This window comes from Pseudomonas sp. AN-1 (genome assembly GCF_034057115.1).
Classification (GTDB): domain Bacteria; phylum Pseudomonadota; class Gammaproteobacteria; order Pseudomonadales; family Pseudomonadaceae; genus Geopseudomonas.
This window is the reverse complement of record NZ_CP139195.1, coordinates 1980692-2035166: the sequence shown is the minus strand read 5'-3', so window position 1 is coordinate 2035166 and position 54475 is coordinate 1980692. Positions and strand designations below refer to the sequence as shown.

Annotated in this window: 57 protein-coding genes, 11 tRNA genes and 2 pseudogenes (2 of these 70 cut by a window edge); 58 read left to right on the top strand and 12 right to left on the bottom strand. The window is 68.7% G+C overall.

Translation table 11 applies throughout. The features are described from left to right. The 9 genes from SK095_RS09365 to SK095_RS09325 all read left to right on the top strand — a co-directional run. Positions 1-265, top strand: the 3' portion of a protein-coding gene (locus tag SK095_RS09365) for a NifB/NifX family molybdenum-iron cluster-binding protein (RefSeq protein ID WP_320548679.1). It extends 212 nt beyond the left edge of the window; 265 of the gene's 477 nt are visible here — the last part of the coding sequence; the start codon falls outside the window, past its left edge; its stop codon occupies positions 263-265. A 30-nt stretch (positions 266-295) separates the two neighbouring features. Continuing rightward, positions 296-778 (top strand): NifX-associated nitrogen fixation protein, encoded by a 483-nt coding sequence (locus SK095_RS09360; RefSeq protein WP_320548678.1) that lies wholly within the window; start codon positions 296-298, stop codon positions 776-778. 10 nt (positions 779-788) lie between these two features. Then, positions 789-998 (top strand): CCE_0567 family metalloprotein, encoded by a 210-nt coding sequence (locus SK095_RS09355; protein ID WP_320548677.1) that lies wholly within the window; start codon positions 789-791, stop codon positions 996-998. A gap of 209 nt (positions 999-1207) precedes the next feature. Then, positions 1208-1507: a ferredoxin III, nif-specific gene (gene fdxB, locus SK095_RS09350; protein ID WP_320548676.1), complete on the top strand. Its 300-nt coding sequence runs from the start codon at positions 1208-1210 to the stop codon at positions 1505-1507. 12 nt (positions 1508-1519) lie between these two features. After that, on the top strand, positions 1520-1843 hold the full coding sequence (locus SK095_RS09345; protein WP_320548675.1) for a 2Fe-2S ferredoxin: 324 nt from the start codon (positions 1520-1522) through the stop codon (positions 1841-1843). A 5-nt stretch (positions 1844-1848) separates the two neighbouring features. After that, positions 1849-2349 carry a hypothetical protein gene (locus SK095_RS09340; RefSeq protein ID WP_320548674.1) on the top strand — a complete coding sequence of 167 codons (501 nt, stop codon included), beginning with the start codon at positions 1849-1851 and terminating at the stop codon, positions 2347-2349. Continuing rightward, on the top strand, positions 2349-2723 hold the full coding sequence (locus SK095_RS09335; RefSeq protein ID WP_320548673.1) for a hypothetical protein: 375 nt from the start codon (positions 2349-2351) through the stop codon (positions 2721-2723). The genes SK095_RS09340 and SK095_RS09335 overlap by 1 nt, the downstream gene beginning before the upstream one ends. Next, on the top strand, positions 2720-3469 hold the full coding sequence (locus SK095_RS09330; RefSeq protein WP_320548672.1) for a DUF364 domain-containing protein: 750 nt from the start codon (positions 2720-2722) through the stop codon (positions 3467-3469). The genes SK095_RS09335 and SK095_RS09330 overlap by 4 nt, the downstream gene beginning before the upstream one ends. Continuing rightward, positions 3466-3894 carry a hypothetical protein gene (locus tag SK095_RS09325; protein WP_320548671.1) on the top strand — a complete coding sequence of 143 codons (429 nt, stop codon included), beginning with the start codon at positions 3466-3468 and terminating at the stop codon, positions 3892-3894. Before SK095_RS09330 ends, SK095_RS09325 begins: the two co-directional genes overlap by 4 nt. Positions 3895-3944: 50 nt before the next feature. On the opposite strand, the gene SK095_RS09320 is transcribed toward SK095_RS09325, so the two are convergent. Continuing rightward, positions 3945-4163: a Nif11-like leader peptide family natural product precursor gene (locus tag SK095_RS09320; RefSeq protein ID WP_201485691.1), complete on the bottom strand. Its 219-nt coding sequence runs from the start codon at positions 4161-4163 to the stop codon at positions 3945-3947. Between the two features lie 220 nt (positions 4164-4383). Then, positions 4384-4776, bottom strand: coding sequence for a hypothetical protein (locus tag SK095_RS09315; protein WP_320548670.1), 393 nt, complete (start codon positions 4774-4776; stop codon positions 4384-4386). 380 nt (positions 4777-5156) lie between these two features. On the opposite strand from SK095_RS09315, the gene SK095_RS09310 reads away from it, so the two are divergent. The 10 genes from SK095_RS09310 to SK095_RS09265 all read left to right on the top strand — a co-directional run bounded on the left by SK095_RS09310 (position 5157) and on the right by SK095_RS09265 (position 13462). Continuing rightward, positions 5157-5480 carry an iron-sulfur cluster assembly accessory protein gene (locus SK095_RS09310; RefSeq protein WP_320548669.1) on the top strand — a complete coding sequence of 108 codons (324 nt, stop codon included), beginning with the start codon at positions 5157-5159 and terminating at the stop codon, positions 5478-5480. A gap of 57 nt (positions 5481-5537) precedes the next feature. Beyond that, positions 5538-6497, top strand: coding sequence for a Fe-S cluster assembly protein NifU (nifU, locus tag SK095_RS09305; RefSeq protein ID WP_320548668.1), 960 nt, complete (start codon positions 5538-5540; stop codon positions 6495-6497). 1 nt (position 6498) lies between these two features. After that, positions 6499-7704, top strand: coding sequence for a cysteine desulfurase NifS (gene nifS / locus SK095_RS09300; RefSeq protein ID WP_320548667.1), 1206 nt, complete (start codon positions 6499-6501; stop codon positions 7702-7704). Positions 7705-7748: 44 nt separating this feature from the next. Then, positions 7749-8900 carry a homocitrate synthase gene (gene nifV / locus SK095_RS09295; RefSeq protein WP_320548666.1) on the top strand — a complete coding sequence of 384 codons (1152 nt, stop codon included), beginning with the start codon at positions 7749-7751 and terminating at the stop codon, positions 8898-8900. Then, the gene (gene cysE / locus SK095_RS09290) at positions 8897-9646 is read left to right on the top strand and encodes a serine O-acetyltransferase (protein WP_320548665.1); all 750 of its coding nucleotides are present in this window, start codon (positions 8897-8899) and stop codon (positions 9644-9646) included. Before nifV ends, cysE begins: the two co-directional genes overlap by 4 nt. A gap of 36 nt (positions 9647-9682) precedes the next feature. Beyond that, entirely contained in the window at positions 9683-10030 is a 348-nt protein-coding gene (gene nifW, locus SK095_RS09285) for a nitrogenase-stabilizing/protective protein NifW (RefSeq protein WP_320548664.1), read from the top strand. Positions 10031-10047: 17 nt separating this feature from the next. After that, a complete protein-coding gene (locus tag SK095_RS09280; protein WP_320548663.1) occupies positions 10048-10518 on the top strand; it encodes a nitrogen fixation protein NifZ in 471 nt (156 codons plus the stop codon). Continuing rightward, complete coding sequence (nifM, locus tag SK095_RS09275; protein WP_320548662.1) at positions 10508-11374, top strand: nitrogen fixation protein NifM; 867 nt, start codon at positions 10508-10510, stop codon at positions 11372-11374. The genes SK095_RS09280 and nifM overlap by 11 nt, the downstream gene beginning before the upstream one ends. Continuing rightward, entirely contained in the window at positions 11367-12692 is a 1326-nt protein-coding gene (gene clpX, locus SK095_RS09270) for an ATP-dependent Clp protease ATP-binding subunit ClpX (RefSeq protein ID WP_320548661.1), read from the top strand. Before nifM ends, clpX begins: the two co-directional genes overlap by 8 nt. Before the next feature lie 227 nt (positions 12693-12919). Then, positions 12920-13462, top strand: coding sequence for a flavodoxin (locus tag SK095_RS09265; protein ID WP_320548660.1), 543 nt, complete (start codon positions 12920-12922; stop codon positions 13460-13462). Positions 13463-13692: 230 nt separating this feature from the next. Here SK095_RS09265 and SK095_RS09260 read toward each other — a convergent pair. Both SK095_RS09260 and SK095_RS09255 read right to left on the bottom strand, forming a co-directional pair. Continuing rightward, positions 13693-13769, bottom strand: a tRNA-Pro gene (locus SK095_RS09260). A 122-nt stretch (positions 13770-13891) separates the two neighbouring features. Continuing rightward, positions 13892-13968, bottom strand: a tRNA-Pro gene (locus SK095_RS09255). Between the two features lie 173 nt (positions 13969-14141). Here SK095_RS09255 and moaB point away from each other — a divergent pair. The 11 genes from moaB to SK095_RS09200 all read left to right on the top strand — a co-directional run bounded on the left by moaB (position 14142) and on the right by SK095_RS09200 (position 20900). Continuing rightward, entirely contained in the window at positions 14142-14681 is a 540-nt protein-coding gene (gene moaB, locus SK095_RS09250; RefSeq protein ID WP_320548659.1) for a molybdenum cofactor biosynthesis protein B, read from the top strand. Further along, positions 14678-15874, top strand: a complete 1197-nt coding sequence (gene glp, locus SK095_RS09245; RefSeq protein ID WP_320548658.1) for a gephyrin-like molybdotransferase Glp — start codon at positions 14678-14680, stop codon at positions 15872-15874. Before moaB ends, glp begins: the two co-directional genes overlap by 4 nt. Positions 15875-15975: 101 nt before the next feature. Further along, positions 15976-17052, top strand: a complete 1077-nt coding sequence (locus SK095_RS09240) for an NAD(P)-dependent alcohol dehydrogenase (protein WP_320548657.1) — start codon at positions 15976-15978, stop codon at positions 17050-17052. A 124-nt stretch (positions 17053-17176) separates the two neighbouring features. Further along, complete coding sequence (gltX, locus tag SK095_RS09235; RefSeq protein WP_320548656.1) at positions 17177-18658, top strand: glutamate--tRNA ligase; 1482 nt, start codon at positions 17177-17179, stop codon at positions 18656-18658. Positions 18659-18856: 198 nt separating this feature from the next. Beyond that, a tRNA-Ala gene (locus SK095_RS09230) sits at positions 18857-18932 on the top strand. A gap of 50 nt (positions 18933-18982) precedes the next feature. Next, positions 18983-19058: transfer RNA gene (locus tag SK095_RS09225), tRNA-Glu, on the top strand. Positions 19059-19102: 44 nt separating this feature from the next. Beyond that, positions 19103-19178: transfer RNA gene (locus SK095_RS09220), tRNA-Ala, on the top strand. 50 nt (positions 19179-19228) lie between these two features. Continuing rightward, positions 19229-19304 (top strand) — tRNA-Glu (locus tag SK095_RS09215). A 44-nt stretch (positions 19305-19348) separates the two neighbouring features. Next, positions 19349-19424, top strand: a tRNA-Ala gene (locus SK095_RS09210). A gap of 39 nt (positions 19425-19463) precedes the next feature. After that, positions 19464-19539: transfer RNA gene (locus tag SK095_RS09205), tRNA-Glu, on the top strand. Positions 19540-19697: 158 nt separating this feature from the next. Beyond that, positions 19698-20900 (top strand): ISL3 family transposase, encoded by a 1203-nt coding sequence (locus tag SK095_RS09200; RefSeq protein ID WP_320546462.1) that lies wholly within the window; start codon positions 19698-19700, stop codon positions 20898-20900. A gap of 41 nt (positions 20901-20941) precedes the next feature. On the opposite strand, the gene SK095_RS09195 is transcribed toward SK095_RS09200, so the two are convergent. Continuing rightward, on the bottom strand, positions 20942-22075 hold the full coding sequence (locus SK095_RS09195; protein ID WP_136491837.1) for a S1C family serine protease: 1134 nt from the start codon (positions 22073-22075) through the stop codon (positions 20942-20944). Positions 22076-22332: 257 nt separating this feature from the next. Between SK095_RS09195 and SK095_RS09190 the strand changes: the two genes are divergently transcribed. The 6 genes and pseudogenes from SK095_RS09190 to SK095_RS09165 form a co-directional block, all read left to right on the top strand. Next, positions 22333-22740 carry a bacteriohemerythrin gene (locus SK095_RS09190; protein WP_136491838.1) on the top strand — a complete coding sequence of 136 codons (408 nt, stop codon included), beginning with the start codon at positions 22333-22335 and terminating at the stop codon, positions 22738-22740. A 70-nt stretch (positions 22741-22810) separates the two neighbouring features. Continuing rightward, positions 22811-23494 carry a 6-phosphogluconolactonase gene (locus SK095_RS09185; protein ID WP_201485676.1) on the top strand — a complete coding sequence of 228 codons (684 nt, stop codon included), beginning with the start codon at positions 22811-22813 and terminating at the stop codon, positions 23492-23494. 122 nt (positions 23495-23616) lie between these two features. Next, complete coding sequence (edd, locus tag SK095_RS09180) at positions 23617-25428, top strand: phosphogluconate dehydratase (protein ID WP_320548883.1); 1812 nt, start codon at positions 23617-23619, stop codon at positions 25426-25428. 2 nt (positions 25429-25430) lie between these two features. Next, positions 25431-26081: a bifunctional 4-hydroxy-2-oxoglutarate aldolase/2-dehydro-3-deoxy-phosphogluconate aldolase gene (locus SK095_RS09175; RefSeq protein WP_320548882.1), complete on the top strand. Its 651-nt coding sequence runs from the start codon at positions 25431-25433 to the stop codon at positions 26079-26081. Further along, positions 26078-26521, top strand: a complete 444-nt coding sequence (locus tag SK095_RS09170; RefSeq protein WP_201485675.1) for an acyl-CoA thioesterase — start codon at positions 26078-26080, stop codon at positions 26519-26521. The genes SK095_RS09175 and SK095_RS09170 overlap by 4 nt, the downstream gene beginning before the upstream one ends. A gap of 13 nt (positions 26522-26534) precedes the next feature. After that, a pseudogene (locus SK095_RS09165) lies at positions 26535-26886 on the top strand (keto-hydroxyglutarate-aldolase/keto-deoxy-phosphogluconate aldolase); the annotation flags it as partial. 21 nt (positions 26887-26907) lie between these two features. Here SK095_RS09165 and SK095_RS21740 read toward each other — a convergent pair. The 5 genes and pseudogenes from SK095_RS21740 to SK095_RS09145 form a co-directional block, all read right to left on the bottom strand. Next, positions 26908-27054: pseudogene (locus SK095_RS21740) on the bottom strand (calcium-binding protein); the annotation flags it as partial. After that, positions 27009-27305, bottom strand: a complete 297-nt coding sequence (locus tag SK095_RS09160; protein ID WP_136488766.1) for a hypothetical protein — start codon at positions 27303-27305, stop codon at positions 27009-27011. The gene SK095_RS09160 and the pseudogene SK095_RS21740, both read right to left, overlap by 46 nt. A 704-nt stretch (positions 27306-28009) precedes the next feature. Further along, a complete protein-coding gene (locus SK095_RS09155) occupies positions 28010-28315 on the bottom strand; it encodes a hypothetical protein (protein WP_136488765.1) in 306 nt (101 codons plus the stop codon). Further along, complete coding sequence (locus tag SK095_RS09150) at positions 28312-29112, bottom strand: hypothetical protein (protein WP_136488764.1); 801 nt, start codon at positions 29110-29112, stop codon at positions 28312-28314. Before SK095_RS09150 ends, SK095_RS09155 begins: the two co-directional genes overlap by 4 nt. Further along, positions 29109-29297, bottom strand: a complete 189-nt coding sequence (locus tag SK095_RS09145) for a hypothetical protein (protein WP_136488763.1) — start codon at positions 29295-29297, stop codon at positions 29109-29111. The genes SK095_RS09150 and SK095_RS09145 overlap by 4 nt, the downstream gene beginning before the upstream one ends. A gap of 407 nt (positions 29298-29704) precedes the next feature. Here SK095_RS09145 and SK095_RS09140 point away from each other — a divergent pair, with 407 nt between their 5' ends. After that, positions 29705-30685 (top strand): tRNA dihydrouridine synthase, encoded by a 981-nt coding sequence (locus SK095_RS09140; RefSeq protein WP_320548655.1) that lies wholly within the window; start codon positions 29705-29707, stop codon positions 30683-30685. Positions 30686-30738: 53 nt separating this feature from the next. On the opposite strand, the gene SK095_RS09135 is transcribed toward SK095_RS09140, so the two are convergent. Further along, positions 30739-31614: a LysR family transcriptional regulator gene (locus tag SK095_RS09135; RefSeq protein ID WP_320548654.1), complete on the bottom strand. Its 876-nt coding sequence runs from the start codon at positions 31612-31614 to the stop codon at positions 30739-30741. A 123-nt stretch (positions 31615-31737) separates the two neighbouring features. On the opposite strand from SK095_RS09135, the gene leuC reads away from it, so the two are divergent. From leuC to SK095_RS09035, 20 genes are all read left to right on the top strand, one after another. Continuing rightward, positions 31738-33162, top strand: a complete 1425-nt coding sequence (gene leuC, locus SK095_RS09130; RefSeq protein ID WP_136488760.1) for a 3-isopropylmalate dehydratase large subunit — start codon at positions 31738-31740, stop codon at positions 33160-33162. Positions 33163-33173: 11 nt separating this feature from the next. Further along, complete coding sequence (leuD, locus tag SK095_RS09125) at positions 33174-33821, top strand: 3-isopropylmalate dehydratase small subunit (RefSeq protein WP_136488759.1); 648 nt, start codon at positions 33174-33176, stop codon at positions 33819-33821. A gap of 75 nt (positions 33822-33896) precedes the next feature. Beyond that, a complete protein-coding gene (leuB, locus tag SK095_RS09120) occupies positions 33897-34979 on the top strand; it encodes a 3-isopropylmalate dehydrogenase (RefSeq protein ID WP_136488758.1) in 1083 nt (360 codons plus the stop codon). 60 nt (positions 34980-35039) lie between these two features. Then, positions 35040-36152, top strand: coding sequence for an aspartate-semialdehyde dehydrogenase (gene asd, locus SK095_RS09115; RefSeq protein ID WP_136488757.1), 1113 nt, complete (start codon positions 35040-35042; stop codon positions 36150-36152). A gap of 163 nt (positions 36153-36315) precedes the next feature. Next, positions 36316-37311, top strand: a complete 996-nt coding sequence (locus SK095_RS09110) for an aspartate-semialdehyde dehydrogenase (protein ID WP_136488756.1) — start codon at positions 36316-36318, stop codon at positions 37309-37311. A 158-nt stretch (positions 37312-37469) separates the two neighbouring features. Then, the gene (locus SK095_RS09105) at positions 37470-40814 is read left to right on the top strand and encodes a FimV/HubP family polar landmark protein (RefSeq protein ID WP_320548653.1); all 3345 of its coding nucleotides are present in this window, start codon (positions 37470-37472) and stop codon (positions 40812-40814) included. A 2-nt stretch (positions 40815-40816) separates the two neighbouring features. Further along, a complete protein-coding gene (gene truA / locus SK095_RS09100; protein ID WP_136488754.1) occupies positions 40817-41671 on the top strand; it encodes a tRNA pseudouridine(38-40) synthase TruA in 855 nt (284 codons plus the stop codon). Positions 41672-41748: 77 nt separating this feature from the next. Next, on the top strand, positions 41749-42369 hold the full coding sequence (locus tag SK095_RS09095) for a phosphoribosylanthranilate isomerase (RefSeq protein WP_320548652.1): 621 nt from the start codon (positions 41749-41751) through the stop codon (positions 42367-42369). A 262-nt stretch (positions 42370-42631) separates the two neighbouring features. Next, the gene (gene accD / locus SK095_RS09090; RefSeq protein ID WP_136488752.1) at positions 42632-43516 is read left to right on the top strand and encodes an acetyl-CoA carboxylase, carboxyltransferase subunit beta; all 885 of its coding nucleotides are present in this window, start codon (positions 42632-42634) and stop codon (positions 43514-43516) included. Beyond that, entirely contained in the window at positions 43513-44811 is a 1299-nt protein-coding gene (gene folC / locus SK095_RS09085; protein ID WP_320548651.1) for a bifunctional tetrahydrofolate synthase/dihydrofolate synthase, read from the top strand. The genes accD and folC overlap by 4 nt, the downstream gene beginning before the upstream one ends. A 15-nt stretch (positions 44812-44826) precedes the next feature. Further along, positions 44827-45498, top strand: coding sequence for an SPOR domain-containing protein (locus SK095_RS09080; protein WP_320548650.1), 672 nt, complete (start codon positions 44827-44829; stop codon positions 45496-45498). 81 nt (positions 45499-45579) lie between these two features. Beyond that, the gene (locus SK095_RS09075) at positions 45580-46107 is read left to right on the top strand and encodes a CvpA family protein (RefSeq protein ID WP_136488749.1); all 528 of its coding nucleotides are present in this window, start codon (positions 45580-45582) and stop codon (positions 46105-46107) included. 25 nt (positions 46108-46132) lie between these two features. Beyond that, on the top strand, positions 46133-47638 hold the full coding sequence (purF, locus tag SK095_RS09070; protein ID WP_136488748.1) for an amidophosphoribosyltransferase: 1506 nt from the start codon (positions 46133-46135) through the stop codon (positions 47636-47638). Positions 47639-47737: 99 nt separating this feature from the next. After that, positions 47738-48949 carry an O-succinylhomoserine sulfhydrylase gene (locus SK095_RS09065; RefSeq protein ID WP_320548649.1) on the top strand — a complete coding sequence of 404 codons (1212 nt, stop codon included), beginning with the start codon at positions 47738-47740 and terminating at the stop codon, positions 48947-48949. After that, positions 48949-49713, top strand: coding sequence for an SDR family oxidoreductase (locus tag SK095_RS09060; RefSeq protein WP_136488746.1), 765 nt, complete (start codon positions 48949-48951; stop codon positions 49711-49713). Before SK095_RS09065 ends, SK095_RS09060 begins: the two co-directional genes overlap by 1 nt. Before the next feature lie 95 nt (positions 49714-49808). Then, a tRNA-Val gene (locus tag SK095_RS09055) sits at positions 49809-49884 on the top strand. Between the two features lie 46 nt (positions 49885-49930). Then, positions 49931-50007: transfer RNA gene (locus SK095_RS09050), tRNA-Asp, on the top strand. A 105-nt stretch (positions 50008-50112) separates the two neighbouring features. Next, positions 50113-50189, top strand: a tRNA-Asp gene (locus SK095_RS09045). Between the two features lie 632 nt (positions 50190-50821). After that, positions 50822-52204, top strand: a complete 1383-nt coding sequence (locus SK095_RS09040) for a chromosome partitioning protein ParA (protein WP_320548648.1) — start codon at positions 50822-50824, stop codon at positions 52202-52204. Continuing rightward, a complete protein-coding gene (locus SK095_RS09035; protein WP_320548647.1) occupies positions 52204-53148 on the top strand; it encodes a 1-aminocyclopropane-1-carboxylate deaminase/D-cysteine desulfhydrase in 945 nt (314 codons plus the stop codon). The genes SK095_RS09040 and SK095_RS09035 overlap by 1 nt, the downstream gene beginning before the upstream one ends. On the opposite strand, the gene SK095_RS09030 is transcribed toward SK095_RS09035, so the two are convergent. Beyond that, positions 53139-54098, bottom strand: a complete 960-nt coding sequence (locus SK095_RS09030; RefSeq protein WP_320548646.1) for a DUF1853 family protein — start codon at positions 54096-54098, stop codon at positions 53139-53141. The two genes, SK095_RS09035 and SK095_RS09030, sit on opposite strands and share 10 nt — an antisense overlap. A gap of 104 nt (positions 54099-54202) precedes the next feature. Here SK095_RS09030 and SK095_RS09025 point away from each other — a divergent pair, with 104 nt between their 5' ends. Beyond that, positions 54203-54475, top strand: partial view of an NAD(+) kinase gene (locus tag SK095_RS09025; RefSeq protein WP_136488742.1) — the start only. It continues 615 nt past the right edge of the window; 273 of the gene's 888 nt are visible here — the first part of the coding sequence; it begins with the start codon at positions 54203-54205; its stop codon lies beyond the right edge, outside the window.

The window sequence follows — 54475 nt, the reverse complement described above, 5'->3', positions numbered from 1 at the left end:
GCTGGCCGTCAAGCTCGAGCTGCTCGACGGCTGCATCGCCGTGTACTGCCGCGCCTGCGGTGCCTCGGCGGTGCGCCAGCTGCTGGGCATCGGCGTGCAGCCGGTCAAGGTCGCCGAGGCGGCGCGTATCGACGAGCTGCTCGAGAGCCTGCAGGACGAGCTGCGCGAAGGCCCCTCGGCCTGGCTGGCCAAGGCCATCCAGCGCAGCCGCGGCGCCGATCTCCAGCGCTTCGAGGCCATGGCCGGCGAGGCCTGGGACGAGTAGCGCCACCCCTTATCCAGAGAGGAAAGCCCCATGTTCGACGTCGAGGAACAACCCGCGGTGGTGCAGGACGGCGATGCCGCCCTGCAGGAGCCGATCATCCGCCAGATGGTGGTGCAGCTGCGCGCCATGGACAGCTACGGCACCTACGACACCTGGAGCGATGCCCGCGTGCTCGATCCGCTGGTGCTGACCAGGGAGCGGCGCAAGGCCATCCCGGTGGTGGGCGATCCCGACGAGACCACCATCTCGCGGATCAAGGCCTACTACAACGCGCTGGCCCAGCTGCTCGAGGGCGAGACCGGCCTGCTCGCCGTGCCGGTGATCAACCTGAGCCACGAGGGGTTCGGCCGCGCGCTGATCCTGGTCGGCAAGCTGGTGGCGCTGGACAAGACCCTGCGCGACGTCCACCGCTTCGGCTTCGACTCGCTGGAGGCGCTGGTCGCCGAGGCGCAGAAGCAGCTGGACAAGGCCAGCGCGCTGGTCGGCGAGCACCGCGCCGTGGCAGAGCTCTGAGGAGGCCCGGATGAACGAGGAAGAACTCAAGGCGCTGAAGAAGGACGTCAGCCACAAGAAGCGCATCGCCAGCGACTGGGCCTCGCAGATCCACGACCTGGTCGAGGATCGCCTGCTGAGCGACTACGACGCGCTGCCCGAGCTGGCCCGCCAGGCCCATCAGGCCTGCGTCGACTGGGCCGCGGCCAAGGCGCGCCTGGACGCCTGCGAAGGGGCCTGAGCCCCGCCCACGGCGGCGGCTCACGAGGCCGCCGGCCGACATTACCCGCGGGTCGTTGCGGCCCGCAGCCGACGTCCGCCTGCGGCGGACTCCGCGCGGCCCACCCGGCTGCGCGCCCCTGTGGGGCAGAACAGCACGAGAGCGGCTGCCAGCCGCCGATCGACAACCGTTGGCCGCGCCACCGCCGGTGGCGGCGAGGAGAGTGAAGCATGGCTGAGACAACGATTACCGGGCGTACCCGGGGGGGCGCCGAGTGGACTCCGCAGTTCGTCACCGCGCTGGACGCGCAGAAGTGCATCGGCTGCGGCCGCTGCTACAAGGTCTGCCCGCGCGACGTGTTCGACCTGGTCGACCGCGCCGAGCTGATGGGCGAGGACGACGACCTCTACGACGAGGACGACGAGATGAAGGTAATGGTGGTCAAGGACGCCATGGACTGCATCGGCTGCCAGGCCTGCGCCGCGGTCTGTCCCAAGCAGTGCCACAGCCACGCCGCCGCCGCGGCCTGAGGAGAGCGGATCATGGCCAAGCCCGAGTTCCACATCTTCGTCTGCGCCCAGCGCCGCGCCGACGGCCATCCGCGCGGCAGCTGCGGCGCCAAGGGCGCCGAGGCGGTGTACAACGCCTTCGCCCAGCTGCTGATCCAGCACAACCTCAGCAACCGCATCGCCCTGACCAGCACCGGCTGCATGGGCCCCTGCCAGGCCGGGGCCAACGTGCTGGTCTACCCCGGGGCGGTCATGTACAGCTGGCTCGAGCCGCAGGATGCGGCGCTCATCGTCGAGCAGCATCTGCTGGGCGGCGAGCCCTGGGCGGACAAGCTGACCCCCGCCGAACTCTGGTGACGCCCATGGCCGAAGTGCTGCTGTTCGCCCCGGAGCGGGCGTTCTTTTCCGACAGTACGCCGCAGAAGCTGCGCTTCCTGCTCAACCATGCGCTGTGCGCGGCCACGCCGGACGGGGTCGAGGCCCTGCTGCTGGAGGCGCGCCGGCGCTGGCCGGAGGAGCCGGACGCGCACATCGGCCTGTACAAGTTCTACTTCGTCAGCCAGCGCTACGGCGAGGCCGAGGCGGCGGTCTGGCAGGCGCTGCGCGAGGCGGCGCGCGGCGCCGGCATCGCCCGCAACTACCGGCGCCAGCGGCCGGCCAGCGCCGACTGGACGCAGCGCCAGGGACCGCTGCGCCTGTACCTGTTCAGCCTCAAGGCGCTCGGCGTGATCCGCCTGCGCCGCGGCCGGGTGGCGCAGGCCGAGCGGGTGCTGGCCAAGCTGCTGGAGCTCGACCCGTTCGACGAGATCGGTGGCGGCGCCTTCCTGCAGATCGCCCGCTCGTTCGACGAGGAGGCGGCCTGATGGCGACGACCCTGCAACAGCGCCTCGACGCCGCCCGGCCGCTGCTCGCCGAACTGTGGCCGGCGCTGGCCGCCTGCCTGGCGCGTGCCGGCATCGAGGAAGCGCTTGCGGTGGCCGGCACGCCGCCGGCGCGCGGCGAGCTGCGCGAGGATCCCTACGACCACAGCCAGGCGCTGTACGCCGAGTGGCGCAGCGCCGGCGGCGCGCTGCTGGGCAGCCTGCTGGTGCACGCCGACGGCCAGGCCTTCGCCGAGTTCGACGTGCTGCGCCCGCATCCGCGCAAGCCCTTGTGGATGGTCGAGGCGGTCACCGCCTGGGGCCGCGTCGGCGCGCTGAAGAGCGAGCTGCGCCTGCTGCCGGCGCTCGGCTCATGAGCGCCGTCTACGACTGGCTGCTGGCCAGCGCCAGCAGTCGCGAGCCGGTACAGGGCGTGCTGCTCGGCCTGAACTGGACCCTGGCCGAGAGCGCCGGCGGTTGCGGCTTCGCCTTCAGCCCGCGGCAGGTGCCGCGCACCCTCGGCTGGGCCGGCACCCTGGCCGGCCGCTCGGCCGCCGAGCTGCGCCCCTGGCTGCGCTCCTGGGATGCCGCCGAGGCGGCGGTGGGGCTGGCCGTGCTCAATGCCGGAATCAACGCGCGTTCGCCCTGCCTGGTCGAGGCCGTGCCGCTGCGCGGCGAAGCGCCCGGCCATCTGCGGGTGTTCGCCCATTTTCGTCCGCAACTGGACGGGCAGCGGGTGGCGGTGATCGGCCGCTATCCGGGGCTGGAGCGCCTGTGGCACGACCTCGACTACCAGTGCCTGGAGCGCAACCCGCAGGACGGCGACCTGCCGGACAGCGCCGCCGAGTTCGTCCTGCCGCAGGCCGACTGGGTGTTCGTCACCGCCAGCAGCCTGGCCAACCAGACCTTGCCGCGCCTGCTGGAGCTGTCGCGCCAGGCGCGGGTGGTGCTGATGGGGCCGAGCCTGCCGTGGCTGGAGGGTTGGCGCGACTTCGGCGTCGACTACCTGGCCGGCGTGCGGGTGCTGGATGCCGCCGCGGCGTACCGGGTGGCGGCCGAGGGCGGCGGCACCCGGCTGTTCGCCGGGCCGGTGGAATATGCCCTGCTGGCGCTGAATCCATGAGCGCCGCAGCCAACGACCAGGCGCTGCCCTGGCGGATGCTGGTCTGCCACAAGCATCCGGTCAGCGCGCGCCTGCGCTTCCTGATCCCCGAGCAGGGCGGGGTGGTGCTGCCGCAGCCGCTGCCGCGCCTGGCCGTGCTCGCCGCGCCGGGCGCCGAGGCGCCGGTGCAGAGCCACCCGGCCAGCGCCCTGCGCCAGCTGCAGGAACTCCTCGGCATCCAGCCGGCGCTGGAGCTGGTCGGCGAATTCCATCTGCATCTGGAGGTGCCGGGCCTGCTGCTGCCGGTCTACCTGGCCGCGCTGCCCGGCCATGAGCTGTGCCCGCCGCCGCCCGGCACCCGCTGGATCGAGCTGCCGCAGAGCATCGGCATGCCCTGGCTCGACCGCGAGCTGCTGCGCCGGGTCTACGAGGTGCTGCTCGGCTGAGTCCCGGCCCGGCGGGGCGCTGTCGGCTCCCCGCCGGGCCGTCTGGCGCCTCAGGCGCGCAGCAGCGCCTTGGCCAGCTTGGCCGACAGTTGGTCCTCGGTGAACTGCGGCTCGTTCGGCGGGTAAAGGGCGTCCTCGACGATGGTGAAGCCGGCCTCCTTGGCCAGGCCGATCATCTCGCGCACTTTTTCGCAGGCTTTCAGCTTCTCGCCCAGGCTGGGGTCGGCCTTGGTCTGCGCCGAGAAGGCTTGGATTTCCTTGATGGACATGGGGCTCTCTCTGTCACGGTGGAAGGGATGGCCAGGGCCGCGGCGGTGGGCCATGGGATGCCCGTGCCGGACTGTCGGCACGCCGCTGCGGACCTTGCCGAGTCTCCGTGGTGCAACCCGGATGCCAAGAAAAAGACATTGGATATCAATGACTTGAGTGAAGCGCATTGTCGCGTTGGCGCCAATCGCACAGGTCGGGGTTGCAGCATTGCGCACAGCTTCAGCGCGGCATGGCCGGGCTGAAGCTGTAGAAGCCGTGGCCTTCGCCCTGTTCGTCGTTGCACACCCGCCGATGCACCAGCCAGCGGCCGTCGCGCAGCCGCCAGGCGGCCAGCGTCTCGCCGTACAGGGTGCACAGGTAGAACTCCTCGTCGTCGTCGCTGCGCCATTCGGTGACGGCGTAGTGGTGGGCGTAGTAGCAGGCGCTGCGTCGGGCGTCGTAGCCGAAGCAGCGCGCGGCGGCCAGTTCGGCGTCGCGATGCACTTCGAAGCTGACCGGTGTCAGCACCTCGCCCTGCCATGCGGCCGGCAGGCGGTCGCGCCAGTCCGGCGACGGCGTGGGGCAGGGCAGTGGTTGCCGTGGGGCGTTCCTGTGCTGTCGGCTAATGAACAATGGGCGTTCCTCCATCCTGGGTTCTGCCGTGAACGGTGGTGATCTGTCGTTCGACTGCGGTCAGTTGCGGCATTCATCGCCGCCGTCGGCTGCGTGGCTCGGTGAGCGTTATATAGCCGAAGCAATAACGGTGCCGATCTGCACGCGTGGCGCCAGGCCGCGCTGCGCCGCACTTGCGGGGGCTGCGCCCCCGCCATTGCCCTTGTCGCAAAGCCGACAACGCCCGGCGCAGGTGTCGTTCGCGACAGCGCCCGACATCGCCGGTTTTCATCAACCCATTGAATCAAAAGGAATTTTCATCAGTCCTGGCGATGGCATATGGCTTGCAAATCCCTTGACAACGGTTGGCCAGACCACCGCACAGCTGAGGAGACAAGCCGATGATCATCATGACCGACAGCGCCAAGACCGCCGTCAACCGTTTCATCAGCAGCAGCGCCAAGCCGATTGCCGGCCTGCGCATTCGCGTCGAGGGTGGCGGCTGCTCCGGACTCAAGTACAGCCTCAAGCTGGAGGAGGAGGGCAGCGACGGCGACCAGGCCGTCGATTGCGGCGGCATCACCCTGCTGGTCGACGAGACCAGCGCGCCGCTGCTCGAGGGCGTGACCATGGACTTCGTCGAGAGCATGGAAGGCAGCGGCTTCACCTTCGTCAATCCGAACGCCAGCAGCAGCTGCAGCTGCGGCAAATCCTTCGCCTGCTAAGACATCGAAGTCGCCGGCGAAGACCGGCGATCCAGGAATCACCGGAGATCAGCCGTCATGTGGGATTACTCGGAAAAGGTCAAAGAACACTTCTACAACCCGAAGAACGCCGGGGCGGTGGCCGAGGCCAACGCCATCGGCGACGTCGGCTCGCTGAGCTGCGGCGACGCGCTGCGCTTGACCCTCAAGGTCGACCCGGATACCGACGTCATCCTCGACGCCGGTTTCCAGACCTTCGGCTGCGGCTCGGCCATCGCCTCCAGCTCGGCGCTCACCGAGATGATCAAGGGCCTGACCGTCGACCAGGCGCTCAGGATCAGCAACCAGGACATCGCCGACTTCCTCGACGGCCTGCCGCCGGAGAAGATGCACTGCTCGGTGATGGGCCGCGAGGCGCTGCAGGCCGCGGTGGCCAACTACCGCGGCGAGGAACTCGACGACGACCACGAGGAAGGCGCGCTGGTCTGCAAGTGCTTCGCCGTCGACGAGGTGATGGTCCGCGAGACCATTCGCGCCAACAACCTGTCCACCGTCGAGGACGTCACCAACTACACCAAGGCCGGCGGTGGCTGCTCGGCCTGCCACGAGGGCATCGAGCGCCTGCTCGGCGAGGAGCTGGCCGCCCGCGGCGAGGTGTTCGTCGCCGCGCCGACCAGGGCCAAGGCCAAGTCGAAGTCCGGGCTGGTCAACCTCAACGCGCCGGCCCCGGTCGCCGAGCCGGAACCCGCCGCGCCGGCGCCGAAGCTGACCAACCTGCAGCGCATCCGCCGCATCGAGGCGGTGCTGGAGTCGATCCGCCCGACCCTGCAGCGCGACCACGGCGACGTCGAGCTGCTCGAGGTCGACGGCAGGAACGTCTACGTCAAGCTGACCGGCGCCTGCACCGGCTGCCAGATGGCCAGCATGACCCTCTCCGGCATCCAGCAGCGGCTGATCGAGGATCTCGGCGAGTTCCTCAAGGTGATTCCGGTCAGCGCCGCCGGCGCCGCGGCCGCCCATGCGCAACTGGAGGTGTGAGATGGCCGACGTCTACCTCGACAACAACGCCACCACCCGCGTCGACGACGAAGTGGTGCAGGCCATGCTGCCGTTCTTCACCGAGCAGTTCGGCAACCCCTCGTCGCTGCACAGCTTCGGCAACCGCGTCGGCCTGGCCCTGAAGCAGGCCCGCCAGCGCGTGCAGCAGCTGCTCGGCGCCGAGCATGATTCGGAGATCGTCTTCACCTCCTGCGGCACCGAGGCCGACTCCACGGCGATCCTCTCCGCGCTCAAGGCGCAGCCCGAGCGCCGGACCATCATCACCACGGTGGTCGAGCACCCGGCGATCCTCAGCCTGTGCGACCACCTGGCCAGCGAAGGCTACATGGTGCACAAGCTCAAGGTGGACAAGCGGGGCCGCCTGGATCTCGCCGAGTACGCCAGCCTGCTGTCCGACGACGTGGCCATCGTCTCGGTGATGTGGGCCAACAACGAGACCGGCACGCTGTTCCCGGTGCTGGAGATGGCGCAGATGGCCGACGACGCCGGCATCATGTTCCACACCGACGCGGTGCAGGCGGTCGGCAAGGTGCCGATGAACCTGCAGGACAGCGCCATCCACATGCTCTCGCTGTCCGGCCACAAGCTGCACGCGCCCAAGGGCATCGGCGTGCTCTACCTGCGCCGCGGCACCCGCTTCCGCCCGCTGCTGCGCGGCGGCCACCAGGAGCGCGGCCGCCGCGCCGGCACCGAGAACGCCGCCTCCATCGTCGGCCTCGGCGTCGCCGCCGAGCGCGCGCTGGCCTTCATGGAACACGAGAACACCGAGGTGGCGCGCCTGCGCGACAGGCTGGAGACCGGCATCCTCGCCGCCGTGCCCTACGCCTTCGTCACCGGCGACCCGGGCAACCGCCTGCCCAACACCGCCAACATCGCCTTCGAGTACATCGAGGGCGAGGCGATCCTGCTGCTGCTCAACAAGGTCGGCATCGCCGCCTCCAGCGGCTCGGCCTGCACCTCGGGCTCGCTGGAGCCCTCCCACGTGATGCGCGCGATGGACATTCCGTACACCGCCGCCCACGGCACGGTGCGCTTCTCGCTGTCGCGCTACACCACCGAGGCGGAGATCGACCGGGTGATCGCCGCTGTGCCGCCGATCGTCGCCCAGCTGCGCAAGCTGTCGCCGTACTGGAGCGGCAACGGCCCGGTGGAGGCCGACAAGGCGTTCGCCCCGGTCTACGCCTGAGCGACGCCAACCGCGAGCAGGCCCATCCGCACAGGAGAGCAGTCATGGCCAGCGTGATCATCGACGACACCACCCTGCGCGACGGCGAGCAGAGCGCCGGCGTGGCCTTCACCCCCGAGGAGAAGATCGCCATCGCCCGCGCCCTGGCCGAACTGGGCGTTCCCGAGCTGGAGATCGGCATTCCCAGCATGGGCGAGGAGGAGCGCGAGGTGATGCGCGCCATCGCCGGCCTCCAGCTGCCGGCGCGCCTGCTGGCCTGGTGCCGGCTGTGCGATGTCGATCTGGCCGCCGCGCGGCACAGCGGGGTGGGCATGGTCGACCTGTCGCTGCCGGTCTCCGACCTGATGCTCCAGCACAAGCTCGGCCGCGACCGTGGCTGGGCGCTGGCCGAGGTGGCGCGGCTGGTCGGCGCGGCGCGCCTGGCCGGCCTCGAGGTGTGTCTGGGCTGCGAGGACGCCTCGCGCGCCGACATGGACTTCGTGGTGCGCGTCGCCCAGGTCGCCCAGGCCGCCGGCGCGCGGCGCCTGCGCTTCGCCGACACCGTGGGGATCATGGAGCCGTTCGGCATGCTCGAGCGCTTCCGCTTCCTGCACGCGCGCCTTGATCTCGAGCTGGAGGTGCACGCCCACGACGACTTCGGTCTGGCCACCGCCAACACGGTGGCGGCGGTGATGGGCGGCGCCAGCCACCTCAACACCACGGTCAACGGCCTCGGCGAGCGTGCCGGCAACGCCGCCCTGGAGGAGTGCGCGCTGGCCCTCAAGCATCTCTACGACATCGACTGCGGCATCGACACTCGCGGCATCCCGGCGATCTCGGCGCTGGTCGAGCAGGCCTCCGGGCGCCAGGTGGCCTGGCAGAAGAGCGTGGTCGGCGCCGGGGTGTTCACCCACGAAGCCGGCATCCACGTCGACGGCCTGCTCAAGCACCGGCGCACCTACGAGGGGCTGAATCCCGACGAGCTGGGCCGCAGCCACAGCCTGGTTCTGGGCAAGCATTCCGGGGCGCACCTGGTGCGCACCCGCTACCGCGAGCTGGGCATCGAGCTGGACGAGGTGCAGTGCCAGCTGCTGCTCGGGCGCATCCGCGCCTTCTCCACCCGCAGCAAGCGCGAGCCGCAGGCCGCCGAGCTGCTGGAGTTCCACCGCCAGCTGGGCGAGGCGGTCGCGGTATGCGCCGCAGGAGGCCGGGCATGAGCCTGCTGCGCGAATGGCGCGACGACGTGCGCTGCGTGTTCCAGCGCGATCCGGCGGCGCGCACCACCTTCGAGGTGCTCACCACCTATCCGGGCGTGCACGCCATCCTCATCTACCGCCTGGCCCATCGCCTGTGGCGCTCCGGCTGGCGCTATCCGGCGCGGCTGCTGGCGTTCGTGGCGCGGCTGGTCAGCAACGTCGACATCCATCCCGGCGCGGTGATCGGCCCGCGCCTGTTCATCGACCACGGCGCCGGCGTGGTGATCGGCGAGACCGCCGAGATCGGCGAGGACGTGACCCTCTACCACGGCGTCACCCTCGGCGGCACCAGCTGGCGCAAGGGCAAGCGCCATCCGACCCTCGGCGACGGCGTGCTGGTCGGCGCCGGGGCCAAGGTCCTCGGCCCGATCAGTGTCGGCAACCACGCGCGGGTCGGCGCCAACTCGGTGGTGGTGCAGGACGTGCCGGACGGCTGCACGGTGGTCGGCATCCCCGGCAAGGTGGTGCGCCTGCGCGAGGCGGGACGGCCCAACCCCTACGGCATCGACCTCGACCACCACCTGATTCCCGACCCGGTCGGCAAGGCCATCGCCTGCCTGCTCGAGCGCATCGACAGCCTGGAGCAGCAGGTGGAGCAGGCCGGCCTGGTCGCCGCCGGCCGCCAGCAGCAGTTCTACCAGGGCTGCGCCCCCGACAACGCCATCTGCGACAGCGACTGCGCCGGCGGCGCGCGGTCGCGTTGCTGACCCTTTCCCCACTGCGGCCACCGCGGAGATACGACCATGACCGTACAGCGCTATTCCCCGGATTCCGACCTGCCTCTGGACGAGGCCATGGAGGAGCTGGTGTCGGCCGAGGACTTCCTCGAGTTCTTCGGCGTGCCCTTCGAGCAGACGGTGGTGCACATCAACCGCCTGCACATCATGCAGCGCTACCACGACTACCTGAACCAGGCCGGCGACCTGGAGACGCACGCCGACGAGGTGCGCGCCGCGGTCTACCGCCAGCTGCTGGCGCGCGCCTACCAGGACTTCGTCGACTCCGACGCGCAGACCGAGAAGGTGTTCAAGGTGTTCCGCATGCACGAGCCGCAGACCACCTTCGTCTCCATCGACCAGTTGCTGGGCTGACCCCGAGGAGAGCCGCCATGAGCCTGCCGCAGTTCGAGTATGGCGACGAGGTGCGGGTGATCCGCAACGTGCGCAACGACGGCACCTATCCGGGCATGGATACCGGCAGCCTGCTGATCCGCCGCGGCTCGGTGGGCTGCGTGTACGACGTCGGCACCTACCTGCAGGACCAGCTGATCTACCGGGTGCACTTCCTCGACTCGGGGCGCACGGTCGGCTGCCGCGAGGAGGAGCTGATCCCTGCCAGTGAACCCTGGGTGCCCAGCCGCTTCGAGTTCCGCGACCAGGTGCTGGCCCTGCGCAGCTTCGCGGTGCGCGGCGAGCTGGTGGTGGAGCAGGGCCAGCCCGGCAGCGTGATGAAGGTGCTGCGCGACCTGCCGGAGGGCGTGCACTACCACGTGCACTTCGGCGACGGCCGGGTGCTGCAGATTCCCGAGGCGAGCCTGGGCCCGGCCGCGCCGCAGGCGGAGGTGAGCGATGAACACTGAACACGGCGGTCGCTACCACCTGCTGCGGGTGGCCCATGAGCAGTTCGGCTGCGAACCGGCCCGTCTCGGCGCCGAACAGCGCCAGCAGGCCGAGCGCATCGTCGAGCGCCAGCTGCGCATCGAGGCGGCGGTGCTGGCCAGCGCCGAGGCGCGCGGCGTGGTGATTCCCGACGGCCAGGTCGAGCAGGCGCTGGCGCGCATCGCCGAGCGCTATGCGGACGCCGCGGCGCTGCAGCAGGCGCTGGCCGCCAGCGATCTCGACGCGGCGCTGCTGCGCCTGCTGCTGGCCCGCGAGCTGAAGGTCGAGGCGATCCTCGAACGGGTCTGCGCCGCGCTGCCGCCGCTCGGCGACACCGAGCTCTCCCTCTACTACTTCAACCACCCCGAGCAGTTCGCCCGCCCCGAGGCGCGCACGGCGCGGCACATCCTGATCACCGTCAACCCGGACTTCGCGGAGAACACCCGCGACGCCGCGCGGGCGCGCCTGGAGGCGATCGGCAAGCGCCTGCGCAGCAAGCCCGAGCGCTTCGCCGAGCAGGCGCTCAAGCATTCCGAGTGCCCCACCGCGCTGAACGGCGGCCAGCTCGGCCAGGTCGTCCCCGGCACCCTGTACGCCGAGCTGGAGACCTGCCTGTTCGCCCTGCGCGAGGGCCAGCTGAGCGGCGTGGTGGAGTCGCCGCTGGGCTTCCACCTGCTGCGCTGCGAGGCCATCGTCCCGGCCCGGCGCATCGCCCTCGAGGACGCCCTGCCGCGCCTGCGCGAGCGGCTCGAGCAACGCCGGCGCAAGGCCTTCCAGCGCCAGTGGCTGGCGCGCCTGCTGGATTCCAACGCCTGCGTGGAGAACGCCCATGGCTGATACCGAGAACCCCTGCTGCTCCTTCTGCGGCGCGGCCAAGAGCCCGACGCTGCCCCTGATCGCCGGCAACGAGGGCTGCATCTGCGAGGCCTGCGTCAATCTCGCCCACCAGGTGGTGAGCAGCTGGGGGCAGCGCCGCAAGCTGCAGCAGCTGGCCCCGCAGCTGCGCACCCCGGCCGAGTACAAGCGCCATCTCGACGAGTCGGTGATCGGCCAGGAGGCGGCCAAGGAAACCCTGGCGGTGGCGGTCTACAACCACTACCTGCGCCTGCTCAACTGCGACCGCGAGCCGTTCTGCCAGCTCGGCGAGCAGGTCGAGCTGGAGAAGTCCAACATCCTCATGGCCGGCCCCTCGGGCACCGGCAAGACCCTGCTGGTGCGTACCCTGGCGCGCATCCTCGGCGTGCCCTTCGCCTCGGCCGACGCCACCACCCTGACCCAGGCCGGCTACGTCGGCGACGATGTCGACAGCATCATCGCCCGCCTGCTCGAGGCGGCCGGCGGCGACGTGCAGCAGGCGCAGTGGGGCATCGTCTACATCGACGAGGTGGACAAGCTGGCCAGGCGCAGCGGCGGCGGCACCGCGGTGCGCGACATCTCCGGCGAGGGCGTGCAGCAGGCGCTGCTGAAGATGGTCGAGGGCACCGAGGTGCGCATCGCCAAGTCGGGACGGCGCAGCGAGCACAGCGAGGAGCAGGTGGTCGACACCCGCAACATCCTGTTCATCGCCGGCGGCGCCTTCCCGGGGCTCGAGGAGCTGGTGCGCGGCCGTCTGCAGCCCAGGAGCGGCGGCATCGGCTTCCACGCCCAGCCGCCGCGCCAGGAAAAGGCCAGCATCAACCAGCTGCTCGCCGCGCTGCTGCCGGACGACCTGCACGAGTTCGGCCTGATCCCCGAGTTCATCGGCCGCTTCCCGATCATCACCTTCCTCCAGGAGCTCGATCACGCCACCCTGCTGCGCATCCTCAGCGAGCCGCGCAACGCGCTGGTCAAGCAGTACCGGCAGCTGTTCGCCTACCAGGGGGTGAAGCTGGAGATCAGCGACGCGGCGCTCAGCCACATCGCCGACCAGGCGCTGATCCGCAGGACCGGCGCGCGCGGCCTGCGCGCGGTGCTCGAGGCGGCCCTGCAGCAGACCATGTTCGACATGCCGTCGCTGCCGCGCCTGCGCGCCTGCACTCTCGACCTGGTGGCGGACGGGGAGGGCGAGCGCCTCGCCGTGCGCCAGACCCTGGCTGCGGAGGGCGAGACGTCGGCCCCGAGCGACGGCGAGGCGAAGGCGCTCGCCGAGCCGGCGCGGGCGACCGTGGACCGGTGACTGTGGCAAAGCCGACAGGGTTGCCCGGCTGTGCGTCGGCCGCCTGTCGGCTTTGCGACAAGCGTCCCGGGTGCAGATTGAAAGTTCTTTCAGATCAATGAATTAGCGGTTTTCCACCAAGGCGCGGGGCTGGCCTGCTTCCTGCAATCGCTCAAGGGCCAGCCTGGCCCGCGCCGAGGCCGGCAGCCCGCACGACGGATCCCACGTACGCAGCAATGAGGTGAGTTATGGCCAGGATTGGACTGTTCTTCGGCAGCAACACCGGCAAGACCCGCAAGGTCGCCAAGATGATCAAGAAACGCTTCGACGACGACACCATGGCCGATGCGCTCAACGTCAACCGCGCCTCGGCGGAGGATGTCGCCCAGTACCAGTACCTGATCATCGGCACCCCGACCCTGGGCGACGGCGAACTGCCCGGCCTGTCGGCCGACTGCGAGAACGAGAGCTGGGAGGAGTTCCTGCCCAAGTTGGAGGGCGTCGACCTCAGCGGCAAGACCGTGGCCATCTTCGGCCTCGGCGACCAGGTCGGCTACCCCAAGGAGTTCCTCAACGCCATGGGCATCCTCTACGACTTCGTCGTCGAGCGCGGCGCAACTGTGGTCGGCGCCTGGCCGACCGAGGGCTACGAGTTCGAGGAGTCGGAAGCAGTGCGCGACGGCCAGTTCGTCGGCCTGGCCCTCGACCTGGACAACCAGAGCGGCCTCACCGAGGAGCGCCTGAACGTCTGGCTGAAGACCATCGCCCCGGCCTTCGAGCTGCCGCTGTAATCCCGCCCGCCGTCCGGCCGTGGCCGGACGGATCTCCCCGGCGGCGTCCGCCGCCGCTCCCCCGCATCCCCCTTGCCGTCATCCTGCCCCGCAACGGGGCAGGCCGGTGCCCGTGTCTGGAGCACGTGCTGCGCCAGTGGCAGGGAGGAGGGGATAATTTGAATGACGCAGAAACGACAAGGCCCGCACTGGACGGGCCTTGTGTTGATCAGTCATGCTGATCGGGAATTTGGTCGGAGCGACTGGATTCGAACCAGCGACCTTCTCGTCCCGAACGAGACGCGCTACCAAGCTGCGCTACGCTCCGTTTTGGTGGCCCGCATTGTACCGAAAAATTCAGCCAGCACAAGGGGTTAGCAGAAACATAAAAGCCCGCGAGGGGCGGGCTTCCTGTTCGATTCAGCGAATCGCTTCGCTGCTTCGGGAATTTGGTCGGAGCGACTGGATTCGAACCAGCGACCTTCTCGTCCCGAACGAGACGCGCTACCAAGCTGCGCTACGCTCCGTTTTGGTGGGGCGCATTCTACAGAAAAACCGTGAGAGCACAAGGGGTTAGCTTGAAAAAAATGAGAATTGCGCTGGCGGGAGGGGGCGGCGCGCAACCGCGTGCACCTGGCCCGGTTGGTGCTATAAAGCCGGTCAGCCGTTTTTCATCCCGACCCCCTGCGCGGAGCCTTCCATGAGCCAGCACGCCGATAGCGTTTTCGTCCCCCTCAACGTCGCCGTCCTCACCGTCAGCGACACCCGCAGCCTGGACACCGACACCTCCGGCGGCCTGCTGGTCGAGCGCCTGCAGGCGGCGGGGCACCACCTGGCGGCTCGCGTGCTGCTCAGGGACGACCTCTACCGCATCCGCGCCCAGGTGGCGCAGTGGATCGCCGAGGACGAAGTTCAGGTGGTGCTGATCACCGGCGGCACCGGCTTCACCGGCCGCGACAGTACCCCGGAAGCGGTGGCCTGCCTGCTCGACAAGCAGGTGGACGGCTTCGGCGAGCTGTTCCGGCAGATATCCTTCGACGACATCGGCACCTCGACCATCCAGTCGCGCGCGCTGGCCGGCCTCGCCAACGGCACCTTGGTGTGCTGCCTGCCGGGTTCGACCAACGCCTGCCGCACCGCCTGGGACGGCATCCTCGCCAGCCAGCTGGACGCCCGCCACCGCCCGTGCAACTTCGTCGCCCACCTCAAGCAGGCGCCGGCCTGCGAGACCCGCGGATGAGCGCGCTGCTGCCGCTGGAGCAGGCGCTGGAGCGCCTGCTGGCCCAGGCCGCGGCCGAGCCGCTCGTCGACAGCGAGGTGGTCGTGGCCGCCGCGGCGGCCGGTCGGGTGCTGGCCGAAGCTCTGGTCAGCGCTATCGACCTGCCGCCCTGGCCGAACAGCGCCATGGACGGCTACGCCCTGCGCCTGGCCGACTGGACCGGCCAACCGCTGGCGGTGAGCCAGCAGGTGTTCGCCGGTCAGGCGCCGGGTCCGCTGGCACCCGGCAGCTGCGCGCGGATCTTCACCGGCGCGCCGCTGCCGCAAGGCGCCGACACCGTGGAGATGCAGGAGAACGTCGAGGTGCTGGCCGACGGCCGGGTGCGCTTCCTCGAGCCGCTGCGCGAAGGGCGCAACGTGCGCCCGCAGGGCCAGGAGGTGTGCGCCGGCGAGACGCTGCTGGAAGCCGGCACTCTTTTGGGACCGGTGGAGCTGGGACTGATCGCTTCCATTGGCGCCGCCCAGGTGGCGGTGCGCCGCCGGCCGCGGGTGGCGCTGCTGTCCACCGGCGACGAACTCATCGAGCCGGGGCGGCCGCTGGGCGCCGGGCAGATCTACAACAGCAACCGCGCCTTCCTCGCCGCCGCCCTCGAACGCCTCGGCTGCGAGGTGCAGGACGCCGGCATCCTGCCCGACGACCTCGCACGCACCCGCGTGCAACTGGCCGCGCTGGGCGACACCGACCTGATCCTCTCCACCGGCGGCGTGTCGGTGGGCGAGGCGGATTGTCTCGGCCGGGTGCTGCGCGAGGAGGGCGAGCTGACCCTGTGGAAGCTGGCGCTCAAGCCCGGCAAGCCGCTGACCTGCGGCCGCTACCGCGGCACGCCGCTGATCGGCCTGCCCGGCAACCCGGCGGCGACCCTGGTGACCTTCGCCCTGCTGGTGCGCCCCTACCTGCTGCGCCGCCTCGGCGTGGCGCGTCTGGAGCCGTTGCGCTTCGCCGTGCCGGCCGGCTTCGCCTGGCCGAAGGCGGGCGGGCGCCGCGAGTTCCTGCGCGCGCGGCTGGAGCAGGGCAGGGCGCTGCTCTACCCCAACCAGAGTTCCGGGGTGCTGCGCAGCGCCGCCTGGGCCGACGGTCTGGTGGAGGTGCGCGAGGGCACCACCCTGGCCGAAGGCGAGGCGGTGACCTTCATCCCGCTGGCGGGGCTGATCTGAGCCGGCCATGACCCCGGGCATGCTCTTGTCATCCGGCTTCGACTAGAGTCAAAGGCTGTTGGCCGGGCTGACCGGCGCCATTCTCAGCAAGGAGTGTTGCGATGACCATGATGAAAGCCGCCGTCTTCGTCGAGCCCGGACGCATCGAGCTGGTCGACAAGCCGATCCCGCCGGTGGGCCCCAACGATGCGCTGGTGCGCATCACCACCACCACCATCTGCGGCACCGACGTGCACATCCTCAAGGGCGAGTATCCGGTAGAGAAGGGGCTGACCATCGGCCACGAGCCGGTGGGCATCATCGAGAAGCTCGGCAGCAACGTGCAGGGTTATCAGGAGGGCCAGCGGGTGATCGCCGGGGCGATCTGCCCGAGCTTCACCTCCTACGCCTGCCAGGACGGCTACCCGTCCCAGGACGGCGGCTGCTCCTGCCACGGCTACAAGCCGATGGGCGGCTGGCGCTTCGGCAACACCATCGACGGCACCCAGGCCGAGTACGTGCTGGTGCCGGACGCCCAGGCCAACCTGGCGCCGGTGCCGGATGGCCTCACCGACGAGCAGGTGCTGATGTGTCCGGACATCATGTCCACCGGCTTCGCCGGCGCCGAGGCGGCCAACATCAAGATCGGCGACGTGGTCGCGGTGTTCGCCCAGGGGCCGATCGGCCTGTGCGCCACCGCCGGCGCCAAGCTGCGCGGGGCGAGCATGATCATCGCCGTCGACGGGGTGAACGAGCGCCTGGAGATCGCCAGGCGCCTGGGGGCCGACGTCACCCTCAACTTCCGCGAGGTGGACGTGGTCGACGAGATCCTCAAGTTGACCGGCGGTCGCGGCGTCGACGCGGCCATCGAGGCGCTCGGCCTGCAGTCGACCTTCGAGAACGCCCTGCGCGTGCTCAAGCCGGGCGGCACCCTGTCCAGCCTCGGCGTCTACTCCAGCGACCTGACCATCCCGCTGGGCGCCTTCCACGCCGGCCTCGGCGACAACAAGATCGTCACCTCACTGTGCCCGGGCGGCAAGGAGCGCATGCGCCGCCTGCTCAACGTGGTGGCTTCCGGTCGTGTCGACCTCGGCGCGCTGGTCACCCACGAGTACAAGCTGGAGCAGATCGTCGACGCCTACGACCTGTTCGCGAACCAGCGCGACGGCGTGCTCAAGGTGGCGATCAAGCCGTTCTGAGGCCGTTGTCCTGCGTGCGGAGCCCGGCATTGCCGGGCTTCGCCGTTTCCGGGGGATGGCTGGAGCGGCGGGCGCCGTGGCTGCTACCATTTCGCCTTTGCTCAACCGCTCATTCGAGAGTCCCATGACCACCGTCCGTACCCGCATCGCGCCGTCGCCCACCGGCGATCCGCACGTTGGCACCGCCTACATCGCCCTGTTCAACCTGTGCTTCGCCCGTCAGCACGGCGGCCAGTTCATCCTGCGCATCGAGGACACCGACCAGCTGCGTTCCAGCCGCGAGTCGGAGCAGCAGATCTTCGACGCCCTGCGCTGGCTGGGCATCGAGTGGGACGAGGGCCCGGACGTCGGCGGCCCGCACGGCCCGTACCGGCAGAGCGAGCGTGGCCACATCTACAAGCAGTACGCCGACGAGCTGGTCGACAAGGGCCACGCCTTCCACTGCTTCTGCACCGCCGAGCGCCTCGACGCCGTGCGCGCCGAGCAGATGGCCAACAAGGAAACCCCGCGCTACGACGGCCACTGCATGCACCTCTCCAAGGAGGAAGTGCAGCAGCGCCTGGCCGCCGGCGAGCCCAACGTGATCCGCATGAAGGTGCCGACCGAGGGCGTCTGCGTGGTGCCGGACCTGCTGCGTGGCGACGTGGAGATCCCCTGGGATCGCATGGACATGCAGGTGCTGATGAAGACCGACGGTCTGCCCACCTACTTCCTCGCCAACGTGGTCGACGACTACCTGATGGGCATCACCCACGTGCTGCGCGGCGAGGAGTGGCTGCCGTCGGCGCCCAAGCTGATCAAGCTGTACGAGTACTTCGGCTGGGAGCAGCCCAAGCTGGTGTACATGCCGCTGCTGCGCAACCCGGACAAGTCCAAGCTGTCCAAGCGCAAGAACCCGACCTCGATCACCTTCTACCAGCGCATGGGCTTCCTGCCCGAGGCGATGCTCAACTACCTGGGCCGCATGGGCTGGTCGATGCCGGACGAGCGCGAGAAGTTCTCTCTGGCCGAGATGATCGAGCACTTCGACGTCAGCCGCGTGTCCCTCGGCGGGCCGATCTTCGACATCGAGAAGCTGTCCTGGCTGAACGGCCAGTGGCTGCGCGAGCTGTCGGTCGAGCAGTTCGCTGCCGAGGTGCAGAAGTGGGCGCTCAACCCCGAGTACCTGATGCGGATCGCCCCGCACGCGCAGAGCCGGGTGGAGACCTTCAGCCAGCTGGCGCCGCTGGCCGGCTTCTTCTTCATGGGCGGGGTCAATCCCGATCCGAAGCTGTTCGAGCACAAGAAACTGTCGCCCGAGCAGGTGCGCCAGGTGCTGCAGCTGATCCTGTGGAAGCTGGAAGCGCTGCGCCAGTGGAACAAGGACAACATCACCGCGATCATCCAGAAGGTCGCCGAGCACCTCGGCTTCAAGCTGCGCGACGTGATGCCGCTGATCTTCCCGGCGATCACCGGCCAGGCCAGCTCGGTGTCGGTGCTCGACGCCATGGAGATCCTCGGTCCCGACCTGTCGCGTTTCCGCCTGCGCCAGGCGGTCGAGCTGCTCGGCGGCGTGTCGAAGAAGGAAACCAAGGAGTGGGAGAAGCTGCTGGCGGCGATCGCCTGACCGGCCGTACCTGGCTGGCCGCACCTGACCGGCAGGGGGCGGCGGGCCCGATCCGCCGCCCTGCGCATAAGTGTTTGTTCTGCCAGCGAAAAAAAACCGAAAAAAAACGGGGCAGGTGTTGACGAGTTCTCAAAGGGCCTTTAACATTCGCCCCGCTTCACGACGAGCTGGTCTCGAAAGCGAAGCGACCACGAAAGTGGGGCTATAGCTCAGCTGGGAGAGCGCTTGCATGGCATGCAAGAGGTCGACGGTTCGATCCCGTCTAGCTCCACCAAATTTCCAGCAACACGCCAGGCGGTAGCGGCGGGTTGCACGAAGGATTGCGTCCCCTTCGTCTAGTGGCCTAGGACACCGCCCTTTCACGGCGGTAACAGGGGTTCGAGTCCCCTAGGGGACGCCACTATTCCAGCGCACCGCCAAGGCGGTGCAGCTCGATGCAGTATCGGGGCTATAGCTCAGCTGGGAGAGCGCTTGCATGGCATGCAAGAGGTCGACGGTTCGATCCCGTCTAGCTCCACCAAATTTCCAGCAACACGCCAGGCGGTAGCGGCGGGTTGCACGAAGGATTGCGTCCCCTTCGTCTAGTGGCCTAGGACACCGCCCTTTCACGGCGGTAACAGGGGTTCGAGTCCCCTAGGGGACGCCACTATTCCAGCGCACCGCCAAGGTGGTGCAGCTCGATGCAGTATCGGGGCTATAGCTCAGCTGGGAGAGCGCTTGCATGGCATGCAAGAGGTCGACGGTTCGATCCCGTCTAGCTCCACCAATTTCCAGCGGTCCGCCAGCGGATCGTACGAAGGTTTACGTCCCCTTCGTCTAGTGGCCTAGGACACCGCCCTTTCACGGCGGTAACAGGGGTTCGAGTCCCCTAGGGGACGCCAATTTTCCCGCTCTGGGATCAAGAGGGTCGCACCGATTTTTGGTGCGACCCTTTTTGTTTGGTTCTTCGCGGGATCGTGGGGAAGAGCGGATTGACAGACAGGGAAGCAGGTAAATTGGCAGTCGCCAAACACACCAACGCCTGCCCCCTGCTGTCACCGTGCATCCTATTGATCTTGCTGCTTTCTGGCCAGGCTACGACGTTGTAGCCTGCAGCCATTCCGTCGAAAAAAACCTCACGCTGACCCTCGAACCCCGAGCGGCCGACCTTCCACGCTGTGGTCGCTGTCAGCAGCCCAGCCCCCTGATCCATGACCGACGCATTCGCCTCGTTCGCGACCGGGATCTGTTCGATCAGCGCGTCCAGTTGCGACTCCCCATACGCCGAGTGGACTGCCTGACGTGTGGGCGAGTTACCGAGCACATTTCCTGGTTGGCCCCGGCCTCGCGGCTGACCCGCCGGCTGTGTTCCTGGGTCGAAACCCTGCTGCGGTTCATGCCCATCAGCCATGTCAGCCAGCTCACCGGGCTGCACTGGCACACCATCAAGACGCTGGACAAGCGGCGTCTCCAGGCCGCATTCGGCACCTTCGAGCCGGGCGATGTGCGCCGTCTGGTGATGGACGAGTTCGCCCTGCACAAAGGCCATCGTTACGCGACGGTGATCATGGATGCCGAGCGTACCCGCGTTCTGTGGGTTGGCCTGGGTAACAGCCGCAAGGCCATACGCCCGTTCTTCGAGCAACTCGGTGAGCGCTGCCAGCAGATCGAGGCTGTGGCGATGGACATGAATACGGCCTTCGACCTGGAAGTGAAACAGCACTGCCCTCAGGCCGAGGTTGTGTACGACTTGTTCCATGTGGTCGCCCGCTACGGACGTGACGTGATCGACCGCATCCGGGTAGACCAGGCCAATGCCCTGCGCCATGACAAGCCCGCTCGCCAAGTGGTCAAGCAGAGCCGTTGGCTGCTGCTGCGCAACCGGGAGAACCTGAAGGAGGATCATGCCGTTCGACTGCAGGAGTTGTTGGCAGCCAACCAGCCACTGGCCACGGTCTATGTGCTCAAGGATGCGTTGAAGGAGGTCTGGTACGCACCCAGCGTGCGGGAGGGCTGGCGGCGCTGGCGAACCTGGCTGAGGCATGTCCGGGAGAGCGGCTTGGCGCCGCTACAACGCTTTGCCCGCAACCTCCAGCGCTATGCCCGGGGCATCCTCGCCAGTGCACGATTCCACATGCACACCAGCCTGCTGGAGGGGGTGAACAACCGGATCAAGGTGATCAAGCGCATGGCCTATGGCTTCAGGGACGCCGATTACTTCTTCCTGAAAATCAAGGCCGCCTTCCCCGGGAAAATGCGATGAACCTTTTGTTTTCCGGGGTCGCCACGCGACCCCGTCCTGCCTCAGTTGCCCGGCTGCAGGGTGATGGCCAGCGTCTCCCGCCGCTCGCCGCGCAGCACCTCGACGCTCACCGTGTCGCCGACCCGATGGTCGTCTAGGCGCGCCAGCAGGCGCTCCACCGAATCCACCGTCTCGCCCTCCAGCGCCACTATCACGTCGCCCGGTACCAGGCTGCCGTCGCGGGCCTGACGCAGGCCGCGCAGGCCGGCCTGCTGCGCCGCCGAACCCGGCAGCACGCGCAGCACCACCACGCCCTCGACGCCGAGGCTCTCGCTCAGCCGGCGGTTGAGTCCTTCGTCGATCTCGATGCCCAGCGCCGGGCGGATGTAGCGGCCGCTGCGGATCAGCTGCGGCACCACGCGCATCACGGTGTCCACCGGCACCGAGAAGCCGATGCCGGCCGAGGCGCCCGACGGGCTGTAGATGGCGGTGTTGATGCCGATCAGCCGCCCGGCCGAGTCGAGCAGCGGGCCGCCCGAGTTGCCGGGGTTGATCGCCGCGTCGCTCTGGATCAGGTGCTCGATCGGCGGGCGGCCGTTCTCGCCGGGCAGCGAGCGGTCCAGCGCCGAGACGATGCCGGTGGTCAGCGTCCAGTCGAGACCGAACGGGTTGCCGATGGCGAACACCTTCTGACCGACCTTCAGGTCGCTGCTGGTGCCGATCGGCACCGGCGGCGGGCGCTTGAAGCCGACGCCGATCTTCAGCACCGCGATGTCGTGCGCCGGGCTGGCGCCGACCAGCGCCGCCGGGTAATCGCGGCCGTCGGCCAGGCGCACGGTGGCCTGGGCGGCGCCCTGGATCACGTGGAAGTTGGTGATCACGTGGCCGGCGTCGTCCCAGATGAAGCCCGAGCCGGTGCCGCGCGGCACCGCCGTGACGTTGCGGGTCCACAGGTCGCGCACCAGCTCGGCGGTGCTGATGAACACCACCGAGTCGCGCGCCTGCTCGAACAGCGCGATGGTGGCCTGCTCGTCGGCGGCCAGATCGCCGCGCGGGGTGACCGTGCGTTCGCTGGCCTGCTGCGGCGCCAGCCAGCCTTCGAGGCGCGGCAGCAACTGCCAGAGCAGGACCAGGGCGACGGCGATGAGGGCGATGCGGCGCCAGCGGCGGACGGGGGAGTAGGGGGCGCTGCTCATGCGGGACTCCGTGTGCGGTCGTTGATCGCCGGTCGCCCGGATCCGGGCGCCGCGGCGGACAGGAATGCGTTACAGGATAACCAACCCGCCGGGGCATCGTCGTCGCTCCGGTGGGCGGCAGTTGCGTCCGTCATCACTCGGTCAAAGGTAGCGGGTACGTTGTCCGTATTTTTCGTGTGGGATAAGCTGCCCCTGCCGCGATGTCTGGCAGCCACTCTCATAACAAGACAACAACTAATCCGGGACGGACAGAAGACATGACTTTCATGCCATGGAGCAGCGAGCTCGAAGTCGGTATCGAGCTGATCGACGAGCAGCACCGCTGGCTGGTGGACAAGACCAACCAGCTGTACGACCGCGTGGCCGGCGCCGATGCCGATCGCGACGAGATCGGCGCGGTGCTGGAGGGCTTGATGGACTACACCATGAATCACTTCATCGCCGAGGAAGACATCTTCCATCGCCTCGGTTACCCGGAAACCGCGGCGCACAAGGCACAGCACGACAGGTTCACCGCGCAGATCATGGACCTGCTGCACCGCCACGACGACGGCGAGCTGTCCGGCAGCGAGACCCTCGAGCTGCTCGCCGACTGGCTGACCCACCACATCCTCAAGGTCGACAAGGCCTACGTCGAGTTCTTCCGCAGCAACGGCGTGCACTGAAGCGCCTGTCCTTGCACTGGTGGATGAATGCCGCATGATGCTCGGCATTCGTCCTGCCGGAGCCGTTGCCATGGATTCCCCCCGTTTCATCGTCCACCCCGACCGCGCCAGCTGCGCGCGCAGCCTGGCCGCGGAGCTGGGCGCGCGCCTGGGTGCGGCCCGGCAGGCCGGGGCGCCGGCGCGTCTGCTGCTGCCCGGCGGACAGAGCCCGCTGCCGCTGCTCGAGCAACTGGCCGGCGAGGCGCTGGACTGGACGCGCATCGAGCTGTCGCCAAGCGACGAGCGCTGGGTGGCGGCCGACGACCCGGCCAGCAACCTGCGCCTGCTGCACGGCACCCTGCCGCAGGCGCGCGCTCTCGACCCGCGCCAGGGCGACAGCCCGGAGGCGGCGGCCTGCGCCTGGGGTCAGCGACTGGCTGGCTGGCTGCCGCTGACCGCGACCCTGCTGGGCATGGGCGAGGACGGCCACATCGCCTCGCTGTTTCCCGGCATGCCGGGCCTGGCTGCCGCGCTGGATGCCCAGGCCGCGCCGGCCGCGCTGGTCGGCCTGGCGCCGGTCGAGCCGCGGACGCGCCTCACCCCGAACCTGGCGCTGCTGCTGGCCAGCGACTGGCTGGGCCTGCTGGTGTTCGGCGCGGCCAAGCGTGCGTTGCTCGAGGCGGTGCTGACCGATGCGCCCGCCGTGCGCGAGCTGCCGGTGGCCGCGCTGGCGCGCGCAGCCGGCGCCCGCCTGCAGATCCACTGGGCGCCCTGAGCCGGCAAGCACGACGAGCGCACTCGGGTATTCGCGCTGCTGGTAAACTGGCGGCCTGACCGGACGAAGCCTGTTGCGCCGCAGCAGGCCCGTCCCCGCAACCCTGTCGAGGAGTCGCCATGCTGCATCCCGTTGTCGAGGCGGTCACCGCGCGCATCGAGGCGCGTTCGGCCGTGCGCCGTGCGCGCTATCTGGCGCGGGTCGACGAGGCCGCCGCCCGCGAGCCGCGCCGGCAGATCGGCTGCTCCAACCTGGCCCACGCACTGGCCGCGCAGCCCCGCGACGCGCAACTGATCATGCGCCAGGGCGGCTCGCCGCACATCGCCATCGTCTCCAGCTACAACGACCTGCTCTCCGCCCACCAGCCGCTGCACGACTATCCCGGGCAGCTCAAGGTCGCCCTGGCGCGGGTCGGCGCCACCGCACAGTTCGCCGCCGGGGTGCCGGCCATGTGCGACGGCATCACCCAGGGCGAGGCAGGGATGCAGCTGTCGCTGTTCTCCCGCGACCTGATCGCCCAGGCCGCCGCCATCGGCCTGACCCACGGCATCTTCGACGGCGGCCTGTACCTGGGCGTGTGCGACAAGATCGTCCCGGGCCTGTTGATCGGCGCGCTGCGCTTCGGCCACCTGCCGGCGGTGTTCGTGCCGGCGGGGCCGATGCCCTCGGGGCTTTCCAACAGCGAGAAGGCCGCGGTACGCCAGCGCTACGCGCGCGGCGAGGCGAGCCGCGAGGAGCTGCTCGAGGCCGAGCTGGGCGCCTACCACGCAGCGGGCACCTGCACCTTCTACGGCACCGCCAACACCAACCAGCTGCTGATGGAGGCCATGGGCCTGCACGTGCCGGGCAGCGCCTTCGCCCCGCCGGAGTCGGCGCTGCGCCCGCATCTCACCGCCGAGGCGGCGCGTCTGGTGGCGCGCAACAGCCGCCAGGGCGAGCGCTGGCTGCCGCTCGGCCGCCAGGTGGACGCGCGGGTGCTGGTCAACGCCGTGGCGGCGCTGCTGGCCAGCGGCGGCTCGACCAACCACGGCCTGCACCTGCCGGCCATCGCCCGCGCGGCCGGCTTTGATCTGCTCTGGGAGGACTTCGCCGAACTGTCGAAGGTGGTGCCGCTGCTCGCCCGCGTCTATCCCAACGGCAAGGCCGACGTGAACCAGTTCCAGGCCGCCGGCGGCCCGGCGTGGATCATCCGCGAGCTGCTCGGCGGCGGCCTGATGCACGGCGAGGTGGCCACCGTGGCCGGCGAGTCGCTGGCCGACTACGCCCGCGAGCCCTGGCTGGACGCCGGCCGGCTGGCCTGGCGCGAGCTGCCGGTGCAGAGTCCGGCGCCGGACATCGTCCGCCCGCTGGCCGCGCCCTTCGCCCCCGAAGGCGGCCTGGTGCTGCTCGCCGGCAACCTCGGCCGCGCCCAGCTGAAGACCTCGGCGGTCGATCCGGCGCACTGGCGGGTGCGCGCGCCGGTGCGGGTGTTCGACAGCGAGGCGGCGGTGCAGCGGGCCTACCAGGCCGGAGAGTTGCAGGGCGATCTGGTGCTGGTGGTGCGCTTCCAGGGCCCGCGGGCCAACGGCATGCCCGAGCTGCACAAGCTGATGCCGCTGCTGGCCAACCTGCAGGCGGCCGGCCAGCAGGTCGCGCTGGTCACCGACGGCCGGCTGTCCGGCGCCTCCGGCCAGGTGCCGGCGGCGCTGCACCTGACCCCCGAGGCGGCGGCCGGCGGGCCGCTGGCCCGGCTGCGCGACGGCGATCTGGTCGAGGTCGACGCCGTGCGCGGCGTGCTGGCCGTCGAGGCGCATCAGGAAGAGTGGGCGGCGCGTGCGCCCGCCGTGCCGAGCCAGCCGCAGGCGGCCGGCTACGGCCTGGAGTTGTTCAATCTGCAGCGGCGGCTGGCGGGGCCGGCCGACCGCGGCGCATCGATCCTGGACTGGGAGGAATGAAGATGGTGTTGACGATGGATGACGTGCTCAAGCGGGCACGCCCGGTCCTGCCGGTGCTGGTGATCGAGGATGCGGGCCTCGCGGTCGATCTGGCCCGCGCGCTGTACGCCGGCGGCATCGAGGTGCTGGAAGTGACCCTGCGCACGCCGCGTGCGCTGGAGGCGCTGGCGGCGATCCGCCGCGAACTGCCGCAGCTGCTGGTCGGCGCCGGCACCCTGATCCATGCCGCGCAGTTCGCCGAGGCGCGCGATGCCGGGGCGCAGTTCGCGGTCAGCCCGGGTCTTACCGAGCGCCTGGCCGATGCCGCCGAGGACGCCGGCCTGCCGTACCTGCCGGGGGTGATGACGCCCTCGGAGGTGCTGTTCGCCATCGAGAAGGGCTACCGCTCGCTCAAGCTGTTCCCGGCCAACGGCGATGTCAGCGTGAAGATGCTGAAGAGCTTCAAGGAGCCGTTCAACGGCATCCGCTTCTGCCCGACCGGCGGGATCAACCAGGACAACCTGCTGACCTTCCTGCGTCTGCCCAACGTCGCCTGCGTCGGCGGCACCTGGGTGGCGCCGAGCAGCCTGGTGCGCGCGCGCGCCTGGGACCAGATCGCCCAGCTGGCCCAGGAGGCCTGCGATCTGGCTGCCAGCCTGGAGCGCGGTGCGTGAGCTGGGAGCGGCCGGCGCCGTTCGTGCTGGACATCAAGGTCGGCACCGAACACATCGACGAGTTCGCCCACGTCAACAACGCGGTCTACGTCGGCTGGCTGGAGCAGTGCGCCTGGGCGCACTCGCGCTCGCTCGGCCTGACCCTCGACGACTACCGGCGCCTGGACCGCGGCATGCTGGTGGTGCGCCACGAGATCGACTACCTGGCCGCCGCCCGCGAGGGCGAGCGCCTCGAGCTGGGCACCTGGATCGTCGAGTGCGACGGCCGGCTGAGCATCGCCCGGCAGTTCCAGCTGCGCCGTCCGGCCGACGGCGTCACCCTGCTGCGCGCGCGGACCCGCTTCGTCTGCGCCGAGCTGTCCAGCGGCAGACCGCGGCGCATGCCGGCGGAGTTCGTCGAGCGTTACGGGCGGGCGCTGGTGGTGCCGGCCGCAGAGTGATCGGCGTTGCCGGCGACGGGGCGCGGCGGCAGAGGCGGTCGGCTTGCCCTACCTGCCGGGAGCGATGACGCCGTCCGAGGTGCTGTTCGCCATCGAGAAGGGCTACCGCTCGCTCAAACTGTTCCCGGCCAACGGCGCCACCAGCGTGAAGATGCTGAAAAGCTTCAAGGAGCCGTTCAACGGCATCCGCTTCTGCCCCGAGCGGGTACAACCTGTCGACCTTCCTGCGCCTGCCCAACGTCGCCTGCGTGGGCGGCACCTGGGTGGCGCCGAGCAGCCTGATGCGCGCCCGCGGCTGGGATCAGATCACCCAGCTGGCCCAGGAGGCCTGCGCGCTGTCGGCCAGCCTGGAGCGCGGTGCATGAGCTGGGCGTGCTCGCCGACGATCATTGCCAGTTGGCGGCGATGACCGGAGCGAGCGCCTCCCGGTAGTTTTCGGGCAGGGTGTTTTCCCCCGGCCTTGGCGATGCGAAGGCCGCCATTGCATCTACCAGCGCTTGCACCTGGCTGTCCAGCAGTACGGCGCCGTTGCTGGTTGATCATTCAGCCGACCAGTGTAGTGAGTATCACGTTGGTCAAAGAGGCTTTTCCAGATCAGCATTTCTGCACGGGCCTGGAGCCACGATTCGGTGACTTTGCCGGTATCAGCGCTGACATCGTAGAGATCGAGTTCGCCGTTGGTGTTGTGCTGAGAGTAGTCTGCGCCAATGAGTGAGAAGGGATTAAGCTCGGCAATGGCGTAACGCCAAGAGATGCCTTCGGTATCAGTCTGTCTTGAGTTCATCTACTGACGGCGTTCCTAATCCCAAGTTTGCATAGGGGGCAAAAGAGAATTTGGCTTGCTTGTAGTATTCGGCTGAGTTGCTCATTTTTTACTCTTCGTTGGATTGAAGAAAAACTCTCTTAAAGAGAGCGGTTTCGGAGCTTTCAGATGTTGGTGGGCAGTGAAGATTTGACGGCTCCCATGGGCCTGGAATGTCGCCGCCGCCTCTCCCGTATGATGTCGTTTCGCCTAGTTTCTTGTTGTCTATGCGTCGAATTACTTCATGGTGGTACCGGATGAGACTTGGATTTCCTGTGCGATAGAATTTTTCTTCTGACCGAAAAATATACTCCGTCCCCAATGCGCGCTCTCCTTGGTCAGGTCTGTAGAAGTTAACTTGTCCCCACTGGTTGAATTTTTCCGTCGGCAGTTTTATCGCTTCATAAATCTTGACTCCCCCGTCGACGGCGCACAGTCGCCGGACTTCGGCGTCAGTTGTAATTTGGTCTTGGGTTGGGCATCCCGCCAACACTGGTAGCAGTGCAAGAGAAGCAAGAGAAAACTTCATTTGAAGAAGTCCCAATGATTGTTATAAGGCCGGCCTTCGCGATAGGGTTTCGCAGTCTGTAGCAATAAGTCAGTGCTAAAGAACTGGTCATTACCGTTTGGTGCTGATGCCGCCGAAGATGAAGTAGCTATCTTGGTGATTTTTGAAAAAGATCTGTTCATTTCCAGCATGGATGAGAAAATCCCGCCTTGGCGCCCATGGAGGGGCTGGTCGATGAAGTGCTCACCGGCCTGCCCCGCAGGAGCCCCTGGCGCTGGTTGTAGGCTTTGACGAGTGCGGCGAAGGGGCCTTCACCACGATTGATGTCGGCCGCGCCCAACAGCCAGGTATGCACGAGTTGCACGTCCGGATCGGCGGAATCCCGGGTCCAGATTTCCATCAGTTCGTACGCTCCAGCGTATTGTCCGGCTGAACGCAGGGCTTGCAGTTGGGCCGTTTGGGCAGGAGTCAGGGCAAGGCTCATGGTTTCACCTCCAGTGTGCGTAGAAATTCAATCAGCTTGGGAAAGTGGGTGAGGATGTCGATGGCCAGCGCCTCGTCGGGTGTATCAATCTCGATGTGAAAATCGGTGTTATAGGAGAAATTGCTGCCACAAAGGCTGAAGTAGGTGCCGTCCGGCTTGCCAACAACGTAACAGTAGAAGCGCGGCGGATTCTTGTACCAAGGCGTGCGGATCGCCTCGTCGAGGGGCCAGTAGTGGGTCCTACGCTGGCCGGGCATGTTATGGAAGTGGTTCTCGTTGCAATATTTCACGCCACGGCCTTCATCGCGGACCAGCGGTGTGCATTCGATAACAGGCTTGGTTCCGGCCTTATCTGTCCCCCAGAACGCTGTACCGGTTTCCGAGAACGTCAGCCTGAAGGTTTTCAGTCCCGTGGTGGGCAGGCCATTTTTCTTCCGTATTTCGATTTCTTCATCAACGCTGCGCAGGCTGGGCCAGACGATGTTGGCTTCCACATACTCGCCGTGGTACGGAGGCAAGCCAGCTATGTAATCGCTGGCGATGCGCAGATGGGTGGTGTCGAACTTGCCGTCGCGCTTGCCGAACCACAGGTCCACGGGAATGTTGTCGAAGCGAGAAAAGTCGGAGATGTGACCACGCTGCTCGTACTTCTTTCGATTCTCATAGCCCGGAGGTGGCGAGCCGGGAGGGCGGCTGGCCCGAATTTCCGCGATGTGCTGCTGCCAGCGCACAACGCCGAACACCAGCAGCCCGGCGATGACCGCCAGAACCAGGAGACGAACGCGGCGGCTGCTCATGGCAATGTCCTTGCCGGAATGGCGGTATGCCTGGTCATGCGGAGGGACTTGGCGAGCGCGGTCACCACTGTCCATGTCCAGCCCCGGCGGCCGTTCCGCCTGGCCCACCAGGCGGCGAGCTTGATCGTCCGCAGGCTGGCAAGCAGGAAGGCCCCGATGAAGAACAGGACGGCCAGACCGAGCATTCAGGCGTGCTCCTGTCGTCTGGCGGCGGGACGCGCGGCCGGAGGCCGGATGACACGAAGGTATTGGGACGGGAAGGCGACGGTCGGACCGGCAAAGAGCGTTTCGACCCTGTAGGAGGCAGCATGCTGGAAAGCACGCGCGGAGTCGGGGCCTGCGAGTTTGCGCGTCATGTGAACCATCCTTGTTCATCCCGACTCGGAGGTCGTCGGGGCGCATGCACTTGGTGCGAACCTACGCCATGATGGCGGCATGTTCAAGGCAGCGGAAAGTCGTTGTCGATTGAGCGCTCAAGCCCAGGGTCTGCGCTTGTCGCCTCGCGGCGAGGCTCTGCGAACGGCTGGATGCTTTCGTGCCCGCTCCGTCTTGCTAGAATCCGCGGCCCTGCCTTTCTCCGAGAGCTTCCCCTGTGCAGATTGCCCTGGCGCCCATGGAGGGGCTGGTCGATGAAATCCTCCGCGAGCTGCTGACCGAGGTCGGCGGCGTCGACTGGTGTGTCAGCGAGTTCGTGCGTGTCTGCGACCGCCTGCTGCCGCTGGCGAGCTTCCGCAAGCTGGCGCCGGAGCTGGACTGCGGCTGGCGCACCGCCGGCGGCACGCCGATGCGCCTGCAGCTGCTCGGCTCCGATCCCGTGTGTCTGGCCGACAACGCGGCCTTCGCCGCCAGCCTGGGTGCGCCGGTGGTCGACCTTAACTTCGGCTGCCCGGCCAAGACGGTCAACAAGTCGCGTGGCGGTGCGGTGCTGCTCAGGGAGCCCGAGCTGCTGCACGCCATCGTCCACGAGGTGCGCCGCACTCTGCCGGCCGCTGTGCCGGTCACCGCGAAGATGCGCCTGGGCTACGACAGCCCGGACGCTGCGCTGGACTGCGCCCGCGCCCTGGCCGAGGGCGGCGCTGCCATGCTGGTAGTACACGCGCGCACCAAGCTCGACGGCTACAGGCCGCCGGCGCACTGGGAATGGGTGGCGCGGGTGCAGGAGGTGGTCGACATCCCGGTCTATGCCAATGGCGAGATCTGGACGGTCGACGACTGGCGGCGCTGCCGCGAGGTCAGCGGGGCGGACAACATCATGCTGGGGCGCGGGCTGGTGTCGCGTCCCGATCTGGCCCGGCAGATCGCCGCCGCCGAAGCCGGGCGCGAGCCGGCCCCGCTGGGCTGGGACGAGCTGCAGCCGCTGCTGCAGCTGTTCTGGCGCAAGGCGCGGCAGAAGCTGGCGCCGCGCTACGCGCCGGGGCGGCTCAAGCAGTGGCTGGCGATGCTGACGCGCAGCTATCCCGAGGCGCAGGCGCTGTTCGACAGCATTCGCCGTGACAACGATTGTGCGCGGCTGGATGCGTTGTTCGGGCTGTGCGCCGGGGAGTTGCTCAGCACCGAGGCCGTCCCCGCGTAGGGTGCGCCGCGCGCACCGCTCAAGGCGTCGGCTCCCGGTGCGCGCGGCGCACCCTACGGATTTCCCGCGCGATCCAGCAGCTGCATGAACGCCCGCGCCGCATTGGACAGGGTGCGCTCGGTGTGCACGATGTAGCCGAGCTGGCGGCTCAGCTGGATGCCTTCCAGCGGCAGGCGCTTCACCTGCTCGTCGAGCATGGTGCGCGGCAGCACGCTCCAGGCGATGCCGATCGACACCAGCATCTTGATGGTCTCCAGGTAGTTGGTGCTCATGCTCACGTTGGGTTTGAGCCCGGCCTGCTCGAACAGGCCCTGGACGATATGGTGGGTGAAGGTGTTCTCGCCGGGGAACACCGCGGCATGGCGCGCTACCTCGGCCAGGCTCACCGGTCCGCCGTGGGCCAGCGGGTGCTCGGGGGCGGCGACGAAGTCCAGCGGGTCGTCCCACACCGGCACCGCGCGCACCGGCGCGGCGGTATGCGGGGCGAGGGTGATCACCGCCAGCTCGGTGCGTCCGTGCAGCACCTCTTCATAGGCCACCTCCGAGTCGAGGAAGCGGATGTCCAGCGCCACCTGCGGGTGGGCGCGGGTAAAGGCGCGCAATAAAGGCGGCAGACGATGCAGGCCGATGTGGTGACTGGTGGCCAGGGTCAGCCGGCCGCCGATGGCGCCGTTGAGGTTGCTCAGTGCGCGGCGGGTGTCGTCCAGCACGCCGAGCACCTGGCGCGCACGCGGCAGCAGGGCGCGGCCGGCTTCTGTCAGGCTGACCTCGCGGCCGATGCGGTCGAACAGCCGCGCATTCAGCTGCTGCTCCAGCGCGGCGATGCGCTTGCTGACCGCCGGCTGGGTCAGGTGCAGGCGCTCGCCGGCGGCCGAGAAGCTGCCGGTTTCGGCGATGGCGATGAAGGTGTCGAGGCTGGCCAGGTCCATGTTCGGATTCCATCGGGTTATCCAAAGCATGAAAAATATGAATTTGCTTCATCGGTGGCAAGCCCATAGGATCGACCGCACAAGCCCTGTGGGCATACAGCAACAACCGATGAGGAACACCCCGTGGCCGGCAAGACGCTTTACGACAAGCTCTGGGACATGCACCTGGTCAAGCAGCGCGACGATGGTTCGGCGCTGATCTATATCGACCGCCAGATCCTCCACGAAGTGACCTCGCCGCAGGCCTTCGAGGGCCTGCGCCTGGCCGGCCGCAAGCCGTGGCGCGTCGACGCCAACATCGCCACCCCGGACCACAACGTGCCGACCACCAAGGCCGAGCGCCAGGGCGGCCTGGAGTCGATCCACGACGAGGTGTCGCGCCTGCAGGTGCAGACCCTCGACGAGAACTGCGACGACTTCGGCATCCTCGAATTCAAGATGAACGACGTGCGCCAGGGCATCGTCCACGTGGTCGGCCCGGAGCAGGGCGCCACCCTGCCGGGCATGACCGTGGTCTGCGGCGACTCGCACACCTCCACCCACGGCGCCTTCGGCGCGCTGGCCCACGGCATCGGCACCTCCGAGGTCGAGCACGTGCTGGCGACCCAGTGCCTGGTGGCCAAGAAGATGAAGAACATGCGGGTGAACGTGGAGGGCCAACTGCCCGCCGGCGTCACCGCCAAGGACATCGTGCTGGCGATCATCGGCAAGATCGGCACCGCCGGCGGCAACGGCCATGCCCTGGAGTTCGCCGGCAGCGCGATCCGCGAGCTGTCGATGGAAGGCCGCATGACCATCTGCAACATGGCCATCGAGGCCGGCGCCCGCGTCGGCCTGGTCGCCGTCGACGAGAAGACTATCGCCTACGTCGAAGGCCGCACCTTCGCGCCCAAGGGCGCCGACTGGGATGCCGCCGTGGCGCAGTGGAAGGGCCTGGTGTCCGACGCCGACGCCCACTTCGACACCGTGGTCGAGCTGAAGGCCGAAGAGATCAAGCCGCAGGTCAGCTGGGGCACCTCGCCGGAAATGGTCCTGCCGGTCGATGCGAGCGTGCCGAACCCGGCCAACGAGGCCGATCCGGTCAAGCGCGACTCCATCGTCCGCGCGCTCAAGTACATGGGCCTGACCGCCGACCAGCCGATCACCACCATCAAGCTGGACCGCGTGTTCATCGGTTCCTGCACCAACTCGCGCATCGAGGACCTGCGCGCCGCCGCCGAGGTGGCCAAGGGTCGCAAGGTCGCCGCCACCGTCAAGCAGGCGCTGGTGGTGCCGGGCTCCGGCCTGGTCAAGGCGCAGGCCGAGGCCGAGGGGCTGGACAAGATCTTCATCGAGGCCGGCTTCGAGTGGCGCGAGCCGGGCTGCTCCATGTGCCTGGCGATGAACCCGGACCGCCTGGAGAGCGGCGAGCACTGCGCTTCCACCTCCAACCGCAACTTCGAGGGCCGTCAGGGCGCCGGTGGCCGTACCCACCTGGTCAGTCCGGCCATGGCCGCCGCCGCCGCGGTGACCGGTCACTTCGTCGATGTGCGCGAGCTGCTGAACTGAGGATTGCCTGAATGAAAGCCTTTACCCAACACACCGGCCTGGTCTGCCCGCTGGATCGCGCCAACGTCGACACCGACCAGATCATTCCCAAGCAGTTTCTCAAGTCGATCAAGCGCACCGGCTTCGGCCCCAACCTGTTCGACGAGTGGCGCTACCTGGACGTCGGCCAGCCGAACCAGGACTGCAGCAAGCGTCCGGTCAACCAGGACTTCGTGCTGAACTTCCCGCGCTACCAGGGCGCCAGCGTGCTGCTGGCCCGCGAGAACTTCGGCTGCGGCTCCTCCCGCGAGCACGCCCCGTGGGCGCTCGAGGAATACGGCTTCCGCACCATCATCGCGCCGAGCTACGCCGACATCTTCTTCAACAACAGCTTCAAGAACGGCCTGCTGCCGATCATCCTACCGGAAGCGGAAGTGGACGAGCTGTTCAAGCAGTGCGAGGCCAGCGAGGGCTACCAGCTGACCGTCGACCTGGCGGCGCAGACCGTGACCCGCCCGGACGGCAAGGTGCTGAGCTTCGAGATCGATCCGTTCCGCAAGCACTGCCTGCTCAACGGCCTGGACGACATCGGCCTGACCCTGCAGGACGCCGACGCGATCCGCGCGTTCGAGGAAAAGCACCAGCAGGCCAGCCCCTGGCTGTTCGGCGCGATCAAGTGAGTAGGGTGCGCTGTGCGCACCACTGGATGAAACGCAAGGTGCGCGCGGCGCACCCTACGAAATGTTGAGGACAGCATGAGCAAGCAGATTCTGGTTTTCCCGGGTGACGGCATCGGTCCGGAAATCGTCGCCGAAGCGGTCAAGGTGCTGGAAGTCGCCAACGACAAGTACGCCCTGGGCTTCGAGCTGAGCTACGACGAGCTGGGCGGCGCCGCCTACGAGAAGTACGGCAGCCCGCTGGCCGACGAGACCCTGGAGCGCGCCCGCAAGGCCGACGCCATCCTGCTCGGCGCCGTCGGCGGCCCGCAGTGGGACAACCTCGATCGTCCGCTGCGTCCGGAAATGGGCCTGCTGAAGATCCGCTCGCAGCTGGGCCTGTTCGGCAACCTGCGTCCGGCGCTGCTCTACCCGCAGCTGGCCGGCGCCTCGACCCTCAAGCCGGAAATCGTTGCCGGCCTGGACATCCTCATCGTCCGCGAGCTGACCGGCGGCATCTACTTCGGCAGCCCGCGCGAAAGCCGCGTGCTGGAGAATGGCGAGCGCATGGCGTTCGACACCCTGCCGTACAGCGAGAGCGAGATCCGCCGCATCGCCAAGGTCGGTTTCGACATGGCCATGCTGCGCAACAAGAAGCTGTGCTCGGTGGACAAGGCCAACGTGCTGGAGTCCAGCCGTCTGTGGCGCGCCGTGGTCGAGGAAGTGGCCAAGGACTATCCGGAGGTCGAGCTGTCGCACATGTACGTCGACAACGCCGCCATGCAGCTGGTCCGTGCGCCCAAGCAGTTCGACGTGATCGTCACCGACAACATGTTCGGCGACATCCTGTCGGACGAGGCCTCCATGCTCACCGGCTCGATCGGCATGCTGCCGTCGGCCTCGCTGGACGCCAACAACAAGGGCATGTACGAGCCGTGCCACGGCTCGGCGCCGGACATCGCCGGCAAGGGCATCGCCAACCCGCTGGCCACCATCCTCTCGGTGTCGATGATGCTGCGCTACAGCTTCGCCCAGGTCGAGGCGGCCAACGCCATCGAGCAGGCGGTCAGCAACGTGCTGGACCAGGGCCTGCGCACCGGCGACATCTGGTCGGAAGGCTGCCAGAAGGTCGGTACCCGCGAGATGGGCGATGCGGTAGTCGCCGCGCTGCGGAATCTGTAAGCTGTCCGGGAGCCGCCCCGTCGCGGGCGGCCCCACTTTTTCGAGAAAGGTGTAGTTGCGATGAAGCGTGTAGGTCTTGTCGGTTGGCGCGGTATGGTGGGTTCCGTGCTCATGCAGCGGATGCTGGAAGAGCGCGATTTCGACCTGATCGAGCCGGTGTTCTTCACCACCTCCAACGTGGGTGGCCAGGGTCCGTCGATCGGCAAGGACATTGCCCCGCTGAAGGATGCCTACAGCATCGACGAACTGAAGACCCTCGACGTGATCCTCACCTGCCAGGGTGGCGACTACACCAGCGAAGTATTCCCCAAGCTGCGCGAAGCCGGCTGGCAGGGCTACTGGATCGACGCGGCCTCCAGCCTGCGCATGAACGATGACTCGGTGATCGTCCTCGATCCGGTCAACCGCAAGGTCATCGACCAGTCGCTGGACAACGGGGTGAAGAACTACATCGGCGGCAACTGCACCGTCAGCCTGATGCTGATGGCTCTCGGCGGCCTGTACGAGGCCGGTCTGGTCGAGTGGATGAGCGCCATGACCTACCAGGCGGCTTCCGGCGCCGGCGCGCAGAACATGCGCGAGCTGATCAAGCAGATGGGCGCGATCCACCACGCGGTGGCCGACGATCTGGCCAACCCGGCCAGCGCCATCCTCGACATCGACCGCAAGGTCGCCGAGACCCAGCGCGGCGCCGACTTCCCGGTCGACCACTTCGGCGTGCCGCTGGCCGGCAGCCTGATCCCTTGGATCGACAAGGAGCTGCCCAACGGCCAGAGCCGCGAGGAGTGGAAGGGCCAGGCCGAGACCAACAAGATCCTCGGCCGCAACAAGAGCCCGATCCCGGTCGACGGCCTGTGCGTGCGCATCGGCGCCATGCGCTGCCACAGCCAGGCGCTGACCATCAAGCTGAACAAGGACGTGCCGCTGGCCGACATCGAGGGCCTGATCAGTCAGCACAACCCCTGGGTCAAGCTGGTGCCGAACCAGCGCGAGATCAGCATGCGCGAGCTGAGCCCGACTGCCGTGACCGGCACCCTGAGCGTGCCGGTCGGCCGCCTGCGCAAGCTCAACATGGGCTCGCAGTACCTCGGCGCCTTCACCGTCGGCGACCAGCTGCTGTGGGGTGCGGCCGAACCGCTGCGCCGCATGCTGCGCATCCTGCTGGAGCGTTGAGGGCAGGACGCCAGCGCCCCTGTCGCGATCACAGAAGACCCGCCTCGGCGGGTCTTTTGCTTCATGTCAAAGGCCTGGCAACCAGTCGTCCCTAGAGTCCGCTGGTGCCTATCCAGCGCCTGCCCGGCTCGCTAAAGTGCCACACCTTTTTCCGAGGTCCCCCATGAATCAATCCTTCGACATCGCCGTGGTCGGCGCTACCGGTCTGGTCGGCGAGGCGCTGCTGATGGCGCTCGACGAGCGCGATTTCCCGGTCGGCACCCTGCATGCCCTGGCAGCAGCCGATGCCGCCGGCCAGGTCGCGGCGTTCCGCGAGCGCAACCTGCGCGTCCAGCCTGCCGACGGCTTCGATTTCGCCAGCGTGTCCCTGGTGTTCCTGCTCGAGCCGCTCCCCGCCGCGCAGCTGGCGCGCATCGAGGCCGCCGGCTGCGCGCTGGTCGATCTCGCCGGCGTGCTGGACCCGCAGCGGGCGCCCTGCGTGGTGGCCGAAGTCAATCCGCAGCAGGCCGAGTCCGCGCGCTGGCTGCGCAGCCCGCTGCCGGCGGTGGTGGCGCTGGCCAGCGTGCTCGGCACCCTGCGCCAGGTGGTCGAGCTGCGCCGGGTCACCCTCACCGCCTGCCTGGCGGTGTCCAGCCGCGGCCGCGACGGCATCGAGGAGCTGGCCCGGCAGACCGCCCAGCTGCTCAACGCCCGACCGGTGGAGCCGCAGCTGTTCGACCGGCAGATCGCCTTCAACCTGCTGGCCCGCGCCAGCGCCGAGCTGCCCGACGGCCACGCCCGCGACGAGCGCCGCCTGGCCGGCGAGCTGGGCGAGGTGCTCGGCGAGCCGACGCTGCCGGTGGCGGCGACCTGCGTGCAGGCGCCGGTGTTCTTCGGCGACAGCCTAGCGGTCAGCCTGCTGTGCGCCGAGCCGGTCGACCTGGCCGTGGTGCGCCACTGCCTGGACGATGCCGAGGAACTCGAGCTGGTCGAGCAGGGCGACTATCCCACCGCCGTGGGCGATGCCCTGGGCCAGGACCTGGTCTATGTCGGCCGGCTGCGTGCGGGGCAACTGGATCCGTGCGAACTCAATTTGTGGATTGCATCAGATAACGTGCGAAAAGGTTCGGCGCTCAATGCCGTACGGCTGGCCGAGTTGTTGCTTAAACACACCCTGTAAAAGATACTGGCCCGACATTTCGGTCGGCTTTGTCCATCCTGGTCGCGCATGTCCCGAGGCCCCGCATACACCGGCCGCGGGGCTCCGGCGTGCCGCCACTCGCTCGGCGAGACAGAAGAAACAAGGGATTACACGCTATGGTTCGGGTACGCAAACTGGTGCTAGCAATTGCCGCCGCTTCGGCGCTGACCTCCGGCATGGCGCACGCGTTGGGGTTGGGCGAGATCTCGCTGAAGTCCGCCCTGAACCAGCCGCTGGATGCCGAGATCGAACTGCTCGAGGTGCGTGACCTGGGCACCGGCGAAGTGATCCCGGCGCTCGCCGCCGTCGAGGAATTCAACAAGGTCGGCGTCGACCGCCCGTACTTCCTGACCGACCTCAAGTTCACCCCGGTGCTCAAGCCCAACGGCAAGAGCGTGATCCGCGTGACTTCCAGCAAGCCGGTGCGCGAGCCCTACCTGAACTTCCTGGTCGAGGTGCTGTGGCCCAACGGTCGCCTGCTGCGCGAATACACCGTACTGCTCGATCCGCCGCTGTACTCGCCGCAGACTGCTGCCGCTGCCACCCCGCGCCTGCCCCAGGCCGCCCCGATCGCGCCTGCCGTTCCGCAACTGTCCGAGCGGGCGCCGCTGCCCGCGCCGCAGGCCGAGGCTCCCGTCGCCCCGGCGCCGGGCCTCGCCCGGGATTCGCTGCGCGATGGCCAGTACCGCGTCGGCCGCGACGATACCCTCTGGCAGATCGCCGAGCGTGCCCGGCCGAGCAATGCCGTGTCGGTGCACCAGACCATGCTGGCGATCCAGGAGCTCAATCCGGATGCCTTCTTCGATGGCAACATCAATCGCCTGAAGAGCGGCCAGGTGCTGCGCCTGCCGACCGAAGCGCAGGTGCGCAGCCGCAGCCAGGCCGATGCCCTGGCCCAGGTGCAGGCGCAGAACAGTGCCTGGCGCGAGGGACGTGTGGTCCAGCCGGTGGCGACCGCCCGCCAGCTCGACGCCACCCGCCGCAGCCAGGCCGGCAACGCACCGGCCCAGGCGCCGGTCGAGGACAATCTGCGTCTGGTGTCCGCCGCTGCCGGCAAGTCGACCAGCGGCAGCGACAACGGCGCCGCCGCCGACAGCAAGGCGCTGGCCGACAAGCTGGCGGTCAACCAGGAAAGCCTGGCGACCACCCAGCGCGAGAACCAGGAGCTCAAGGAGCGCCTCGGCGACCTGCAGAGCCAGCTGGACAAGCTGCAGCGCCTGATCGAGCTGAAGAACGAACAACTGGCCAAGCTGCAGGGCGGCTTGGCGAGCGAGGCCGCGGCGCCGGTCGCGGCTGCCGGCGTTGCTGGCGCCGAGGCTGCGGTGGCTGCCGCAGCGCCCCAGCCGACGGCCGAAGGCAAGGTCGAAGCTGCTGCCGACGGCAAGCCGCAGGTCGCAGCCGAAGCGCAGCCGGCGGCCGATACCAGACCGGAGTCCGAGGCCGGCGCCGAGGCTGAAGCCGGCGCCAAGCCGGTCGAGGCCGCTGCGGCGCCGGTCGCTGCCGAACCCGCGGCGGCTGAGCCCGCTCCGGCTGCAAGCGAGCAGCCCGCACCGGCCCCGGTTGCCGAAGCGCCCGAGCCTGCTCCGGTCAAGCCGGCCGCCCTGCCGGTCGAGGCCGAGCCGGCGTACGAGCCGAGCCTGCTCGACGAGGTGCTGGCCGACCCGCTGCTGCTGGCCGCTGGAGGCGGCGCCCTGGCTCTGCTGGCCGGCCTGGGTCTGATGATCAATGCCCGGCGCAAGGCGCAGAAGCCGAGCGACGATGCGCCGGGCGAGCTGTTCACCGATCCGGGGGCATCGTCCGCAGCGGCGGTCGCTCCGGTCGACGTCCCGGACTTGGGCGAGCCGCTGGCCGACGAGCGTGCGCCGGGGGCGCCCATGCCGTCGCTGAAGGGCTCCGACCCGCTGGGCGAGGCAGAGATGTACAGCACCTACGGTCGCTTCACCCAGGCCGCCGAGTTGCTGCGCAACGCCATCAACGAGGAGCCGCAGCGCGCCGATCTGCGCCTCAAGCTGATGGAAGTCTGCGCCGAGATGGGCGACCGTGAAGGTTTCGTCCGTCAGGAGGCCGAGCTGGGCGAGATTGGCGGCGCCCAGCCGCAGATCGATCAGCTGCGTGCCCGCTATCCGCAGATCCTCGCCAGCGCTGCCGCCATCGGCATCGGCGCGGCCGCGGCGGCGGATGCTTTCGATTTCTCGGCCGGCGCTGGCGATGACAAGGTCGCTGCCCGGCAGGACGAGGAGTTCTCCCTCGACGACCTCACCCTCGACGACCTGGCGCCGAGCGCAGCGCAGCAGGCGGGCGCAGCGAGCGAGCCGGCCGGCGACTTCGACCTCAGTCTCGACGATCTGGAGGCCGAACTCGAGCGCGAGCTGGCGGCCAGCCCGCAGGCCGCCGTCGAGGCTGGCCAGGGGCTGGACGAGCTGACCCTGGAGGGCTTGGGCGACGATCTGCTGGGGCTCGAGCCGGCGAAGTCGGATGTGGTCGCCAGCGAGGGGCTGACCGAGCCGGACGCTCTGGACTTCGACCTGCAGCTGGATGCCATCGAGCTGCCGCCTGCGGCTGCAGACGTTGACTTCGGGCTGGGCGAAACCCTGCAGGCCGAGGAGGGCGCCCGCGCCCCCGGTGCCGCGCAGAGCGACGAGGATCTGTTCGCCGAACTGGATCAGCTGGGTCTGGACGATACGCTGCTGGCGGATGAGCCGGCACCGGCAGTCACCGAGCTGGGTGACGAGGCGCTGTTCGCCGAGCTGGATCAACTGGGTCTGGACGATACGCTGCTGGCGGATGAGCCGGCGCCGGCAGTCGTCGAGTCGAGCGACGAGGCGCTGTTCGCCGAACTGGATCAACTGGGCCTGGACGATGCGCTGCTGGCCGCCGAGCCGCAGTCGCCGGTCGCCGGTGGGGACGACGAGAGCCTGCTCGCCGAGCTGGATCAGCTGGGGCTGGACGACTCGTTCCTGTTGGCCGAGGCCGACGCACCGCAGGCTGGCGTAGCTGAGCCGGCCACCGACAGCGTCGCCGTGAGCGGCGAGGACGAACTCCTGCTGGATCTGGCCGGCCTGGAGTTGGCCGATCCCGAGGAGGGGGAGCCGGGCGTGGTGCCGGCAACCGCCAGCCTGGAGGGACTGGACGAACTGGAACTCGAGCTGCAGGCGCTGGGAGCGAGCAGCGGGGTGGAGCATGATCTGGATGCCGCGTTCGACGAGTTCCTCGCCCAGTCCGGAGTCACCGAGCCGGCTGCCGGCGCCGAGCTGCCGTCGTTCGACGTGGCGGAAGTGGCTGCGGTGCCGGAGCTGACCGGCAACGAGGACTTCAACTTCCTCGCCGATACCGACGAGACCGCGACCAAGCTGGAGCTGGCCCGCGCCTACATCGACATGGGGGATGCCGATGGCGCCCGCGACATCCTCGACGAGGTGCTCAAGGAGGGCAATGCCGGCCAGCAGCAGGAAGCGCGCGAGATGATGGGGCGCATCGCCTGAGCATGACGTTCGCAGACATTGCAGTACCAGCGGCAGCCGAGACGGCTGCCGCTGGCGTTTCCAGGATTGCCCTCGGCGTCGAGTACAAGGGGGCGCGCTATCGCGGCTGGCAACGCCAGGAGGCCGGGGTTCCCTCGGTGCAGGAGGCGCTGGAGAAGGCGCTGTCCAAGGTGGCTGCCGAGCCGGTGTCGATCATCTGTGCCGGGCGTACCGACGCAGCGGTGCACGCCAGCGGACAGGTGGTGCACTTCGATACCGGCGTCGAGCGTCCGCTCAAGGCCTGGATCATGGGTACCAATGCCAACCTGCCGGGCGACATCAGCGTGACCTGGGCGCAGCCGATGCCGGCGCACTTCCACGCGCGCTTCTCCGCCGTGGCGCGTCGCTACCGCTACGTGATCTACAACGACCCGGTGCGTCCGGCGCACCTGGCCGAGGAGATCACCTGGAACCACCGTCCGCTGGAGGTGGCGCGCATGCGTGCCGCTGCCCGCGCGCTGGTCGGCACTCATGACTTCACCTCGTTCCGTGCCGTGCAGTGCCAGGCCAAGTCGCCGATCAAGACCATCCATCATCTGGAGGTGATCGAACATGGCCGCTTCATCGTGCTGGACGTGCGCGCCAACGCCTTCCTCCACCACATGGTGCGCAACATCGCCGGGGTGCTGATGGCCATCGGCGCCGGCGAGCGCGAGCCGCAGTGGGTGGCGGAAATCCTCGCCGCGCGCGATCGCCGCAGCGGCGGAGTGACCGCCCATCCCTACGGGCTGTATCTCGTGCAGGTGGAGTACCCGGACGAGTTCCAGTTGCCGCAGCGCTACCTGGGCCCGCATTTCCTTTCCGCGCTGGAGTCCTGAACCCGAGTCGCCAGGCAGGCTGACGCTGTCCGGGGCATTTGCTACTATCGCGACTTTGTCTGCCGGAGGGTGTCCCGTTGTCAGTGGTTCGCAGCAAGATCTGCGGGATTACCCGCGTCGAGGATGCCCTGGTGGCGGCCGAGGCCGGCGCCGATGCCATCGGTCTGGTGTTCTACGCGAAGAGTCCGCGGGCGGTCGACGTGCACCGCGCTCGGGAGATAGTGGCGGCGCTGCCGCCCTTCGTCACCACCGTCGGCCTGTTCGTCAACGCCTCGCGCTGCGAGCTGAACGAGATCCTCGACGCGGTGCCGCTGGATCTCCTGCAGTTCCACGGCGACGAGACGGCGGCCGACTGCGTCGGCTACCACCGCCCCTACATCAAGGCCCTGCGCGTGCGTCCGGGAGAGGACATTCGCGCGCGCTGCGCCGAATATCCCGAGGCCGCCGGCATCCTGCTGGATACCTTCGTCCCCGGCGTGCCGGGCGGTACCGGCGAAGCCTTCGACTGGTCGCTGGTGCCGGAGGAGCCCGGCTGTCCGCTCATCCTCGCCGGCGGCCTGACGCCGGAGAACGTCGCGACGGCGATCCGCCAGGTGCGTCCGTGGGCGGTGGACGTGAGCGGCGGGGTGGAGGCGAGCAAGGGTGTCAAGGATGCCGCCAGGGTGCGGGCCTTCGTCGCGGCGGTGCGCGGCAGTTGACGTCGGCCATGTGACGGTCGCCACCGGCGCGCCGTCCATTAGCCTGAGATCGCCGCAGGGCTGGACCTGTCGGTGCTGAATTTATCGCGTGATGGCCGCTGCGGCGGCCGCGCGCACCATGGTCGCGAGCGATGCGGGCGTCGTCGTGCGGGCAGCAGGGCTGCCGGGCGAGCCGTGTCGGATCGTGGTCCCAACGTGAATCTGCTCGAGGAGCTGTGCGCGCACCCGGTGCGCGCCAGTCCGGGCCTACGGAGAACAGAGCATGAGCAACTGGCTGGTAGACAAACTGATTCCCTCGATCATGCGTTCCGAGGTGAAGAAAAGCACGGTGCCCGAGGGTCTGTGGCACAAGTGCCCGTCCTGCGACACGGTGCTCTACCGTCCGGAGCTGGAAAAGACCCTGGATGTCTGCCCCAAGTGCGATCACCACATGCGCATCAACGCGCGTACCCGTCTGGGCTTCTTCCTCGATGCCGAAGGCCGCGAGGAGATCGGCGCCGAGCTGGAGCCGGTGGACCGCCTGAAGTTCCGTGACAGCAAGAAGTACAAGGACCGCCTGAGCGCCGCGCAGAAGGATACCGGCGAGAAGGACGCGCTGGTCGCCATGAGCGGCACCCTGCAGGGCCTGGCGGTGGTCGCCTGCGCCTTCGAGTTCTCCTTCATGGGCGGCTCCATGGGCTCGATCGTCGGCGAGCGCTTCGTGCGCGCCGCCAACGTCGCCCTGGAGAAGCGCTGCCCGCTGATCTGCTTCTCCGCCTCCGGCGGCGCGCGCATGCAGGAAGCGCTGATCTCGCTGATGCAGATGGCCAAGACCTCGGCGGTGATCGCCCGTCTGCGCGAGGAGGGCATCCCCTTCGTTTCCGTGCTGACCGATCCGGTATACGGTGGCGTGTCGGCCAGCCTGGCCATGCTCGGTGACGTCAACGTCGCCGAGCCCAAGGCGCTGATCGGTTTCGCCGGCCCGCGGGTGATCGAGCAGACCGTGCGCGAGAAGCTGCCGGAAGGCTTCCAGCGCAGCGAGTTCCTCCTCGATCACGGCGCCATCGACATGATCGTCCATCGCGCCGAGCTGCGTCCGCGCCTGGCCCGCCTGCTGGCCCAGCTGACCCACCAGCCGACCCCGGTCGCGGAGCCGCTCAGCGCATGAGTCGCAGCCTCGCCGACTGGCTGAGCTACCTGGAGCAGTTGCATCCCGTGTCGATCGACATGGGCCTGGAGCGCGCTCGCACAGTGCTCGAGCGCCTCGGTCTCGGCCGCCCGGCGCCGCGGGTGATCACCGTCACCGGCACCAACGGCAAGGGTTCGACCTGTGCCTTCCTCGCCAGCCTGCTGCGCGCCAGCGGGCTGCGTGTCGGCGTGTACAGCTCGCCGCACTTGCTGCGCTACAACGAGCGGGTGCAGTTGCCGGACGGCGAAGCCAGCGACGAGGCGCTCTGCGCCGCTTTCGCCGCTGTCGAGGCGGCGCGGGGCGAAACGTCGCTGACCTATTTCGAGATGGGCACCCTGGCGGCCTTCTGGCTGTTCGAGCGCGCGGCGCTGGATGCGGTGGTGCTCGAGGTCGGTCTGGGCGGTCGCCTGGATGCGGTGAACCTGGTCGATGCCGACCTGGCGGTGGTCACCAGCATCGGTGTCGACCATGTCGAGTGGCTGGGCGACAGCCGCGACAGTGTGGCGGTGGAGAAGGCCGGGATCTTCCGTGCCGGCAAGCCGGTCGCCTGTGGTGACCTGGATCCGCCCCCGGTGCTGCTGGCGCGCGCCCGCGAGCTGGGCTGCCCGCTGCGTCTGCGCGGACGCGACTTCGACCTGGCGCTCGGCGAAAGGAGCTGGCACTGGCGTGGCCAGGATCCGTCCGGTCAGCCGCTGGAGCTCAACGACCTGCCGCTGCTCGATCTGCCGATGGAGAATGCCGCCCTGGCCCTGCAGGCCTTCGTCCTGCTGGGCTTGCCCTGGCAGCCTGGGACGCTGGTCGAGGCGCTGCGCGAGACCCGCGTCAGCGGCCGCCTGGAGCGCCGTCGGCTATGCTGGCGGGGAAGGACGCTGAACCTGCTGCTGGATGTCGGCCACAATCCGCATGCCGCCGAGTACCTGGCCGCGCGCCTGGCCCTGCATCCCCTGGCCGGGCGTCGCCTGGCCGTGTTCGGTTTGCTGGCCGACAAGGATCTGGCCGGTGTGCTCGAGCCGTTGCTGGGGCAGATCGCTCACTGGGCCGTGGCGCCGCTGCCGACCCCGCGCAGCCGCAGTGCCGCGGAACTGCAGGCCGCTCTCGCGGCGCGCGGCGCCAGCGCCTGCGCCTGTGCTTCGCTGGCTGCGGCCCTCGAGTCGCAGCTTGAGTTGGCCGGCGAGGACGACGAGGTCCTGGTGTTCGGCTCCTTCTACAGCGTGGCCGAGGCCCTGCACTGGCTGGAACAGCTCGGCAGCGACCAGCAGCCCCATCAGGGATAAGCGGAGAGGCAGCCGATGGCCATGCTGGACCGGAGACTGAAACAACGGATTGTCGGGGCCGCCGTGCTGCTGGCGCTGGTAGTGGTGTTCCTGCCCATGCTGTTCAACCGTGAGGACGAGCAGCGCCGCGTGCGTGTCGAGGCGCCGCCGATGCCGGAAATGCCGTCGGCGATGACGGCGACGCCGGAGCCGGTCGTCGTGCCGGAGCCACAGGTCGTCGCGCCCCTGGCGGATGAGGCGGCCGTGGCGCCTGTCGCTCCGCCTGTCGGGGACGCCGTCCCGGCACCACCCGTGGCGCAGACTCCTGCATCTGCATCTGCATCTGCATCTGCATCTGCATCTGCATCTGCATCTGCATCTGCATCTGCATCTGCATCTGCACCTGCACCTGCACCTGCACCTGTCGCTGAGCCATCCCCGCCGCCCGCCCGTCTCGATGCCGACGGCGTGCCGGTCAGCTGGGCGGTGCAGCTGGCCAGCCTGTCCAGCCGTGCCGGCGCGGAGGAGTTGCAGCAGAAGCTGCGCAGTCAGGGGCTCGATGCCTACATCCGCTCGGCGGACGGGATGAACCGGGTATTCGTCGGTCCGCTGCTCGAGCGCGGGGATGCCGAGCGGATGCGCGAGCAGATCGCCCGTCAGCACCGCCTGAGTCCGATCGTGGTGCGCTTCCAGCCCGAACGGCGCTGAACGCAATCGCGGCTGACTCGCCGGCCTGCGCTCTGTTAGAATTGCCGCTCTATTTTCCGCATTTCGCCAGTGAGCAGCATTGTGTCATTCACCTGGGTCGACTGGTCCATCATCGCGCTGATCGCCATTTCCGGGCTGATCAGCCTGACCCGCGGATTCGTTCGCGAGGCCCTTTCGCTGTTCGGCTGGCTGGGTGCCAGTGTGGTGGCCTGGCTGTACGGTGGCGCCCTGGCCGGGCACCTTGCCCCCTACATCGAGCTGCCGTCGGCACGGGTGATCGCCGCCGGCGCGATCCTCTTCGTGGTCACCCTGATGATCGGCGCGCTGGTCACCCACCTGTTCGGCCTGCTGGTGCAGGCCACCGGCCTGACCGGCACCGACCGCCTGCTCGGCATGGTCTTCGGCGTGGCCCGTGGCGTGCTGCTGGTGGTGATCGTGGTGGGCCTGCTCAGCCTGGCGCCGGTGCAGCAGGATCCCTGGTGGCAGCAGTCGGCGCTGCTGCCCGAATTTCTGATGATTGCCGACTGGTCGAAGGATCTGGTGCTCGGGCTCTTCCAGCAGTCGTCTTCCGCCGTCGGCCTTCCCGGTCGCGCGGCCTTTCCGCTCTAGCCTGACTTTGTAGGGGTTGCGTCACATGTGTGGCATCGTTGGTATTGTGGGTAAGTCGAACGTCAATCAGGCGCTCTACGACGCCCTTACGGTTCTTCAGCACCGCGGCCAGGACGCTGCCGGCATCGTGACCAGCCATGACGGTCGCCTGTTCCTGCGCAAGGACAACGGTCTGGTGCGCGACGTGTTCCACACCCGGCACATGCAGCGCCTGATCGGCAACATCGGCATCGGCCACGTGCGCTACCCGACCGCCGGCAGCTCCAGCTCGGCCGAGGCGCAGCCGTTCTACGTCAACTCGCCCTACGGCATCACCCTGGCGCACAACGGCAACCTGACCAACGTCGACCAGCTGTCGCGCGAGATCTACGAGTCCGACCTGCGCCACATCAACACCAATTCCGACTCGGAAGTGCTGCTCAACGTGTTCGCCCACGAGCTGGCCGTGCGCAACAAGCTGCAGCCCACCGCCGACGACATCTTCGCCGCGGTGGCCGGGGTGCACCAGCGCTGCCGCGGTGGCTACGGCGTGGTGGCGATGATCACCGGCTACGGCATCGTCGGCTTCCGCGATCCCCACGGCATCCGCCCGGTGGTGTTCGGCCAGCGTCACACCGACGAGGGCGTCGAGTACATGATCGCCTCCGAGAGCGTCGCCCTCGACGTGCTCGGTTTCACCCTGATCCGCGACCTGGCGCCGGGCGAGGCGGTGTACATCACTCCCGAGGGCCAGCTGCAGACCCGCCAGTGCGCGGCGAACCCGCAGCTCTCGCCGTGCCTGTTCGAGTACGTCTACCTGGCCCGTCCCGACTCGATCATGGATGGCGTGTCGGTGTACAAGGCGCGCCTGCGCATGGGCGAGAAGCTGGCCGAGAAGATCCTGCGCGAGCGCCCCGACCACGACATCGACGTGATCATCCCGATTCCCGACACCAGCCGCACTTCCGCGCTGGAGCTGGCCAACAGGCTGGGCGTGAAGTTCCGCGAGGGCTTCGTCAAGAACCGCTACATCGGCCGTACCTTCATCATGCCCGGCCAGGCGGCGCGCAAGAAGTCGGTGCGTCAGAAGCTCAACGCCATCGACCTGGAGTTCCGCGGCAAGAACGTGATGCTGGTCGACGACTCCATCGTGCGCGGCACCACCTGCAAGCAGATCATCCAGATGGCCCGCGATGCCGGCGCGAAGAACGTGTACTTCTGTTCGGCGGCGCCGGCGGTGCGCTACCCCAACGTCTACGGCATCGACATGCCGAGCGCCCACGAACTGATCGCCCACGGCCGCACGACCGAGGAAGTGGCCGAACTGATCGGTACCGACTGGCTGGTCTACCAGGATCTCGACGATCTCAAGGAAGCGGTCGGCGGCGGCAAGATCAAGATCGAGCAGTTCGACAGCGCAGTGTTCGACGGCCAGTACGTCACCGGCGACGTCAACGAGGCCTACCTGGATCGTATCGAGCAGGCGCGCAACGACCTGGCCAAGGCCAAGGGCGGCGCACCGGGCGCGATCATCGACCTGCACAACAACTGAAGCCCCCGGGCGGCGCCCCACCGGGCGCCGCCACCCGCACAACCGGCGGCAGTGCCGGCCATTCCGAGAGCCTTCCTGCCGCGCCGAGGAGAAGGTTCAATGACGCAAGAATGGCAGGCCGGAAGGCTGGACAGCGATCTGGAGGGTGCCGGCTTCGATACCCTGGCGGTGCGCGCCGGCCAGCATCGCAGTCCCGAGGGTGAGCACGGCGAAGCCCTGTTCATGACCTCCAGCTACGTGTTCCGCAGCGCCGCCGACGCCGCCGCGCGCTTCGCCGGCGAGCAGCCCGGCAACGTCTACTCCCGCTACACCAACCCCACCGTGCGCACCTTCGAGGAGCGCATCGCCGCCCTGGAAGGCGCCGAGCAGGCGGTCGCCGCCGCTTCCGGGATGGGCGCGATCCTCGCCCTGGTGATGAGCCTGTGCAGCGCCGGCGACCACGTGCTGGTATCGCGCAGCGTGTTCGGCTCGACCATCAGCCTGTTCGACAAGTACTTCAAGCGCTTCGGCGTCGAGGTGGACTACCCGCCGCTGGCCGACCTGGACGCCTGGGCCGCCGCCTGCAAGCCCAACACCAGGCTGTTCATCGTCGAGTCGCCGTCCAACCCGCTGGCCGAGCTGGTCGACATCGCCGCCCTGGCCGAGATCGCCCATCGCAAGGGTGCCCTGCTGGCGGTGGACAACTGTTTCTGCACCCCGGTGCTGCAGAAGCCGCTGGCCCTCGGCGCCGACATCGTCATCCACTCGGCCACCAAGTACATCGACGGCCAGGGCCGCTGCCTGGGCGGCGTGGTGGCCGGCAGCGCCAGGCACATGCAGGAGGTGGTCGGCTTCCTGCGCACCGCGGGGCCGACCCTCAGCCCGTTCAACGCCTGGCTGTTCCTCAAGGGCCTGGAAACCCTCAAGGTGCGCATGCTGGCCCATTGCGCCAGCGCCCAGGCGCTGGCCGAGTGGCTGGAGCAGCAGCCCCAGGTGGCGCGGGTCTATTACGCCGGTCTGCCCAGTCATCCGCAGCACGAGCTGGCCAGGCGCCAGCAGAGCGGCTTCGGTGCGGTGGTCAGCTTCGAGGTCAGGGGTGACAAGGCGGCGGCCTGGAAGGTCATCGACGCCACGCGGATGATCTCGATCACCACCAACCTCGGCGACACCAAGACCACCATCGCCCATCCGGCCAGCACCTCGCACGGTCGCCTGAGTCCCGAGGCGCGTGCGGCGGCGGGGATCGGCGACAGCCTGATCCGTGTCGCGGTGGGGCTGGAGGACCTCGAGGACATCAAGGCCGACCTGGCTCGCGGTCTGGCGGCGCTGTGATGGAGCGGCGGGCGGAAGGAATGCGTCCGGTGGCGCTGGTCACCGGAGCCGCCCGCGGCATCGGCCTGGGCTGCGCCGCCTGGCTGATCGCCGAGGGCTGGCAGGTGGTGCTCGCCGACGTCGACCGCGCGCGCGGTGCCCAGGTGGCCCGTGCACTGGGCGAGCAGGCCTGGTTCGTGCGCATGGACGTCGCCGACGAGCAGCAGGTGGCGCTCGGCGTCGCCGAGCTGATCGGTCAGTTCGGCCGCCTCGATGCGCTGGTCTGCAACGCGGCGCTGGCCGAGGCGCACAATCCGCCGCTGGAGAGCCTGTCGCTGGCGCACTGGAACCGCGTGCTGGCGGTCAACCTGAGCGGCGCCTTGCTGCTGGCCAGGGCCTGCGTGCCCTACCTGCGCGCCAGCGGCGGGGCGATCGTCAACATAGCCTCGACCCGCGCCCACCAGTCCGAGCCGGACAGCGAGGCCTACGCGGCGAGCAAGGGCGGCCTGCTGGCGCTGACCCACGCGCTGGCGGTCAGCCTCGGCCCGGAGATCCGCGTCAACGTGGTCAGCCCGGGCTGGATCGACGCCCGTGATCCCTCGGCGCAGCGCGCCGCTCCGCTGAGCGCGGCCGACCATGCCCAGCATCCGGCCGGCCGCGTCGGCACGGTGGAGGATGTGGCGGCGCTGGTGGCCTGGCTGCTGTCGCCCGAGGCGGGCTTCGTCACCGGCCAGGAGTTCGTCGTCGACGGCGGCATGACCCGGCGCATGATCTACCCGGCGTGAAGGGCGCTGGGAAACCGAAAAACGAAAAAAATCCTTGTGGGCTGTTGACTTAGCTCCGCTACCTGCGTAAAGTTCGCCCCCGTCGCAAGGCAAATGGCTGATTAGCTCAGCTGGGAGAGCACCTGCATCACACGCAGGGGGTCGGCGGTTCGATCCCGTCATCAGCCACCAAACCTTGTCACGCAATGAAGTATTCGGACGCAAGTCCGGCCGACGCGCAGTGGTAGTTCAGTCGGTTAGAATACCGGCCTGTCACGCCGGGGGTCGCGGGTTCGAGTCCCGTCCACTGCGCCATTATTTCCGGATTCGCCTTTGCAGCGGGTTCGAGATCGCAGAAGCCAGATGGCTCTTCGCTCAGACGCTTCACCAAGTTGTACCGGACGCAAGTCCAGCCGACGCGCAGTGGTAGTTCAGTCGGTTAGAATACCGGCCTGTCACGCCGGGGGTCGCGGGTTCGAGTCCCGTCCACTGCGCCATATCGAAAGCCCCTCGAGAGCAATCTCGAGGGGCTTTTCACTTTCTGCAACATTCATGCTTTCGTCATCCGGGATCTTTAGGCTGATACTTGTGGTCAGAGGTTGGACCACATGAAGTCAGACAAGAAGAGAGACCGTTATGGACGATTATCAGGAAGAACTGCTGGAGCTGCAGGCAGCCGAGCGGGATGTGCCGGAACCGGCGGACGACGCCACCGAACTGTAAGGGCTGCCGTCGCCCGTCGCGGCGACACTCCCGGGATCACCCGGGGTTGCTGGTTTCGAGCCGGCGTTGCCTGGTGCCGCAGGGTGCCGGGCCGGCGATCGGTGATCGCCTCACCCAATCCCACGCACCAACCTCCAGGCTCGCGACCCCGGTCGACGAGAGCTGGCGGGTCCGCGCTTAACCGCCGGCCAGACGGCCCGGCTACCAGGTCACAGTTTGGCCGCTGCTTCGCCTACCGGCTGTCGGCGGTCCGATGGCCTGCCAACCCCTTCACATTGCGGGGGGGGGCTTTCTCCTAGACTTTGGCCGCTGATGCAGGCGTCATGCAGTGTACATGCGCCAGATGCTGATAAATGATCTCGGTCCGGCAGGACGCTGGACGTGGATGCATGTGCGAGGGAGCTCGATGAGCTTGCAGAAAAAGCCGCAGATCGTAGAGGCCGTGATGTTCTTCAATGAACGCGGCGTCTGCAAGGAAATGCTCTACCCGGAATTCGAAGCCCTGCTCGATGGCGTGGTCAACCTGCCGGCGTTTGCCGATCAGCAGATGCGGGCAGCCTTCGTGCTGATCAACCCGCGACTGTTGGTCAAGGCGGTGGTGTGCTTCTACATCGACTTTGGTGACCACGGCGAGGCCGACCGTGGCTGGAACATCCCCCTGCGCCATCTGGCCGACCGTACCGGCAGCGGGCCCGACCTGGGGGCCGGGCCGATTCGCCTGGCCTGTCGCAGCCAGTGCCCGGTGTCCTGGCACCAGATGCACCTGTGGGATCCCGGTCTGTCACCGACGCAGAACGATCTGCTGCTGATCCGCGACGCCGCTAAGCGCAACAATCTCGGCGTGCTGGTCGAGGACGATTCGGCGGCCGCGGTGGAGCCGGAAAAGCTGCACATGGCGCCGGAGCACAAGTGGTTCGTCCCTGACGCGGAGGAACAGGCGCGCGCCCTCGAGGCTGCCCGCAAGGCCGAGCAGCTCGAGCGCGAGCAGCGTCTCAAGGCGGCCCAGCTGCTGCGTCAGCAGCGCCTGCGTATCGTCAGCCTGTCCCAGCAGCACGAGGAGGAGCGCGCCCGGCTGCGCCTGCAGGCGGAGCAGCGCGAGCAGGCCCTGCAGCAGCGCCTGCTCGAGCTCAGGCAGGCGCTGGGCGAGCAGGCTCAGCGCAACGAGGCGCTCAAGGAGCGCCTGACTGCCCAGGCCGCCAGCTTCCAGCAGGTGCGGCAGGACATGGAGCGCCAGCTCACCACGCTGGCGCGGAGCGGGCGCAGCGATCTCGAGACGCTGCGAGCCCAGTTCGAGCAGGAAGCCGCGGCGCGCATCGGTGCGGCGGTGCTCGAGTATCAGGAGCGCCTGGCGCGCCAGGATGCCCGACTGGCCGCCCAGGCCGCGGAGTCGGCGCGTCTGCGCAGCGAGCTGGCGCGCCTCACCGAGGAGCGCGACCGTCTGGCCGGCGAGGGCGGCGAGCAGACGCTGGAGCGCCTGGCTGCGCTGGGCGTGGTGTTCGTCGCCTACCACCCGGGCGCCGGCCACCTGACCCTGCCGCTGCAGGACCTGGCCGCCTATCAGGGCAACCCCCTGGCCTATGTCGCCGCCAAGTGCTTCGTCAGCGAGGCGCAGTACCGCCAGTGGCTCGAGCACTACCAGCAGCCGGCCTGCACTGCCGAGCTGCCTGGGGGCAGTCGTTGCGGCATGCCGATCGACCGCGTCGAGACGCCCAGTCGGTTCGTCACCGGCGAGTCGGACTGCTGTGCCCGTCATGGCGTGAGGGTTCGCTCGCGCACCCATGGCGACTGATGGCGCATCGTGACTGGCCGCCACGGCCCTCCCTGCAGGCGGTGCGCTGCAGCTGGCTGGCGCGCGCCGGCGTGGAGCTGGCGCTGCTGCGCCTTGACCGGATCGATCCGCTGATCAGCGGCAACAAGTGGTACAAGCTCGCCCCGCACCTCGCCGAGGCCCGCCGCCTGGGCGCGCCGGGGCTGATCAGCCTCGGTGGCGCCCACTCCAACCACCTGCATGCCCTGGCGGCCGCCGGGGCGCGTTTCGGCTTCGCCACCGTCGGCCTGCTGCGCGGGCATGCCCAGGACACCCCGACCGTCCGTGACCTGCAGGGCTTCGGCATGCAACTGCACTGGCTGGGCTATGGCGGTTACCGCGAACGCCATAGCCCGGGGTTCTGGGAGCCCTGGCGGGAGCGCTATCCTGCTTTCCTGGCGGTGGCCGAGGGCGGCCTGAGCCTGGCCGCGGCGCAGTCCTGCGCCGGCCTGGTGGAGATGATCGCCGATGGCCTGGCCGCGCTGGGCTGGGACGACTACCACGAGCTGTGGGCCGCCGCCGGCAGCGGGACAACCCTGGCCGGGCTGGTGCTGGGGGAGACGGGGCGCCACCCACTGGTCGGTTGTCTGGCGTTGCCGGCCGACCATGGTGTTCCCGAAGCGGTGGCGCGCCTGCTGGGCGAGGCCGGCCGAGCGGTGGGGCAGGGCTACCGGCTGGTGGATGCCAGCCGCGGTGGTTTCGCTCGCCTCGATGGCGAACTGGCGCGCTTCATCCTGGCGTTCGAGGCCGAGACCGGCGTGCCGCTCGAGCCGCTGTACACCGGCAAGCTGCTGCTGGCGCTGCAGGAGGCGGTTGCGCAGGGCGCGATCGCCCGCGGCAGCCGCGTCGTCGCCGTGCACAGCGGCGGCCTGCAGGGGCGCCGGGCCGTGGACGCCCGCCTGCGCGAGCTGGCCGCTCAGCCCTGAGCGTTGCTGCCGGCCGCCTGCGGCCAGTGGTCGTCCACCAGGAAGATCCGTGCCTGCTCCTGCCAGCGCCCGCCATCGGCGGGCTGCAGCCGGACCAACATGCGCGGCGCGGCGTCGGCCGGCAGCTCGGCCAGCCAGGCGCTCAGGCGCGTCTCGTCCCAGCATTCGTCCGCCGTGCACTCCGCCGGCGCCAGCCAGGCCATGCGCGGCAGCGGCTGCCAGCCGCCCGGGTGCGCTGACTGCCAGGCCGGCCAGTCATGCCGCCGTACCCAGCGTCCCCGCAGGTGCTGCGCCGCGGCGCCGCGCGGCGGATTGCACGGCGTGCGCCAGGGATAGAACAGGTAGCCGCCCAGCCAGGGGCTGGCCTGCACCGGCTTGCGGCTCAGCGCCTGCAGCTGCGCCCGGGCCGCCGGCAGCTCGCTCAGGCACAGCTGGTGCTGGCGCAGGTGCTCCAGCTTGAGGTCGAGGCGATCGAGGCGCCCCGGGCCGAGCCAGGCAGCGGCGTCGCCGCCATCCGCCTGGGCCGGGCCGAGGTAGAACTTCACCGCCAGCTCGATGTGCTGCAGGCCCTCGTCATCGTCCAGCAGCAGGTCCAGCTCGCCGAGGGTGTGGCCGCGTTCGCGGATCACCAGGTTGGCCGCCAGCAGGCGGATGCCCGGCGCCTGGTCGAGCGCGTACTGCCAGAGCTGCTCGTAGTAGCGGCCCAGACGGTTGCCGCGCGCCGCCGTCAGTTGCGCGAGCAGGGCCTGCGGCTGGCGGTCGAGCGCGCGCAGCCACAGCTCGAGCACGTGGGGATGCGCCGCCCAGCCGCTGGCGCTCAGCGGGTGGCGCGGGCGAAAGCCGTCCACCGCGTCGAGCAGCGGAGGGCTGAGCAGGGTCCAGGCCAGGTCGCGCACGGCCGGCTGGCGCAGCTCGGGGAGCAGGGGCAGAAGATCGGCGAACGGGCTCATGCCGGCGAGCATAGCCGCTGGCGCTCGGGCCTGTCGCGGTTTGCCCGGCGCCCGGCGCATCCCCCATAATCGGGCCTTCCGCAGACAGCAGCCGGCAGGATCTCATGGAGCAGTTCCGCAACATCGGCATCATCGGGCGCCTGGGCAGCTCGCAGGTGCTCGACACCATTCGTCGCCTGAAACGTTTCCTCGGCGAGCGCAACCTGCACGTGATCCTCGAGGAGAGCATCGCCGAGATGCTGCCCGGCCATGGCATGCAGACCTGCACGCGCAAGCTGATGGGCGAGATCTGCGACCTGGTCATCGTGGTCGGCGGCGACGGCAGCCTGCTCGGCGCCGCCCGCGCCATGGCCCGTCACGGCACCCCGGTGCTGGGC

What these genes read in the sequence shown, in the direction of transcription:
- SK095_RS09345 (WP_320548675.1), top strand. Translation starts at nt 1,520, where the DNA reads ATGGCCAAGCCCGAGTTCCACATCTTCGTCTGCGCCCAGCGCCGCGCC.
- moaB (WP_320548659.1), top strand. Translation starts at nt 14,142, where the DNA reads ATGAGCCAGCACGCCGATAGCGTTTTCGTCCCCCTCAACGTCGCCGTC.
- SK095_RS09335 (WP_320548673.1), top strand. Translation starts at nt 2,349, where the DNA reads ATGGCGACGACCCTGCAACAGCGCCTCGACGCCGCCCGGCCGCTGCTC.
- gltX (WP_320548656.1), top strand. Translation starts at nt 17,177, where the DNA reads ATGACCACCGTCCGTACCCGCATCGCGCCGTCGCCCACCGGCGATCCG.
- SK095_RS09355 (WP_320548677.1), top strand. Translation starts at nt 789, where the DNA reads ATGAACGAGGAAGAACTCAAGGCGCTGAAGAAGGACGTCAGCCACAAG.
- leuB (WP_136488758.1), top strand. Translation starts at nt 33,897, where the DNA reads ATGAGCAAGCAGATTCTGGTTTTCCCGGGTGACGGCATCGGTCCGGAA.
- SK095_RS09320 (WP_201485691.1), bottom strand. Translation starts at nt 4,163, where the DNA reads ATGTCCATCAAGGAAATCCAAGCCTTCTCGGCGCAGACCAAGGCCGAC.
- SK095_RS09030 (WP_320548646.1), bottom strand. Translation starts at nt 54,098, where the DNA reads ATGAGCCCGTTCGCCGATCTTCTGCCCCTGCTCCCCGAGCTGCGCCAG.
- SK095_RS09160 (WP_136488766.1), bottom strand. Translation starts at nt 27,305, where the DNA reads ATGAACTCAAGACAGACTGATACCGAAGGCATCTCTTGGCGTTACGCC.
- nifV (WP_320548666.1), top strand. Translation starts at nt 7,749, where the DNA reads ATGGCCAGCGTGATCATCGACGACACCACCCTGCGCGACGGCGAGCAG.
- nifU (WP_320548668.1), top strand. Translation starts at nt 5,538, where the DNA reads ATGTGGGATTACTCGGAAAAGGTCAAAGAACACTTCTACAACCCGAAG.
- SK095_RS09135 (WP_320548654.1), bottom strand. Translation starts at nt 31,614, where the DNA reads ATGGACCTGGCCAGCCTCGACACCTTCATCGCCATCGCCGAAACCGGC.
- leuD (WP_136488759.1), top strand. Translation starts at nt 33,174, where the DNA reads ATGAAAGCCTTTACCCAACACACCGGCCTGGTCTGCCCGCTGGATCGC.
- SK095_RS09065 (WP_320548649.1), top strand. Translation starts at nt 47,738, where the DNA reads ATGACGCAAGAATGGCAGGCCGGAAGGCTGGACAGCGATCTGGAGGGT.
- SK095_RS09145 (WP_136488763.1), bottom strand. Translation starts at nt 29,297, where the DNA reads ATGCTCGGTCTGGCCGTCCTGTTCTTCATCGGGGCCTTCCTGCTTGCC.
- nifW (WP_320548664.1), top strand. Translation starts at nt 9,683, where the DNA reads ATGACCGTACAGCGCTATTCCCCGGATTCCGACCTGCCTCTGGACGAG.
- SK095_RS09340 (WP_320548674.1), top strand. Translation starts at nt 1,849, where the DNA reads ATGGCCGAAGTGCTGCTGTTCGCCCCGGAGCGGGCGTTCTTTTCCGAC.
- SK095_RS09240 (WP_320548657.1), top strand. Translation starts at nt 15,976, where the DNA reads ATGACCATGATGAAAGCCGCCGTCTTCGTCGAGCCCGGACGCATCGAG.
- SK095_RS09150 (WP_136488764.1), bottom strand. Translation starts at nt 29,112, where the DNA reads ATGAGCAGCCGCCGCGTTCGTCTCCTGGTTCTGGCGGTCATCGCCGGG.
- SK095_RS09190 (WP_136491838.1), top strand. Translation starts at nt 22,333, where the DNA reads ATGACTTTCATGCCATGGAGCAGCGAGCTCGAAGTCGGTATCGAGCTG.
- SK095_RS09310 (WP_320548669.1), top strand. Translation starts at nt 5,157, where the DNA reads ATGATCATCATGACCGACAGCGCCAAGACCGCCGTCAACCGTTTCATC.
- nifS (WP_320548667.1), top strand. Translation starts at nt 6,499, where the DNA reads ATGGCCGACGTCTACCTCGACAACAACGCCACCACCCGCGTCGACGAC.
- glp (WP_320548658.1), top strand. Translation starts at nt 14,678, where the DNA reads ATGAGCGCGCTGCTGCCGCTGGAGCAGGCGCTGGAGCGCCTGCTGGCC.
- SK095_RS09325 (WP_320548671.1), top strand. Translation starts at nt 3,466, where the DNA reads ATGAGCGCCGCAGCCAACGACCAGGCGCTGCCCTGGCGGATGCTGGTC.
- truA (WP_136488754.1), top strand. Translation starts at nt 40,817, where the DNA reads ATGACGTTCGCAGACATTGCAGTACCAGCGGCAGCCGAGACGGCTGCC.
- SK095_RS09195 (WP_136491837.1), bottom strand. Translation starts at nt 22,075, where the DNA reads ATGAGCAGCGCCCCCTACTCCCCCGTCCGCCGCTGGCGCCGCATCGCC.
- fdxB (WP_320548676.1), top strand. Translation starts at nt 1,208, where the DNA reads ATGGCTGAGACAACGATTACCGGGCGTACCCGGGGGGGCGCCGAGTGG.
- SK095_RS09035 (WP_320548647.1), top strand. Translation starts at nt 52,204, where the DNA reads ATGGCGCATCGTGACTGGCCGCCACGGCCCTCCCTGCAGGCGGTGCGC.
- SK095_RS09060 (WP_136488746.1), top strand. Translation starts at nt 48,949, where the DNA reads ATGGAGCGGCGGGCGGAAGGAATGCGTCCGGTGGCGCTGGTCACCGGA.
- SK095_RS09330 (WP_320548672.1), top strand. Translation starts at nt 2,720, where the DNA reads ATGAGCGCCGTCTACGACTGGCTGCTGGCCAGCGCCAGCAGTCGCGAG.
- purF (WP_136488748.1), top strand. Translation starts at nt 46,133, where the DNA reads ATGTGTGGCATCGTTGGTATTGTGGGTAAGTCGAACGTCAATCAGGCG.
- SK095_RS09175 (WP_320548882.1), top strand. Translation starts at nt 25,431, where the DNA reads ATGGTGTTGACGATGGATGACGTGCTCAAGCGGGCACGCCCGGTCCTG.
- SK095_RS09040 (WP_320548648.1), top strand. Translation starts at nt 50,822, where the DNA reads ATGAGCTTGCAGAAAAAGCCGCAGATCGTAGAGGCCGTGATGTTCTTC.
- SK095_RS09155 (WP_136488765.1), bottom strand. Translation starts at nt 28,315, where the DNA reads ATGAGCCTTGCCCTGACTCCTGCCCAAACGGCCCAACTGCAAGCCCTG.
- accD (WP_136488752.1), top strand. Translation starts at nt 42,632, where the DNA reads ATGAGCAACTGGCTGGTAGACAAACTGATTCCCTCGATCATGCGTTCC.
- SK095_RS09280 (WP_320548663.1), top strand. Translation starts at nt 10,048, where the DNA reads ATGAGCCTGCCGCAGTTCGAGTATGGCGACGAGGTGCGGGTGATCCGC.
- SK095_RS09185 (WP_201485676.1), top strand. Translation starts at nt 22,811, where the DNA reads ATGGATTCCCCCCGTTTCATCGTCCACCCCGACCGCGCCAGCTGCGCG.
- nifM (WP_320548662.1), top strand. Translation starts at nt 10,508, where the DNA reads ATGAACACTGAACACGGCGGTCGCTACCACCTGCTGCGGGTGGCCCAT.
- clpX (WP_320548661.1), top strand. Translation starts at nt 11,367, where the DNA reads ATGGCTGATACCGAGAACCCCTGCTGCTCCTTCTGCGGCGCGGCCAAG.
- folC (WP_320548651.1), top strand. Translation starts at nt 43,513, where the DNA reads ATGAGTCGCAGCCTCGCCGACTGGCTGAGCTACCTGGAGCAGTTGCAT.
- SK095_RS09080 (WP_320548650.1), top strand. Translation starts at nt 44,827, where the DNA reads ATGGCCATGCTGGACCGGAGACTGAAACAACGGATTGTCGGGGCCGCC.
- SK095_RS09110 (WP_136488756.1), top strand. Translation starts at nt 36,316, where the DNA reads ATGAATCAATCCTTCGACATCGCCGTGGTCGGCGCTACCGGTCTGGTC.
- asd (WP_136488757.1), top strand. Translation starts at nt 35,040, where the DNA reads ATGAAGCGTGTAGGTCTTGTCGGTTGGCGCGGTATGGTGGGTTCCGTG.
- SK095_RS09265 (WP_320548660.1), top strand. Translation starts at nt 12,920, where the DNA reads ATGGCCAGGATTGGACTGTTCTTCGGCAGCAACACCGGCAAGACCCGC.
- SK095_RS09360 (WP_320548678.1), top strand. Translation starts at nt 296, where the DNA reads ATGTTCGACGTCGAGGAACAACCCGCGGTGGTGCAGGACGGCGATGCC.
- cysE (WP_320548665.1), top strand. Translation starts at nt 8,897, where the DNA reads ATGAGCCTGCTGCGCGAATGGCGCGACGACGTGCGCTGCGTGTTCCAG.